Annotated in this window: 42 protein-coding genes (2 of these 42 running past the window's edge); 12 read left to right on the top strand and 30 right to left on the bottom strand. The window is 36.0% G+C overall.

Annotation, left to right across the window (positions count from 1 at the left end):
* From CALKRO_RS00770 to CALKRO_RS00685, 18 genes are all read right to left on the bottom strand, one after another.
* A protein-coding gene (locus tag CALKRO_RS00770; protein WP_013429227.1) for a pectinesterase family protein crosses the window boundary here: on the bottom strand, nt 1-656 show its beginning. 3970 nt of this gene lie to the left of the window's left edge; the window shows 656 of its 4626 coding nt (coding positions 1-656); its start codon is at nt 654-656; the stop codon falls past the left edge of the window.
* Nucleotides 657-758: 102 nt separating this feature from the next.
* Nucleotides 759-3710 (bottom strand): fibronectin type III domain-containing protein, encoded by a 2952-nt coding sequence (locus CALKRO_RS00765; RefSeq protein WP_013429226.1) that lies wholly within the window; start codon nt 3708-3710, stop codon nt 759-761.
* 197 nt (nt 3711-3907) lie between these two features.
* Nucleotides 3908-5251: a glycoside hydrolase family 28 protein gene (locus CALKRO_RS00760; protein ID WP_013429225.1), complete on the bottom strand. Its 1344-nt coding sequence runs from the start codon at nt 5249-5251 to the stop codon at nt 3908-3910.
* A gap of 39 nt (nt 5252-5290) precedes the next feature.
* A complete protein-coding gene (locus CALKRO_RS00755) occupies nt 5291-6412 on the bottom strand; it encodes a glycoside hydrolase family 88/105 protein (protein WP_013429224.1) in 1122 nt (373 codons plus the stop codon).
* Nucleotides 6413-6675: 263 nt separating this feature from the next.
* Nucleotides 6676-7314, bottom strand: coding sequence for a lactate utilization protein (locus CALKRO_RS00750; RefSeq protein WP_013429223.1), 639 nt, complete (start codon nt 7312-7314; stop codon nt 6676-6678).
* Between the two features lie 30 nt (nt 7315-7344).
* Nucleotides 7345-8106, bottom strand: coding sequence for a 2-dehydro-3-deoxy-D-gluconate 5-dehydrogenase KduD (kduD, locus tag CALKRO_RS00745; protein WP_013429222.1), 762 nt, complete (start codon nt 8104-8106; stop codon nt 7345-7347).
* Between the two features lie 26 nt (nt 8107-8132).
* Nucleotides 8133-8963, bottom strand: a complete 831-nt coding sequence (kduI, locus tag CALKRO_RS00740) for a 5-dehydro-4-deoxy-D-glucuronate isomerase (RefSeq protein WP_013429221.1) — start codon at nt 8961-8963, stop codon at nt 8133-8135.
* A gap of 22 nt (nt 8964-8985) precedes the next feature.
* Nucleotides 8986-10014 carry a sugar kinase gene (locus CALKRO_RS00735; protein WP_013429220.1) on the bottom strand — a complete coding sequence of 343 codons (1029 nt, stop codon included), beginning with the start codon at nt 10012-10014 and terminating at the stop codon, nt 8986-8988.
* Between the two features lie 5 nt (nt 10015-10019).
* Entirely contained in the window at nt 10020-10667 is a 648-nt protein-coding gene (locus CALKRO_RS00730) for a bifunctional 2-keto-4-hydroxyglutarate aldolase/2-keto-3-deoxy-6-phosphogluconate aldolase (RefSeq protein WP_013429219.1), read from the bottom strand.
* A gap of 42 nt (nt 10668-10709) precedes the next feature.
* A complete protein-coding gene (locus CALKRO_RS00725) occupies nt 10710-11483 on the bottom strand; it encodes an IclR family transcriptional regulator (protein WP_013429218.1) in 774 nt (257 codons plus the stop codon).
* Nucleotides 11484-11654: 171 nt separating this feature from the next.
* Complete coding sequence (gene gyaR, locus CALKRO_RS00720) at nt 11655-12626, bottom strand: glyoxylate reductase (RefSeq protein ID WP_013429217.1); 972 nt, start codon at nt 12624-12626, stop codon at nt 11655-11657.
* Nucleotides 12627-12694: 68 nt separating this feature from the next.
* Entirely contained in the window at nt 12695-13606 is a 912-nt protein-coding gene (locus tag CALKRO_RS00715; protein ID WP_013429216.1) for a sugar phosphate isomerase/epimerase family protein, read from the bottom strand.
* Nucleotides 13607-13632: 26 nt separating this feature from the next.
* Nucleotides 13633-14469, bottom strand: a complete 837-nt coding sequence (locus tag CALKRO_RS00710; protein WP_013429215.1) for a class II fructose-bisphosphate aldolase — start codon at nt 14467-14469, stop codon at nt 13633-13635.
* Nucleotides 14470-14488: 19 nt separating this feature from the next.
* Nucleotides 14489-15982 (bottom strand): xylulokinase, encoded by a 1494-nt coding sequence (gene xylB / locus CALKRO_RS00705; RefSeq protein ID WP_013429214.1) that lies wholly within the window; start codon nt 15980-15982, stop codon nt 14489-14491.
* A gap of 54 nt (nt 15983-16036) precedes the next feature.
* Nucleotides 16037-16798 (bottom strand): DeoR/GlpR family DNA-binding transcription regulator, encoded by a 762-nt coding sequence (locus CALKRO_RS00700; protein WP_013429213.1) that lies wholly within the window; start codon nt 16796-16798, stop codon nt 16037-16039.
* A 185-nt stretch (nt 16799-16983) separates the two neighbouring features.
* The gene (locus tag CALKRO_RS00695) at nt 16984-18189 is read right to left on the bottom strand and encodes a pectinesterase family protein (RefSeq protein WP_013429212.1); all 1206 of its coding nucleotides are present in this window, start codon (nt 18187-18189) and stop codon (nt 16984-16986) included.
* Nucleotides 18190-18383: 194 nt separating this feature from the next.
* On the bottom strand, nt 18384-18836 hold the full coding sequence (locus CALKRO_RS00690) for an ATP-binding protein (protein WP_013429211.1): 453 nt from the start codon (nt 18834-18836) through the stop codon (nt 18384-18386).
* 163 nt (nt 18837-18999) lie between these two features.
* On the bottom strand, nt 19000-19431 hold the full coding sequence (locus tag CALKRO_RS00685) for a nucleoside deaminase (protein WP_013429210.1): 432 nt from the start codon (nt 19429-19431) through the stop codon (nt 19000-19002).
* 287 nt (nt 19432-19718) lie between these two features.
* Between CALKRO_RS00685 and CALKRO_RS00680 the strand changes: the two genes are divergently transcribed.
* From CALKRO_RS00680 to CALKRO_RS00655, 6 genes are all read left to right on the top strand, one after another.
* Complete coding sequence (locus CALKRO_RS00680) at nt 19719-20102, top strand: GntR family transcriptional regulator (RefSeq protein ID WP_013429209.1); 384 nt, start codon at nt 19719-19721, stop codon at nt 20100-20102.
* Between the two features lies 1 nt (nt 20103).
* Nucleotides 20104-20979 (top strand): ABC transporter ATP-binding protein, encoded by an 876-nt coding sequence (locus CALKRO_RS00675; protein WP_013429208.1) that lies wholly within the window; start codon nt 20104-20106, stop codon nt 20977-20979.
* A gap of 161 nt (nt 20980-21140) precedes the next feature.
* Nucleotides 21141-21584, top strand: coding sequence for a hypothetical protein (locus tag CALKRO_RS00670; RefSeq protein ID WP_041741474.1), 444 nt, complete (start codon nt 21141-21143; stop codon nt 21582-21584).
* Between the two features lie 26 nt (nt 21585-21610).
* Nucleotides 21611-22312 (top strand): hypothetical protein, encoded by a 702-nt coding sequence (locus CALKRO_RS00665; RefSeq protein ID WP_013429207.1) that lies wholly within the window; start codon nt 21611-21613, stop codon nt 22310-22312.
* A gap of 61 nt (nt 22313-22373) precedes the next feature.
* Nucleotides 22374-23099 (top strand): ABC transporter ATP-binding protein, encoded by a 726-nt coding sequence (locus CALKRO_RS00660; protein WP_013429206.1) that lies wholly within the window; start codon nt 22374-22376, stop codon nt 23097-23099.
* Nucleotides 23096-24301: an ABC transporter permease gene (locus CALKRO_RS00655; protein ID WP_041741471.1), complete on the top strand. Its 1206-nt coding sequence runs from the start codon at nt 23096-23098 to the stop codon at nt 24299-24301. Before CALKRO_RS00660 ends, CALKRO_RS00655 begins: the two co-directional genes overlap by 4 nt.
* A 137-nt stretch (nt 24302-24438) precedes the next feature.
* On the opposite strand, the gene CALKRO_RS00650 is transcribed toward CALKRO_RS00655, so the two are convergent.
* From CALKRO_RS00650 to xylF, 4 genes are all read right to left on the bottom strand, one after another.
* Complete coding sequence (locus CALKRO_RS00650) at nt 24439-26562, bottom strand: methyl-accepting chemotaxis protein (RefSeq protein ID WP_013429204.1); 2124 nt, start codon at nt 26560-26562, stop codon at nt 24439-24441.
* Nucleotides 26563-26722: 160 nt separating this feature from the next.
* Nucleotides 26723-27844, bottom strand: a complete 1122-nt coding sequence (locus CALKRO_RS00645) for a sugar ABC transporter permease (protein ID WP_013429203.1) — start codon at nt 27842-27844, stop codon at nt 26723-26725.
* 3 nt (nt 27845-27847) lie between these two features.
* Nucleotides 27848-29365: a xylose ABC transporter ATP-binding protein gene (locus tag CALKRO_RS00640; RefSeq protein ID WP_013429202.1), complete on the bottom strand. Its 1518-nt coding sequence runs from the start codon at nt 29363-29365 to the stop codon at nt 27848-27850.
* A 102-nt stretch (nt 29366-29467) separates the two neighbouring features.
* Nucleotides 29468-30523, bottom strand: coding sequence for a D-xylose ABC transporter substrate-binding protein (gene xylF / locus CALKRO_RS00635; RefSeq protein ID WP_013429201.1), 1056 nt, complete (start codon nt 30521-30523; stop codon nt 29468-29470).
* 214 nt (nt 30524-30737) lie between these two features.
* On the opposite strand from xylF, the gene CALKRO_RS00630 reads away from it, so the two are divergent.
* From CALKRO_RS00630 to CALKRO_RS00610, 5 genes are read left to right on the top strand one after another with little or no spacing between them, the layout of a single operon-like run.
* Nucleotides 30738-31712 (top strand): sugar ABC transporter substrate-binding protein, encoded by a 975-nt coding sequence (locus CALKRO_RS00630; protein ID WP_013429200.1) that lies wholly within the window; start codon nt 30738-30740, stop codon nt 31710-31712.
* Between the two features lie 12 nt (nt 31713-31724).
* On the top strand, nt 31725-33212 hold the full coding sequence (locus CALKRO_RS00625) for a sensor histidine kinase (RefSeq protein WP_013429199.1): 1488 nt from the start codon (nt 31725-31727) through the stop codon (nt 33210-33212).
* Entirely contained in the window at nt 33209-34768 is a 1560-nt protein-coding gene (locus tag CALKRO_RS00620; RefSeq protein ID WP_013429198.1) for a response regulator transcription factor, read from the top strand. The genes CALKRO_RS00625 and CALKRO_RS00620 overlap by 4 nt, the downstream gene beginning before the upstream one ends.
* 21 nt (nt 34769-34789) lie before the next feature.
* Nucleotides 34790-35878: a sugar ABC transporter substrate-binding protein gene (locus tag CALKRO_RS00615; RefSeq protein ID WP_013429197.1), complete on the top strand. Its 1089-nt coding sequence runs from the start codon at nt 34790-34792 to the stop codon at nt 35876-35878.
* Nucleotides 35879-35909: 31 nt separating this feature from the next.
* A complete protein-coding gene (locus tag CALKRO_RS00610; protein ID WP_013429196.1) occupies nt 35910-36653 on the top strand; it encodes a DUF72 domain-containing protein in 744 nt (247 codons plus the stop codon).
* A 31-nt stretch (nt 36654-36684) separates the two neighbouring features.
* Here the strand turns inward: CALKRO_RS00610 and CALKRO_RS00605 are convergent, their stop codons facing one another.
* The 6 genes from CALKRO_RS00605 to CALKRO_RS00580 form a co-directional block, all read right to left on the bottom strand.
* Nucleotides 36685-37872 carry a glycoside hydrolase family 88 protein gene (locus CALKRO_RS00605; RefSeq protein WP_041741840.1) on the bottom strand — a complete coding sequence of 396 codons (1188 nt, stop codon included), beginning with the start codon at nt 37870-37872 and terminating at the stop codon, nt 36685-36687.
* A 143-nt stretch (nt 37873-38015) separates the two neighbouring features.
* Nucleotides 38016-44705 (bottom strand): fibronectin type III domain-containing protein, encoded by a 6690-nt coding sequence (locus CALKRO_RS13070; RefSeq protein ID WP_013429194.1) that lies wholly within the window; start codon nt 44703-44705, stop codon nt 38016-38018.
* A 117-nt stretch (nt 44706-44822) separates the two neighbouring features.
* Nucleotides 44823-46601: a beta-glucuronidase gene (gene uidA / locus CALKRO_RS00595; RefSeq protein ID WP_013429193.1), complete on the bottom strand. Its 1779-nt coding sequence runs from the start codon at nt 46599-46601 to the stop codon at nt 44823-44825.
* A gap of 49 nt (nt 46602-46650) precedes the next feature.
* Entirely contained in the window at nt 46651-47535 is an 885-nt protein-coding gene (locus CALKRO_RS00590) for a carbohydrate ABC transporter permease (RefSeq protein ID WP_041741467.1), read from the bottom strand.
* Between the two features lie 18 nt (nt 47536-47553).
* Nucleotides 47554-48501 carry an ABC transporter permease gene (locus CALKRO_RS00585; protein WP_013429191.1) on the bottom strand — a complete coding sequence of 316 codons (948 nt, stop codon included), beginning with the start codon at nt 48499-48501 and terminating at the stop codon, nt 47554-47556.
* Nucleotides 48502-48649: 148 nt separating this feature from the next.
* The gene (locus CALKRO_RS00580) at nt 48650-50230 is read right to left on the bottom strand and encodes an extracellular solute-binding protein (protein WP_013429190.1); all 1581 of its coding nucleotides are present in this window, start codon (nt 50228-50230) and stop codon (nt 48650-48652) included.
* 255 nt (nt 50231-50485) lie between these two features.
* Here CALKRO_RS00580 and CALKRO_RS00575 point away from each other — a divergent pair, with 255 nt between their 5' ends.
* Nucleotides 50486-52855: a helix-turn-helix domain-containing protein gene (locus CALKRO_RS00575; protein WP_013429189.1), complete on the top strand. Its 2370-nt coding sequence runs from the start codon at nt 50486-50488 to the stop codon at nt 52853-52855.
* A 36-nt stretch (nt 52856-52891) separates the two neighbouring features.
* Here the strand turns inward: CALKRO_RS00575 and CALKRO_RS00570 are convergent, their stop codons facing one another.
* Both CALKRO_RS00570 and CALKRO_RS13780 read right to left on the bottom strand, forming a co-directional pair.
* Nucleotides 52892-54232 carry a glycoside hydrolase family 30 protein gene (locus CALKRO_RS00570; protein ID WP_013429188.1) on the bottom strand — a complete coding sequence of 447 codons (1341 nt, stop codon included), beginning with the start codon at nt 54230-54232 and terminating at the stop codon, nt 52892-52894.
* Between the two features lie 293 nt (nt 54233-54525).
* Nucleotides 54526-57671, bottom strand: partial view of a discoidin domain-containing protein gene (locus CALKRO_RS13780; RefSeq protein ID WP_013429187.1) — the 3' portion only. The gene runs 1774 nt beyond the window's last position; 3146 of the gene's 4920 nt are visible here — the last part of the coding sequence; its start codon lies off the right edge, out of view; it ends in the stop codon at nt 54526-54528.

Raw genomic sequence — 57671 nt, 5'->3', positions numbered from 1 at the left:
TGGCTCATCAAAAGGTTGTGATGCCATGTTGCATTGTATCCACCCCAGATACCACCGTACCCGTGTCTTCCCTTCCAGTGCCCTGACATAGTCAAACTTTCTGCAGCTATGCACCATTGAACTGTTAAATTTTCTGTCCTGTATATTGAAAGTGTTTCATCTACCGACCAGCTAAACGAGCAGTGGTCAATTATAATGTTTTTGCTTCCACCAAAGCTTGTAAGAGCATCGGGTTCAGAATTAATATTTGCACTTCCAGGTCTAAATCTTAAGTATCTAATGATAATATTACTGCCTGTAATTCTTACTCCATAGTCAGCAATGGTAATTCCATCACCAGGTGCTGTCTGGCCAGCTATTGTAATGTTCGAACCACTTATTACGAGCTCCGACTTTAAATGTATTGTTCCTGATACCCTGAAAACTATTGTAACATTGCTAAGTTTTACACCATCTCTTAGCGACCCTGGTCCACTATCATTCAAATTGGTAACCTCATACACATCTCCTCCACGACCACCTGTTGTGTACATTCCTGCACCCTCTGCACCAGGAAAGGCAGGTACTAAATTTTCAGCTTTTGTTATCAAATTAAAAGGCATTAAACTTAATAAAAATGTGACTATGACAAATATACTCAGCAATCTTTTTCTCACTTCAGTTTACCCCCCTTTTTTAATATACCCCAGGACATTCTTTGAATAATTTACACGAGCAGAGGAAGACAAAATGTTTCTTCCTCTGCTTCTAAAAAGAGATTATTTGAGGTCAATAACAGATGAAAGTGGAATCATTCCTTCCAATGAGTTCCATATAAACGCTTTTACTTTTAGACCATTAATATACGAAGGCATCTGAATTCCCGCCAAAAGTTCTTCTGATGAATTTGGCAAGACGGTATCATATGAGATACTATATCCTATCATCTGATTTGCACTATTGTAATATGCAATAACAATAGCTATATCTTTGCTTATATTTAACTTATTTTCTGCCCTTGCAAGGACATTTATTACGGCATTTGCTGTCAAACTTGTAATCTGATTTTCATAGTCATCAACAAAACTTATGTTTTTAATCATATATTCATAAACTGTTACCCACTGATATGCGGCTATATTACCAGACTTGTCTTTTGCTGTTAGTGATATCGTATTATTTCCTTCACTTAGAGGAACTAATAGTTCTTTGTCTTGTAGTGCTGGACAATATACATTGTCTAAGACAGTTTGTTCATTGACTTTTATGTTTATATAAATATCCTCGTCGCAAACAAACTTTATAATAGCTGAAGGTGTTTCATTTTCGTATTCAACCGGAGTTTGTTTAAAGGTAATCTTAGGAGAGGTAGAGTCATATACAATTTTTATAAGTCTATTTGAAATATATCCGTCGGTAGATATAGCTGAAAACTCTATCAAATTTTCGCCTTCCTGAAGACTAATACTTATGTTAAATTCTCTATCTTGGTCAGCAGTATCATATGTTGCAACAATTTCGTTAGCCTTCTTAATAGTTACTGAAGCACCAGCAAATATTTTGCCTTTAATGTTATATACTGGTTTATTAGTATAAACAATATCTTCAGAATCAATGGAAAATAGTTGTTTTTTCATTAAAACGAAATAAAATACACATCCGCTACTAACACCTTGATAACCAAGTTCAACCAACGAACCTTTACTAAAAGACTTTTTATAGAGTAAATATGTTACTTGAGGATTTGTCCCGTTATCAATTATTTTGTAGTCTGTAAGATCCCAAGTACTCAAGAACACTGGTACCTGATTAGATGTATAAAGTCTCGAATCAATAGCAACATATATGTCAACATCCTCTGTTACAATAAAGCTTGCAATCACTGGTGTGGCATTATAAGACCTTGAAAGATTAGCAGTACTAATCCAATAAGCCCCTTCCAAGACTGTTGGCATGGATACAACAGCATAATCTCTGTCTCCAAAAATTTTACTCCCAACTTGCAAATTGTATCGAAGCGACCAATTTGCCGCGTTGTCCTGGTCATACACAACTAAATTTGTAACATAATGTTGTGGCAGCAAAGGCATTGCTGAAACTTCTTGGGCATTTGCACTTGTACCGCTATTATTCGCTGCATTCATCGTAATATAGTATTGTAACCCTTCCAATTTCTTGAATGTATAGGTATAAAATGGGCTGCCATCGTCATAAACAATAGCACTAATAGTATAATTTTTAGAACTTTTCCCTAAATATAGAGTATATCTTTCAGCATCCTCTACTTTATTCCATTTTACAGTAAGTTCAAGCACACCAGGAATTACTTCAAACGTAGGTATTGCAGGTATTGGGTATGGTACAATCACAACTTCATCTGAACCTTCACTAAGGCCTACATTGTTCCCTGCAAAAAGCCTCAAATAATAAGGTTTCTTGTTAATAAGGTTATCAAACTTACATTCATATGTCTGATTTGGAAGACCATTATCATTAACTATTTTCCAATCTGTATAATTATTTGGTGCATCACCTATATATACAACGTAATAAGTAGCTTTGGATACTGTTTTCCACTTAATTGAAACCCAGCCATCACTATATGCAGTTTGTATAACTGTTGGTTTGGCCGGTGGAGTTGGTTTTTCTGGAACAACTATAACAGGGTCTGATTCAGTCACTCCATATTCGTTTTTGGCTCTCACTTTTACAAAATATTGTTTGCCATTTGTAAGACCGTTTATAGTATAAAAGGCATTTCCTTGAACAACCAAGAGACCTTCACTTGTTTCTGTTACATTAGATGCTACAAGGTTAAAGTTTGAACCATCCTCTGAAAGCAATATGTCATAAGAAATAGCATTTCTATCATAACTCCACATAAGTTTTGCCTGCGAATCTCCACTTTCTACTATAAGTTGTGGCTTTTGTGGAAGATTAAATATATCTGATAAATTTTGGGGCGATGTATTTGAGTCTGCTACCCCATCTTTTATTCTTACAAAACTTGTCTGAAGTGTTGCCGGATTCCCATTACTCCCTTGAACCGCTATACCAACACCTACGTATAATGTTGAATTTAAAACCCCTGCATCAGACCTTGCACCGATTGGTCCATACCATGTTATTACTCCTGTGTTTGTGTTAACTTCACCATAATACGCAGCTATATTTGTTGATGATGACCTTACAATTTTTAATACACACGGAAAAGATATTGCGCTACGAGTTGATGAACCTGCTGTACTTCCAAATCTCCTTTGAGCTCTTAAATCCCACTTTGTTGAACTTGCGCTGTTATATTCGACAAGTGCAGCATAATAGCTATCTTGTATTCCAAGCCCGTTTCTTACTATCAAACCACCTCTTGGATAGTTAGAATTTGCATTAGTGAATAAAATTGGGTCATTAATATAGACATAGGCTGTAAATATAGTATTGTTGACCTGCGTGTATACAAAAGGAAAATAATCTACTGTTGTTGCAGTTTGGGTGGACGTTCTGTTAATTTCAGCCTGAGTTGCACTGACAGTAATTTTGCCTGTCTGATGGTCAAATGAACCAACAGGCGAGCCTGGTTGGTATGTCGAGTCACCTATTACTGTGTAGTTCCACGTAACTGGCCATGTACCCGCAAATGCATTTACCATAAATACCGTGCTAACTCCAATCACGCTATTGACCAAAAAAACTAACATAATTACCAAGCTTATTAATTTTTTCTTTTTCATCAATTTACCTCCCCTGTGTTTTATTTTTTTAGTGTTTATAGTTATATTTTTCTTTTGAACACCTCCCAATTTTATGAGATAATATAAATAGAATGGTTTGAGCACTTGTTATTTGTGGTGCTATTGATATTTATTGTTAACAGGGGTTAGAAACGCTCTTTTAAAGCCCATATTCTAACCCCTGTTTTTCTTACTTACTAATCAGTAACAAGTGAAGAAACGTTGTTCAGACTCAAAATCTTTTCATAATCATTTGTGTCTTTGCTTCTGCATCTATAAAACTCTACATTCTCACAATTGTTAAGTTCAAAAGCAGCACCTTCCTGTTCCAGTACAGTAACATTCATAAATCTTATGTTCTTTACAGTATTTATGACAAACCCTCTTTTTGCCATGGGGTCTAAATAGCTCATCATAGCAGGAAGCTCAGGCTCAGGGTTTTGCGCCATCTCAACTGTGACATTTGAAAATACAACATCTTCAATTGGCATCTCTGTAAGACCGTATAAAAACCCTGCTGCTGCTCTTGCCTCTCTTACAACCACATCGCTTATATAAATCCTCCTTACAATTGGGGTCGATTCATCAACAGGATAAGGAGATTTGTCCCAAACTCTCTTTTCTTTTCCGCCCTTGCCGCAGTGATAATACATATAAAACGCAAACGGACACATCACATTTTTCATCACAATGTTCGAAACTCTTATATCCTCAACAACTCCTCCACGACCTCGTCTTGTTTTTATTCTTATTCCTCTATCCGTACCTTCAAAAATACAGTTTGAAATAACAACATTCCGAACACCGCCACTCATCTCACTTCCGATAACAACACCGCCATGACCGTGTGCCATTATACAGTTTGTTATTGTAATATTCTCACAAGGTATTCTTTCTTTGCAGTCTTCTGTTCCAGACTTTAGCGTCACACAATCATCACCAACATCTATGTAGCAGTTTGATATTCTGACGCCTTTACATGACTCCGGATTTATCCCATCTGTGTTTGGTGAATCATATGGATTTTGAATCTTTATATTGTGAACTGTAACATTCTGGCACTCTATGGGATTTACCGTCCAGCTTGGAGAGTTTATAATCTTTATTCCTTCGATAGTAACGTTGTTACACCTGTAAAAACAGATAGAACGAGGTCTTGGATATTTTAACTCTTTATTTCTGTGAAGACGCCACCACTTTTCGCCCTGTCCATCAATTGTGCCAAACCCCACTACTGCAACATTTTCTGCATCTTCTGCATATATCAGTGGAGAGTAAACCTGCATCTCTTCGCCTTCCCATCTTGTGTATACAAGTGGATAGTCTTCTTCATCCTGTGAAAATTTCAGCACAGCACCGCTTTCAATATAAAGTGTCATGTTACTTTTAAGATGTAGTGCACCTACATGATAAATACCAGCGGGAACATAAACTGTTCCACCACCGTTTTTTTCACATACCTCAATTGCTTTTTTAAACGCTTCTGTGTCTTTATCTACTCCGTTTCCTTTCGCACCAAAATCACAAACATTGTAAATCATTTTAAACTTTTGCCCTCCTGTTTGACTTTAATCTTTCTGCTAAAAAAGTCTTTCAACCCATGCAGAAGCTTTCAAAAACGCTCCAACACCTTTCAAATCATCTGTTTTTATTGGCTCACTGATGTAATATTCATATGAACCATCTCTGTACGGATTCCCACCAAGCCCTGCAACCATACAAACTCCATTTAAGCTCAAATGTCCATTGTGGTCTTTTTCTAAGAACCTATAAATTATCCCCTCATATGCCCTTTCTAATGCATCTAAGTACTTTGAAGAAAGGTATCCATTGTGTATGCCTTTTGCAAGTGCATATACAAACATACATGATGCCGAAGCTTCTGGATAGTTACCATTTTTACCAATATAGTTTACAACTTGATACCACACACCTGTCTCTGGGTCTTGATACTTTAAAACAGCGTCAATGAGCTGCCTGAATATAGCTAAAATTGTATCTCTTGATTGGTGATTCTGTGGAAGAAAATCGAGAACATCAACTATTGCCATTGCAAACCAGCCAAGTGCTCTTCCCCAGAAATTTGGAGAGCAGCCTGTGATTTTATTTGCCCATTTTTGCTGTCTGCTTTCATCCCAGCCGTGATAATGAAGACCAGTCACTGGGTCTTTAGTATGCTTTGCACAAAGAATGACCTGTCTTGCAACATCGTCGAATATCTCTTCTGCTTCATCTTTTCCTATCAAAGTTGCATACTCAGCATAAAATGGCGAACCCATATATATCCCATCAAGCCACATCTGGTGCGGGTATATCTTTTTGTGCCAAAATCCACCTTCTACCGTTCTTGGATGAGTCTTGAGCTGTTCTCTTAAATGCTGAGCTGCTTTTTTGTACTTTTCTTCACCTGTTTTTCTATACAAGAACAATACAGCTTTACCATTGTTTATATGGTCTATGTTGTATTCATCAAGAGAATATTTTTTTATGCTTCCATCTTCTTTGACAAAATAGTCCATATTTTTCTTTATGTATTTAAAATATTTCTCATTTTTGGTGTTTTCATAAATATATTCTAAACCTTTGAACACAACACCATAGTCATATTGCCATTTATCAATAAGATCTGGAAACTTAAAAAGTACACTATCTGCCATTTTGACAGAATAGTTTTCTTTTGCGAGCTGTTTTAATTTTTGCATATAACCCACGTCCTTTCTTAGCGAATAAGTGAAAAGATAATAATCAGAATTAAAATATCATTTGAATTTTTGCATTAAATATTGTGCATATTCAATAAATCACTTTTTCAATACTATTTTAATTTGAAAGCTAAATGATTTCATCAAGAAAATATTAATGTTGACATGAAAATATTAACATATGAACAAAACATGCTCTCATAAAATATACAAGGAAAATTTTAAACTCATATTGACAATTTTAATGATAGACCATCATTTTTTTAGAATCCTATCTCAAAAGGCACAATAATAATATTTATACGTCCTTCGAATTTCATTCCATGGTTGATTATGGTTATATAGTTGCACATCCTTGCTTTTATTTGACAGTCCATGCAGTATCCTGTTTCAATACATGGTGTTTTGTGATTATTTCTTTTAGAGTTCATGGGTGCAATCTTTTTCAATCTTTTGAACGCCTCATCAAGGTCTTCTACAACTTTGTTAACTCCAGCAACAATTATTACTTTTTTTGGCCCAAATATCATAGCAGATACTCTGTTGCCCGAACAATCAACATTTACAAGCTCACCATTTTTTGTTATTGCATTTGTTGAAGTGACAAGTACATCTGCCAAAAGCGATTGTCTAAAAAGTTCTATCCTTTCTTCAGCAGTCATTGGTTTGTATCTATCAAAAAGTTTATATGGACCGTTTCTGAATATTTCAATAAGTCCAAGCTCTTCTATTGTAACAGAACCCCCGAGGGCAATACTTGAACCCTCGGGGATAAGTTCTAAAACCTTATTTTTTGCATCTTCCAAGGTTGGTGCATAAAATGCATTATATTTTTTTCTATTTAGCCTCTCAACAATGTCCTTAGCAATCAGCTCATTGTGCCACATTTTATATTTGTTCATATTAATATAACCCTCCAAAAAATAGTAAAGTTACCTTGCAAGCCAGCCACCATCAACGTTCAAAATACACCCATTTACATACTCTGATGCATCAGATGCCAAAAACACAACAGCACCCTGCAAATCTTCAGGTGTTCCCCATCTTCCGGCAGGTATTCTTGATAATATCTCAGCACTCCTTTGTGGGTCTTCACGGAGCTGTTGGGTATTGTTTGTTGCCATATAACCAGGCGCAATAGCATTTACGTTTATGTTGTACTTTGCCCACTCATTTGCAAGTGCTCTTGTGATACCCGCAACACCGCTCTTGCTTGCAGTGTATGATGGAACTCTAATTCCTCCCTGGAACGAAAGCATAGACGCGATGTTTATTATCTTGCCACCTGTTCCTTGCTTTATAAATTGTCTTGCTGCTGCTTGGCAGAAGAAAAATACTGTCTTGAGATTAATTGCAAGTACATCGTCCCAGTCCTTTTCAGTAAAGTCAATAGCATCACATCTTCTGATAATCCCTGCATTGTTCACTAAAATGTTAAGCTTACCAAACTCCTGAATTGTCTTTTCGATAATCATGTTAATTGGCTCAATGGTCATCAAGTTTGCCTGAATCTCCAAAAACCTTCTTCCAATTGCCTCTATTTTCTGTTTTGTCTCTGTACATGGGACATAATCAACACCAACAATATCAGCTCCAGCCTCAGCCAGTGCAATTGCCATTCCCTGACCTAAACCTGTTGATGCACCTGTTACAATTGCAACTTTGCCATCAAGTTTGAATTTATCAAGTATCATCTTAAAAACACCTCCAAATGTTTTATTTATTTCAATTCCTTCATTGGAACAGGATTGACATCTGAATATGATTGATTTTCGCCTGCCATTGCCCAGATGAATGTGTAGTTTTTAGTTCCAACACCCGAGTGTATCGACCAGCTTGGGCTGATTACTGCCTGTTCATTTCTCACAATAATGTGTCTTGTCTCATTCGGCTCTCCCATCAGATGCAACACAAACGCATCTTCTGGCATGTCAAAATAGAAGTAAACTTCCATACGTCTGTCATGCAAATGGCATGGCATAGTGTTCCACACATTATTTGGCTCTAAAATTGTCATTCCCATTACAAGCTGACAGCTTTTAACCCCGTCTGGATGGATGTATTTGTAGATTGTTCTTTCGTTTGATTCAGAAAGCGAACCAAGATGAGTTGCCTCAGTTTGCTTGATATCAATCTTTTCTGTTGGATACTGTTTATGAGCAGGTGTTGAAACAAAGTAGAACTTGGCAGGATTTGAAGGGTCATCGCTCCCAAATTCAAGTTTTTTAGTGGACATCCCAACATAAAGCCCATCTTTCTTGTCAAGTTCAAACTTTTGTCCATCGGCTATTACATACCCTCTGCTACCTATGTTGATTATCCCAATTTCCCTTCTTTCAAGAAAATACTGAGCACCAATCTGAGAACCATCTTCTAAAACCAAAGCCTCTACTGTCGGCACAGCACTACCGACAATCACCCTGTCAACATGAGTGTAGACCATGTTTATCTTGCCATATTCAAAGAGATTTTCAATCAAAAACTCTTTTCTTATCTGTTCTGTAGTAAGAGCTTTAAACTGGCTTGGATGCATTGCAAATCGAACTTCCATTTTCAAATAACCCTCCCTTGTTTTATCTTTTCATCATACCTGAGCCATCTTGCCAAAGCACCTGTTTTATCTCATCCTCTGTTACAATCAAACTATCTCCTTCAACTGTATGTTTTAGAGCACACATGTATGTGGCAACCTCAAGCATCTGAGTAGTCTCAATGCCTCTTAAAATGCTATATAGCACACCTGCGGTAAAAGCGTCACCTGCCCCTACCCTGTCGACAATTTCTATTTCACGTTTTTCTGAAAATACAATGTTGCCATTCTCATCTTTTGTATAAGCAAAAAAGATGTTTTTAGATGCAGATATACTCCTTCTTGCAGCAAGAATTATTCTCTCCAAGTTTTGGTACTTTGTTTGCAACCTTTCAAACAAAAACTTTTGCCCATCTACAGTCAAATCAATGCCTTCGAAATATTTGTCTTCCATTTCAATCTTTAAAACTCTTCTTACATGCTCTTCGTTTGTAATTAAAATATCAACATACGGCATAAGTTCTGAAATCACTTCATTTGCTCTATCATAGCTCCACAATTTTGACCTGTAATTGATGTCAAACGCCACCTTTGCACCTGCATTTTTTGCAGTTTTAAAAGCCATTTTTAACTCATTTAGCACATTTTGTGATAAAGCTGCAGTGATTCCTGTTGAAAAAAATATTTTGGTCTTTTTTAAAATCTGCTCCCACTCAATATCCCCGGGCTGTATCTCATTTATGGCAGAGTCTGATCTGTCGTACACAACAGAAGATGCTCTCTGACCAACACCCTTTTCAAGAAAATAAATTCCAAGCCTTCTGCCTTTTCTTTTTATATAGCTTGTGTCAACCCCATATCTTCTCAGAAAGTTTATAGTAGCATCTCCAAGAGGATTTTGCGGAAGAAGTGTTACATAGCTTGTCTTCACCCCGATGTTTGACAGAGCAACAACAACGTTTGCTTCAGCACCGCCAAAATTGATGTCAAAACTTGTCGCCTGCACAATCCTCTGATACCCAGGCGGTGAGAGTCTTAGCATTATTTCTCCAAAGCTTGTCACCTCAAACATCTTGCTTATACCTTCCCCTTTGCTATCTTTATTTTTTCAACAAACTGTCTGCACACCTCTTCTACCTTTTCAAAGTCATCATTTTGAGCGTATTTAGTTATATTCCCACCAACCCCTACAGCAAAAGCCCCAGCTTTTATCCATTCATCAACGTTGTCAAGGTCAACACCGCCTGTAGGCATAAGTCTTGCCTGTGGGATCGGTCCTCTGTAAGCTTTTATAATCTTTGGTCCGAAAAGCTCGCCAGGAAAGATTTTTATAACATCTGCACCGCACTCAAGTGCCTCAACAACCTCTTTTATTGTCATAGCACCGGGCATTGAAGCTATTCTGTACCTGTTACAAAGTTTTACCATTTCAGGATTGAGGTATGGGCTCACAACAAACTTTGCACCCGCCAAGATTGCAATTCGAGCTGTCTCGCTGTCAAGGACTGTCCCTGCACCGATTATTATTTTGTCTTCAGAGTATGTTTTTGTAAGATGTCTGATTATCTCATCTGCACCTGGAACTGTAAAGGTGATCTCAATTGCGCTCGCTCCGCCTCTTATGCAAGCCTCAGTTATCTTTAGAGCTTTTTCTTTTGACTCAGCCCTTACAACAACCACAAGCCCATTTTCGTGAATTCTCTCAAGTACCTGTTCTTTTTCCATCGAAGAGCTAAACCCCTTTCATCTTAAGTTTTTATAGTATTTTTAGAACCTGTCTTTTACAAACCCAAGCCTGCTTGAGATTGTCATTGCTGTGTCTACAACCTTTTTTGCATTTTCTTCATCCATTTCAGGCGGCAAAATGTTCACAGGTGCAGAAATGCTTATGGCAGCAATGATCTCATTTCTGTAGTCATAAATAGGCGCAGCAATACATCTGATTGACGGTTGCAGTTCTTGATTATCAACTGCCCAGCCACGCTCTCGTGCAAGTATTATTTCATTTAAAAGAATCTCTGGGTCTGTTATAGTGTTTTGTGTATAGGGCTTGAGTTCAATTGATTTTAGTATCTTTTTGATTTCATGGTCTTGATACTTGCTGAGTAAAACCTTCCCAAGAGCTGTACAATATGCTGGTACTCTTTTACCAATAGACGAATATAGCCTTATTGAGTTTACCTGTTCTACTTTGTCTATATACACAACATCAAACTCATCAAGTATAGCAAGGTGAACAGTCACATTGAGCATCTTTACAAGTTCTCTTAAATATGGATGTGCTTCTGTCTTAAGCTCGATGTTATTGAGATATATGCTTGATATTTCAACAAACTTCACACCGAGCTTGTATCTTAGAGTGTGTCTGTCTTTTTGCACATACCCTCTTTGAAGAAGTGTCTGAAGTATCCTGTGGACTGTTGTCTTGTGAAGTGAAAGCCTTTCAGAAAGCTCACTTACTGTAAGTCCCCTTGGCTCAACAGCCAATGCCTCGATTATTTCAAACGCCCGTTCAACAGACTGTACACTATTTTGCGCCATATTCTACTCTCCTGTTTCGTATTGTGAAATGCTGTTGCGTATTATTCATAAAAATATTATAGCATTATTTTCTGCCTTTTTAAAATAATCGATTTTTTACTTATTTAAATATCCCCCTGCGGGAATAACCTCCTTCCCGCAGGGAAATATTCACCAAAAGAAGATTTTTTATTATTTCTTGTTCAAAACCTCTTTATTGACAAGTGTTCTTGGAACTCTTCCTTCAATGAAATCTACTATATTGTTTGCTGCAAGCATTGCCATGTCAAGCCTTGACTCTTCTGTTGCAGAACCAATATGAGGAAGCATTACAACATTGTCAAGCTCAGCCAGCTCTGGCTCAAACTCAGGTTCTCTCTCATACACGTCAAGTCCTGCAGCATAAATCTTCTTTTCTTTAAGCGCTTTGACTAAAGCCTTTTCATCTACAATTGGTCCACGTGCTGTGTTAATTAAAATTGCCGATGGTTTCATGAGAGAAAATTCTCTTTCACCAATTAAATGCCTTGTCTGTGGTGTGAGAGGTACATGTATTGAAATAAAATCAGCTTCTTTTAAGAGTTCATCAAGCGGCACATACTGGGCACCAAGCTCTTTTTCAAAGTTTTCTTTTCTTTCAAAGTCATAATACAAAATCTTCATATTAAACCCTCTTGACATTCTTGCAAAAGCCTGCCCAATTCTACCTGCACCAATCACACCAAGCGTTTTACCTGTCACACCTTTGCCCAAAAACAGCATTGGTCCCCAGCCTTTGTAATGTCCACCTCTCATAAACTTGTCAGCTTCAACTATTCTTCTTGCCGCAGCAAACAAAAGCGCCCATGCAAGCTCAGCTGTTGCGTTGGTAAGAACATCAGGTGTGTTTGTGACATAAACACCTCTTCTCGTTGCTTCTTCAACATCTATGTTATCGTAACCCACTGCATAGTTTGCAACAATCTTGACATTTGGTGCATGGTCGAAAAACTCTTTGTCAACCTTGTCAACAAGCTGGGTTAAAACTGCATCCTTGTCTTTTATTGCTGACAGAAGCTCTTCTCTTGTCATTGGTCTGTCGTGTGGATTTACTTCAACCTCACCATATTTTTTCAAAAGCTCAATCGCAGGTTCCATTATTCTTCTTGTTACAAGTATCTTCATAATGAATCTCCCTCCCAAAAATATGAATGGTATGTTAAACTTTTATCTCTTGCTTTATCAAACTGCTTTTATAATCTTGCCCATGCCTCATTTAATACACGCTTTGAGCTTGCAAGAACAATCTTCGGGTCTTGCCCTGCCATAGGTGTTACTTCAAAACTCAAAATTGGTCTTTTTGTTGGGTCCATGAACCCTATTTCTTTTAATACTCTTAAAAACTCAATAACCTCTTCAACGTCATTTTCGCCGCCTTCTATTCCAAACATCGGATGCTTGTCACCATATGCAGGGTGGCTTGGGTCTTTTACAACAGCATTCCCAATATGAACATGGGTAAGATAATCTTTCACTGGCAGGAGTGCCTGCTCTGCTGTTTCTCTTGTAAGTGGCAGATGGCTAAGGTCAACAATCAAACCAAAATTATCATATTCTTTTTTGATTCTCTCTGCAAATTTTGCCGCAAGTTCTGCAGGTCCAATCAAGCTTTTTTTGTCTATATCAAAGTCAAACACCTCAAGTTCAATCAAGAAATTGCCTTTTGACTTTGCATAGTCGCAAAGCTGCAAAGTTGTATCAACCAAAGCTTCAAATGCTTCCTCTTTTTTTGCTTCATCATATTGTCTTGACAAAAATCCAAGCCCTTGAGCACCAAGCTCAATCGCCTCGTCAATCCTCTCTTTCAAAAAGTTTATAACCTGTTTTCTTTTTTCTGGGTCCAAATCGTTGGGGTTCTGCCCTGTTCTAAGAAGAGTAGGCTGTGCACCGTACGCAACTGCTATATGTGCATCCTTTAACATCTTTGCTACTCTTTTTCTTACCTCTGGGTCTTTTACCCATGTGATTTCTACTGCATCAAAGTAATCATCTTCTAAGATTATTTTTAAGGTTTCTTCAATTGGTCCTTCTCCACCAATCACCTCTGGAAATGACATGAAATGAATTGTTCCTATCTTAAAATATTTTTTAATTGGCTCGTTCATTCTTCACACCTCCAATAAATTTTTATCTATAAAATGTTGTAACTGCCAAAGATTTTAAGCTTCTTTATAGCTTCGAGCTTTACAATCTCTCTTATCTTTTCAAATATTGCCGGGGTTAAATCTTCAGTTTGTTTTACAAATTCTGGAAGCTGAGCATTTATAGCAAGTGTCAGGTCTGTAAATATATTTACCTTGTTTATGCCATATTCTATACACTTTTTAAAATCAACATCAGAAAGACCAGACCCACCGTGCAAGACTAAATAACAATCAACCCTTTTTCTGATTTCAGAAAGCCTTTCAAAATCAAGCTTAGGTTCGCCTTTATAAACACCATGCACTGTGCCAATCGAAACAGCTAAAGCATCAACCTGTGTCTTTTGAGCAAATTCTTCAGCTTCATCGGGCTTTGTATAAAATTCTGGATTTTTAAAGTCAAAATCTCCTCTTCCCACAACTCCAAGCTCACCTTCAACGCTCACACCAACAGAATGCGCTATCTCAACAACTTCCCTTGTTCTCTTTATATTCTCTTCAAAAGGCAAGCTTGACCCATCAAACATGACAGATGTAAACCCAGCCTTTATTGCTCTCATGATGTTTTTCAAACTCTTTGCATGGTCAAGATGAACACAAACTGGAACAGATGCCCTTTTCGCAAGGAAAATCATGACCTCTGCAATCATTTCAAAATCAAGCCTGTCAACAAATCTGTCAGCAACACCGATAATAATTGGGCACCTGAGCTGCTCTGCAGCATCGATCAGGCCTTCATAAAAATCGGCTGAAAGCCCGTTGAACATCCCCACACCAAACTTTCTTACTTTTGTATAGCTTAAAACCTGATTCAAATTTACAAGCAAAACAAAGACCTCCTACCCATCAATATTGAGAAATTTTTGAATAAAGGTGGGAAACTGAGTTGTAAAGCTGGTTATAAATTTCATATACTCTGTTGTAAATTTCGTAGTTTTTGCTATCTGGCTGGTACTCAAAAAGCACTTCTCTTTTTTCCTCAATTAAGCTTTTCCTTGCACCAATTGCGTATGAAGCAAGAAGCATTGCTCCTTTTGATGCCGCCTCTTGTACTTTCTCAACAACAACAGCCTTTCCCAAAATATCAGCTTTAATTTTGCTCCATACTCTGCTCTTTGCGCCACCCCCCATAGAAACTATATTCTCGGCTTTAAGACCCATAGACTCTAAAATTTCAATACATGCTCTTATCTCATACGAAATTCCTTCAAGCACAGCTCTTGCAATGTCAGCTCTTGAATGTGTCAGCGTCAGTCCAAACAAAACTCCTTTTGCGTCAGGGTTCCATCTTGTTGCGCGTGAACCCATGAAAAATGGCAAAAGTACAACACCGTTTGCGCCAGGACCTGAACTTTCAGCTTCATTGTCAATTAGCTCATAAACATTCTCGCCTTTTTCCTTCTCGCCCCTGTAAAAGTTATCCCTTATCCATCTCAAAATTGTGCCGCTTGTGTTTATCCCCTGCTCAATTAAGTAGTGGTCTCTTATCACATGGCAGGAACATACAACTCTCGGGTCAAGACTTTCTGGCACTTTATTAGATGACATCGAAACATTTGTGGCAGTCCCTGTTGACTCCATAACACGGCTTCCTACAATCCCTGCTCCCAATGCCTCTGAAGGCCTGTCTCCACCACCGCTTACAACTGGTATTCCGTTTTTAAGACCCAAAAATTTTGCAACATCTTCTTTCAAATACCCTATGATTTCATCTGCATAACAAAGTCTTGGAAACTGAGAGGTTTTGACCCCCACAAACTCAAATATATCTTGCCACCACTGTCTTTTGTTTATGTCAAACATCATTGTTCGTGATGCCAATGAATGGTCTGTTGCAGCCTGCCCTGTGAGCATGTATCCGATAAACTCTTTGGGCTGCAGAAAAACATAAGCTTTTTGCAAAATTTCTGGCTGGTGTTTTTTGAGCCATAAAAGCTTTGTTGCTGTAAATGTAGAGTCTGGAATCAAACCTGTGATTTTATGTATTGTTTCTTTTCCAAACTGACGTGAAATTTCTTCGGCTTCGACCCGCGAACGCCTGTCCATCCACGAAATAGCTCTTGATAAGACATTACCTTCCCTATCAATTGGAACAACTGTCTCTCTTTGCGACGAAAGTCCAATTGCTACAATGTCATCTGCTCCTGCTACTTGTACGACCTGCTTGATACCTTCTACTGCTTCTTTCCACCAGTCAAGTGGGTCTTGTTCTGCCCACTCAATCTGAGGCGTGTATGTTGGATACTCCCTGTTTGCTTTTGCCAAGATGTTCCCCTGCAGGTCAAACACTATTACCTTGCAGGCAGTTGTTCCAATATCTATGGTAAGAATCTTTTCCATCTAAGGTTTGCCCCTTTCAACGTAAAAATCTACTCTTTGCTTCTTTTGAAATGGTTATACTACAGTTATCTTCACACCCTTTTGCCTGAAATTTTCTACAAGTTCATCACTTATCTCGCCTGCTGTAATAATTTCAGACACTTTGCTCAATGTTGCAAATGAAACCATTGCATTTTTCTTGAACTTGCTGCTGTCTGCAACAACTATGACCTCTTTGCTGCTATCTATCATAGCCCTTTTTACCTCTGCTTCAAAAACATCAGAGGTTGTAAGTCCTTTTTCAAGAGAAATTCCGCTTGTTCCTATAAAAGCTATATCAGCACTAAACTGCAAAAATGCTTTCTGGGCTTCTGGCCCAACTGTTGAAAAGTTAGAATTTTTCACCTTGCCTCCAACTAAAAATAAATTAATACTGTTATTGGTTATTAGTTCATTTACTATATTTATGCCATTGGTTATCACAGTTATGTGCTGAAAACTCTTGAGTTTTCTTGCTATCTGCTGTGTGGTTGTTCCTGTATCCAGAATTACAACCATACCCTCTTTTATTCTATTTATCGCCTCAAGTGCAATCCTTTCTTTTTCCTGGATAAACTCTTTTGAGCGCTGGGAAATAGGTGGAACTATTGATACCCCTTCTTTTAAAATAGCTCCACCATAATTTTTTTCGATTATCCCTTCCTGCTCAAGTTTTTTCAAATCTCTTCTTATTGTCTCGTCAGATACGTTGAAAATGTTGCAAAGCTCTGTGACAGTCACACTCTTTTTCTCCATCAATATCTCTTTAATTTTTTGCCTGCGCGTTGCCGAAAGCATCTCTCTTCATCACCTATTTCTTACATGTGGATTTGTGTGTCAGCTTATTAATATTCTACTCAATTTTTTGAGGAATTGCAATATAAAATTCAAAATAATTACACAAGATTGGTCAATCACTTTTAAATGAAAAAAATAAAAAAGCAGGCATACGCCCGCTTTTTACTTTATTAATACTGTGCTTGCTATATCTCTACTTTCCAATCTCCAAAAACCTTTTCCTTTGTGTACATCTGAGCTTCGTTCTCATTAAGTTGAGGTCTTTTTGGATTTTGTATTGAGCTTCCAGGACCAAAATTCTTATATTCAAAAAACCTCTCATTTTCTGGGCAAAAACCGTGCATCTCACACCACCCATCAGTGTGAATATGTTCGTCTAAATAACATTCTCTGAACACAACATTTACCCACCTGTTAGGATCAGAAGATGGATGCCATGGTCTTCCAAGGTAGACACACTCTTTTTCTCTTATATTGGATATTAGCTTGCATCTTATAAATAAGAACCCATACTGGCTATCTGGTTTTGTACTTGCTGCTGTAACATACCCTTTTATTTTTCTGTCTTCCCTGTCAAGAGAACATATAACACACTCCTCAAATACAGCTGTTGCTGCACCAAAAATAAAATCTACATCTCCCTCTATGTAGCATCTATAGTAATACTGTCTCCCAAAATCAGCATAAAGAGTATCCTGAGTACTTTTAAAGGCGCAGTTGAAAAACATTAACCTGTCAGCCAATGCTTTTACTGCAACAGCTTGTCTGTGCTCAATCGGAACATTTTTATCAAAACAATTTTCAAATGTAATATTTTCAACAACAAAATCCTCTCCAGATATTGTAAACGCAGCAGTGTTAGAAGTAGATAAAATTCCTCCGTTTTCTGCAGGAAATCCAGCTGCCAAAGAATAAATTACAATAGTATTGTTTCTGTCCTCACCAATTAGCATTACTCTTGACGAATCAATATTTACTTTTTCTCTATAAATTCCATTTCTTATAAACACAGTTTTATATGAAGAGTTTTCTTTCTTGAGTATTTCAGCTAAGCTTTTTAAACTTTTGCAAAAAACTATCCCACCTGCAACATCTTTGTCGCACCCCGCATAGTTCTGGTCAACTATTGCAAACGGTTTTTCCAGATATCTTATACTTTTGTTCAAAACATACTTATTGCCTTCAAGATTTTCACCTTCAATTTGCAAGTGGTTTTTTCCTTCATTTAGCTCAACAACAGCGTCTAAAATCTCATCTTCTCTGATAAATCTTTCTGTCTTAAGCTGTTTGTTGAGAAATATCTTTACAAAAACACTTTCATCTGCCTTGACTAAAACTTTCATATATTTGGATAAAGTAGCATCAGGAAGGTAGTTTTTCAAAGAAAACACTGACTTTTTCACCTCAGCATTTTTATTTGTTAAGAATTCTATAATTTTTTCTTTAAATCTTTCAAGATCAAAAAATTAAGAAAAAGAGACTTTTATTTAGCTTTTGTAATGTTTCTAATAAAGTGTACAAAATAAAAAAGACTGTCGCATATTTTTGACAGTCTTGCATTCTGAGATTAATTATTTATTCTTCATCAAACATAACAATCTTCCTCTTTTTTGAGCCTTCTCACAGCCACAATTTTGTTTCCCTTCTGGTTCTGCTTAACCTTTTCACAAAGTGATGCAACTATCATAAGTCCTCGACCAAACTCATACAAATCTTCTATTTCATCCTTTTCATCGTATGGGGTGTACTCTTTAAATACTCTGTCAATGTCAAAGCCTTCCCCTTCATCCTCAACAACAATGTAACTTAGTTTTTTATCTACTATCCCAACCTTTACCTTTACAGACTTTGAACTGTCCTCCTTATTTCCATGAACCACAGCATTTATTAAAAGTTCATTCACTATAAGTTTGAATTCTAAAAGCTCATCTGCTGATATATTAGTTTCCCTTGTTAAAAATGACAATATCTCTTTTTCTGCTACTTTGACAAGCTGGAGATTACTTGTAAATACAAGCTGTAAAAATTTGTTCTCCATCTCCTCCACGCAACCTTCTTTCCAAAATTTTTATAATATCCATCCAACAAAAATACCACAATCAATCCCTCTTTTGTACCTGAAAAATCTCTTCTACTTGATATATACCCTCAAATATTCTACTTTACACAAACAAACATTAAAACTCACCTATTTTGAAAGCCTATCTTCGCTTTTCTTCAAAGAACCTTTTTAAAAGAAGTCTGCACTCATCTTCACATATTCCTCCTATCACTTCTACCTTATGATTTAAAAAAGGATTTTGTGAAAGATTAAAGCAAGACTCAGCAGCACCCATCTTAAAATCCCTTGCACCAAAGTAAAGCCTCTTTACTTTACTCAAAACTATTGCACTCATACACATAGGGCACGGCTCTTTTGTCACAAACATCTCGCAGTTTCTTAAGTCCTTTGTAGAAAGCTTTGATGTGGCGTCAATTATGGCAAGAATCTCTGCGTGGTAAATAGCCTTTTTACTGTCATTTCTTTTGATGCTAATAATTTTACCATTCTTTACAATGGCTGCAGCAACTGGAATGTCATTTGAACGACTTGCATACTCTATCAGAGTTTTCATCACATTATATATATACATCAACTTATCACCTTTTTCTTTATTAATTCTTAACAAATTTTTTTAAATTTTTTTGTCATCAAAAACTGTCTTTTTAATAATCCAAAACTTAGACACATTCTATATTTTAACCCATCAATTAATTCCCCTCAATACAAACAAACTACTGTGTAAGGACAATCAGGTTTGGATAAAAATAGAAGGTGGCAAATGGGAAATATCTTATGATGGCTTGAAATTAATATTGACAATCTGATTAAAGCTGTATATACTGTATATATACAGTATATAAAAGGGGTAAGAAAAATGTGCTAAAGCTTGTGATTTCGCAAACATCAAACAAACCTATATATGAACAGATAAAAGATCAAATAAAGAAACAGATAATAGAAGGAAGTCTTAAGGCAGGAGAAGCTTTACCATCAATCAGAGTTTTGGCAAAAGAGCTAAATGTCAGTGTCATCACAACCAAAAGAGCATATGATGAGCTTGAAAAAGAAGGTTTTATTGTTACAGTGCCGTCAAGAGGAACATTTGTTGCTGAGATTGATAGAGAAAAAATTTCTAACATAGGCACAAAAGAGATTGAAGAGGACTTGCAAAAAGTTGTCAGGAAAGCAAAGCTTTTGAGAATTGAACTAAAAAAATTGATTGATATGATTGAAAAACTTTATAAAGGAGATGAAGGCTAATATGATTGCTCTTTGTGTCAGAAATCTAACAAAGACATACAAAAACTTTAAGCTTGAAGTTAAAGAGCTTGTTTTAGAAAGTGGCTACATAATGGCACTCTTGGGAAGAAACGGCGCTGGTAAGACAACTTTAATAAAGTGTATTCTTGACCTTGTCAAAAAAGAAAGTGGGGAGGTTTTAATCTTTGAAAAGCCTTTTAACTGTGATGAGGTACAAATCAAACAAAGGCTTGGAATTGTTCTGGAAAATCCAATTGTGCCAGGGTATCTGAAACCGAAAGAGGTAAAAGAGATAATGAAAGCATTTTATAAAACATGGGATGATAAGCTTTACAAAAAACTTTGCGACCTTTTTGAAATTGACCAGAACAAAAAGATTTTCCAGCTGTCAAAAGGAACAGTGATGAAGTTTTCAATTGCCTTGGCTCTATCCTACAGGCCAGACCTTTTGATTTTAGATGAGCCAACATCAGGGCTTGACCCTGTTGCAAGAAACCAGTTTGTTGAGATTTTGCAGGAGTTTGTTCAATCAGAAGAAAAAGCTGTCTTTTACTCAACACATATAGTGTCTGACATTGAAAATGTTGCCGATTTTGTAACAATTATTGATGGTGGCAAGATTGTGTTCAGCTCATCGCGTGAAAGTATTCAAGATGATTACTGCATAGTGAAGGGAGCTGCAAATGAGTATGACAAAATCCCGAAAAGTGCAGTTTTGTCTTTGAAAAAAAGCTCTCTTTCCTTTGAAGCACTGTGCCGCAAAAAAGATTTTAAACTTTTCCAAAATGAATTTGTGGTTGAAAAGCCATCCATTGAAAAGTTCTATGTTATGCTTGTGAGAAGGGATGAGGAGGATGAAGTACTGGAAGTTGTATAAAAATCTTTTTATATACTTTTCACTGAAATGTTGCTGATTACATTTATTTTGGGCATATTGAATAAATTTTTAACTTACTTGAAGATTTTGCTCAAAGTTTTTATACACTGTTAATTATCATAGTTGCTTTTCCAAGTATATTTGATAGTTTGGTGAACGACTTGGATTTTATAGTATTGCTACCTATGAAAAGAATAGGCATTGTTTTTTCTCGATTTTTGAGAAACGTTGGATGTGTATTTTTTCTGACAGTATTTGTTCTTTCCTTGTTTTACTTTATGCTTGGAGAAAACTTCGTTTCAAGTAATGAGGATATCATTGCTTATGGCTTAATATTATTTCTTGTAGGAATTAACAGCACTGCGGTACTTCAACCAGCCTTTATGTTATCTCATGATGCTATGAGAAAAAATGACTTTGCCAAGTTGTTAATAATGTTTTTCATCAGGATGTTGTTAATCTTTGCCGCTTCTTTGCCTTTGATTATTTTCTTCTTAAAAAATCATGTGTTTTCACTTTTTGTAATTTTAATTATGTATACTTTCATATTAACAGTTGTTTCTCTCTTTATTTCTTACAAGCTTCTTGTCAAAAAAGAATTTTAAGAAAATTACAGGGAGATGAGCTAAAAATGAAAGAGTATTTTTTGTATGTTAGAAACATAAAAACTGTAATTATAATGGCTTTAATTGTTGCTGTCGTGTCTGGCATTTTCTCTATCTTCTTAAATCAAAAATTTGCCCGGTTAATATTAGCATATTGTCTTTTCCTTTTCATTTTAGCTGTATTGACTATAAATAAAGGTATATACTATTACAACGATCCTATTATGGTTGGTATAGCTACAAATATCTATAACCTAAACTTCTTATATGTAGCCCCTATAAAAAGAATCCACATTGCTGTCTGGGACTTTTTATTTGATTTAACAATAATTCTATTGAATGTTTTCGGTTTTAATATTGGTCTATTGTCAACCAAACTATTTTTCTCCTCAGAATATTCATACAGCATTATTCCTCTTTCTATTTTTCTATTTGCAACAACGCTTTTTATCTTTTCTCTATTTTGTCTTATGACAGCTATGGTCTTCTTTATAAAAAACAGAACAATTTTTGCACTTGCTTTAACAATGGTTGCTACCGTTGAGTTATTACCTGCTATAATGTTTCCTCTTTACATATTATCAACTTCCAATAAAAGAGTTGCAACATTTATTATATATTTGTATACTGATTTTAAAAGCTCAATTATCATTTTACTCTTTTCAATAGTATTGTTTGCAGTTTCATTCCTTGTAAATGTGATATACCTCTATCGGCGGGAAGTGTAAAAAAATATAAATTATCTCCAGTCGTTGATCAAAATAATCAAAACCACAGGAGGATGTAAAAATGGTAGAGTTAATTGAACTTACCAAAGACTTTGGCAAGGTCAGGGCGGTTGACAGGCTATCTTTTACCATTAACAAAGGCGAAATTTTCGGGCTCCTTGGTGAAAACGGCGCTGGCAAGACAACAACTTTAAGGATGCTTGCCACAATGCTAAAACCGACATCTGGCACAGCTATTATCTCAGGGCTTGACATCACAAAAGAACCAGAAAAGGTAAGAAGAAAGATAGGAATTCTTTTTGGAAGTGAAAGCGGACTTTATGCAAGGCTTACAGCTCGGGAAAACATTGAATATTTTGGGCTTTTGCATGATATGGACAAAAATGATCTAAAAAAGAGAATTAATGAACTTGCAGAAAAGTTTGGAATGCAGGACTATATTGACAAGCCTGCTGGAACATTTTCAAAAGGTATGAAGCAAAAGGTGTGTTTTGTTCGATCTGTGATACACAATCCGGAAGTGATGCTCTTTGATGAGCCTACAAACTCTTTGGATGTGTCAAGCGCAAAAGAAGTACATGACTTTATAAGGCTTTGTAAACAGGAAGGAAGAACAATCATATTTTCAAGCCATTCAATGAGTGAGGTTGAAAAGCTGTGTGACAGGGTTGTGATTATTCACAAAGGAAAGCTTGTGGCACTTGGATCAATTGATGAGATAAAGCAAAGGTTCTCTGGTCACAGCTTTGAAGATGTATTCTTAAGACTGGTAGGTGAGGAAAGATGAATGTGAATTTAAAGCATGTGTGGATTGTATTTAAAAAAGAATTAAAAGATGCTTTCAGAGATAAAAAAGCACTACTTGTTAACATAATATTGCCTATGTTATTTATTCCTATAATCTTTGTAATAGCATCAGTTGCAACAAAGTCTGCTGTTGAAGTAAAACCTGAAAAAACACCTATCTGCATTATAGGAAAAGAAAACTCAAAAACAATAACATCTATAATTGAGAAATCAGAGTTTAAAATTGTTAGTTCATCAAATCCAAAGAAAGATTTACAGGATGGCAAAATTAAGGCTATTCTTATAATCCCGAAAGATTTTGAAATTATGATTTCTCAGGAAAAACAAACAAACTTACAAATCTTGACAAATGAAACTGATTTGAAATCTTCTAATGTTGGAAATATCCTGAGTAACTTAATAAATGAATTTTCAAAACAAGTTGTAAAGCAAAGGCTTGTTCAAAAAAAATTAGATCCTTCCATAATCGAACCAATTGTTGTAAAGAAAGAAAATGTTGCACCACCCAAGAAGCAGTCTGCAACAATTTTAGCATTTTTAATTCCTATGTTTTTAGCTCTCTGGGCTGCACTTGGCGGATTAAACATTGCAATTGACATTACAGCAGGTGAAAAGGAAAGAGGGACGCTCGAGCCTCTTTTGACAACAGCTGCAACAAGGTCATCAATTGTCACTGGCAAATATCTGGCGGTAAGTATAATGTCGCTTTTGGCTGGACTTTCTTCTTTGACAGGTATTATTTTATCATTTGTTCTTTTACCAAATGCACTTGGTGCAACCTATAAAAACTCTCCTTTTTCAGATTATTCAGTTTCGCCTGCAACAGTGTTGATAATGCTTTTGGTAGTATTTCTTACAGCAATCATCTTTGCTGCAATTGAAGTTGCCATAGCTTCATATGCAAGATCGTTCAAGGAAGGGCAAAGTTATCTTTCGCCTATTAGCTTAATTGTTGTAATTCCTCCATATCTTACAATGTACAAAATGCCAAATGAACTTACCGATATATACTTTGTTCTACCGCTTGTAAATGCAATCTCTATTTTAAAAGAACTAATTTATGACATTGTCAATTTACAACATTTGGGGCTTTTCATAATTTCATCGCTTGTTTATATTATAATTTCAATTAAATTTGCTGCCAGCATGTTTGAAAATGAAAAAGTATTGTTCAGAAATTAAACTGTGAAAAAGGGCTTGTACAAATGGCTAAAGTACAAGCCCTTTTCCAGTTTGGCAAGTGTAAGATTAAAAGGCTTTATAAATTATTAAATACAATCCTCATTTAATATTTGTTAACACGTGATCAATGTAGATTTTCAAACTCTAAACACCTGCATTGCTTGATACAGGTCTTGGGCTAAAATATTTAGTCTTTCAATCATGGCTTTTAGTTCTTCAATTGCAGCTAATTGCTCTTCAGTCGACGCTGAAACCTCTTGTGTTGATGCTGCAGTCTCTTGAGATATAGCTGAAATATTTTCTATACTTTCAATTATTGCTGTTTTCTCATTGTCTATTGATAAGATTAACTTATTTATATCTTCTATTTTTTCGAATAATTCTTCAACTGCAGACTTTATTTTACCAAACGCACCTGTGACAGTCTCAACAGCTGTGTTTTGATTATTTATAACAAATTCTACTTTGCCAGCTATCTCCTGTGCTTCTTTTGTTTGATTTATTATTTTCTTTATTATTTCATCAACCTCGCGTGTTGATTCTTTTGACATATCAGCAAGTTTGCGAATTTCGCTTGCAACAACTGCAAAGCCTCTTCCTGCCTCACCTGCTTTTGCTGCCTCTATTGATGCATTAAGTGCAAGCAGTTTTGTCTGCTCAGATATGCTACCAAGAAGATTAATTATTTTCCCAATTGATTTTGAATACTCAGCCAGCTGATTTATTGTTCTTATCATTGAATCTGTAATATTTACAGTGTCAACAGTTGCTTTATCCAAACTTTTTACAGCTTCAAAACCATTTTCTGATAAATTAAATACTTCTTTTGAAAGTTTATTTACCTGGTCTATAGAAAAAACAATAGATTCTATTCTCTGACCAAACTGTGATACTATTTCAGAAACATTTGTAGCTTCTTTTGCCTGATTTCCTGCACCTTCAGCAATCTCTTGAATTGCTCGTGCTATTTCGTTTGAAGCAGCTGACGTTTCAGTTGCAATTGTTGTAAGAGATGCTATTGAGGATGTTACCTGCTGTGTCAAATTTTTACCCTTTTCTACAAGCTTTTTTATGTTGCTGGTCATATTGTTAAAGCTTCTTGAAAGACTCCCTATCTCATCACTGCGCCTTATATTAATTGTATTTGTTAAGTCGCCTTTTTCTGCTATCGCCATAACATCAGTTATTTTTTCAATATCCTTTACTATTTTCAAGGCAAATAGTATACCAAACACAATGGCAATTAATGTAAAAATAGCTGTAAGTAATATAATTACGTTTTCCATACTGCGTGCACTTTTTACTATTGCACTGACAGGTATCATACCCACTACAGTCCAGTCAAAATACTGAGTCTTTGAAAAAGTTATAAGGTATGGTTTTTGCTGATAAACCATTTCAAAAGCTCCTTCTTTTTTACCAGCTTTAACCTGAGATAAAATCTTTTGTACAAATCCTTCATTTGGTTTTACACTTATATTCATTTTGTCTTCCCAATCCAATGGAAGAACTATTTTCCCATTAGGTAAAAGACCAATTGTCATTACGCCTTGTTTTGAAAGTTCTGTAGATTGAAGCTTTTCTCTTAGCCATTCTTCCTTTATATCCAAAAGCATTACGCCTTTTATCTGGTTAGTTTTCAAATCCCTAAATTGAAATCCAATTGAACATGCATAAGCAGGAATCTGACTGTTGCCATTTTCAGCAACCTCATCAAAGTTTTCTCTATGAGAATCTATCAAAACATATCCTGCCGAATCCATAATCGTTTTGTACCATTTTGAATTCGCTACTTTATTGATATCAAGGTAATCAAACGGTATAGATGGAAACATCAGTGAAGTTTGTCTATTTGTTAATATGTAGGCACCAGAGAACATTTCAGATGTAACCACAAGATTTGCAATAATATTTTTGGCATCCTGGGCTATTTTTGCCTTTTCATTTTCGTCCTTTAGATTTTGGCTTTCTCCTGTGCAAAAAGATTGTATGCTGTCATTTGACATTAATTGAATTGCAGCATTTTTAGCTGTTTCAAATAAGACTTGAAAATACTGTGCTGTTGAGTTTGTCGCAATCAAATACGACTTTTTGCTTTCGCTTATCACCGAATTTACTGCTTTCGACACAGAAAAAATATCAATAATTGTTATTGGAATCAGCAATAAAACTAATACAAAAACACTTAGTTTCTGAGCAAGGCTACCTTTTTTGAATATCTTATATAAAGAATTTGCCCTAAGTCTTGCCCATGATTTCATAAATAGCCACCTTTCATAAATATATTTTTAGATTATAAACCCAAATTCTTTTGTCACCCAAAAGTTTAAAAGGCCATAGCTTTTAAATACCTTAAAATATTTCTCTTAAGTAACATAAAAATACTCCTTTTAAGCTATGGCCCTCTAAAAAACTAATATTTTATGCTTTCTTTCTTGACATAATATCAAGCCATACAGCAAATACTAACACCAAGCCTTTTACAATCAGCTGATATGAATATTCCAAGTTCAAAAGGCTCATACCGTTGTCTATGCTTGCCATAATAAGTGCACCTATGATAGCACCCGGAACTGTTCCTTCACCGCCAAGTGTGCTTGTTCCACCGAGGATTGCTGCAGCAATTGCATCAAGCTCCATATTTGTTCCAGCACCAGATGTTGCAGCGTCAAGCCTTGATGTTAAAACAATTCCAGCCAGTGCTGATAAAAATCCCATGAGAATGAAAATCTTCATTGTCACATTTCTAATGTTTATACCCGAAAGACTTGCTGCTTCTTTGTTCCCACCTATTGCATACACATATTTTCCAAATGTTGTGTTTTGAGAGACAAATGTTAGCAGGATTGTAAACACAACAAGTATCAGAACAGGAATAGAAATTCCCTCATAGCTTATCATAACGCCCGTAAATGCAACAATAAGAGCAATTACAACTGTAGCTTTTGCAATCTCTAAGCCCATTGGCAAAACTTCTAAGTTGTATTTTTTCCTTCTATTTCTCTGGCTAATTGTTAAAAGAAGATACCCAACAATTAAGACAGCCCCAAATGCAATGCTCAAAGCTTTATTCAAATATCCTTGCCCGATAAACCTAAAACTATCTTTAAAAGGTGATATTGTAATACCCTTGCTTGCTAAAAGCACACCGCCTCTGAACACAAGCATGCCTGCCAGTGTAACAATGAATGCTGGAACGCCCCTGTATGCAACCCAGTATCCTTGCCATATACCAATTATAATACCAACTATCAAAACTGCAATAACTGTAGCAGGAGTTGACCACCCATTCCAAACCTGCAAAACACCAGCAATAGCACCAGTAAATCCGACAACAGAACCAACCGAAAGGTCAATGTGCCCTGCAACAATTACAAATACCATACCAATTGCAACAAGAGCTGTGATTGCCATCTGTCTTGCAAGCATTGAAAGATTTCTTGGTGTTAGAAAATTCCCATCAGTAAGTACTGTAAATATTGTCCATATAAGGAGAATTGCGATTATGAGAGTGTAAGTTCGCAAGTTTTTTTTCAAATTCATAACCTATCTTCCTCCTGTTGCTAAAGTCATAATCTTTTCTTGAGTTGCATCTTCGGCCATGAGCTCACCTGCAATTTTGCCCTTTTGCATAACAAGTATTCTATCTGACATACCCAAAATCTCAGGAAGTTCTGATGAAATCATAACAATTCCTACACCCTGGTCAACAAACTGGTTCATAAGGTTATAAATTTCATACTTTGCACCAACGTCAATACCTCTTGTAGGCTCATCAAGAATTAATATTTTTGGATTTGCTAAAAGCCATTTAGCAATAATAACCTTTTGCTGGTTACCACCGCTTAAATTCATAACCTGCTGGAAAGGTGAAGCTATTTTAATTCTGAGCTTGCCAACATAATCCAAAGCTGTGCTGAGTGACTTTGGAATATTTATTATCCCACCGTTTGCAAACTTCTGGTAGTTCGGAAGCAATATGTTGTCTTTTATATCCATCATGAGCACAAGCCCATATCGTTTTCTGTCTTCTGAAAGATAACATATCCCGTGTTCTATTGCCTCTCTGGGGTTATTTATACTTATTTTCTTCCCTTCAAGCCAAATTTCTCCTTCTTTTCTTCCTGGATATGCTCCAAATATGCTCATAAAAAGTTCTGTTCTGCCAGCCCCCATAAGTCCTGATATACCCAAAATTTCTCCCTCTTTTATCTCAAAGCTTACATTATCTATTATTTTCTTTTCTGGATTATCTTTGTCATAAACAGAAAAGTTTCTAACTTCCATAATTGTTCTTTTTGCTTTGTGTGGCACTTTTGGATACCTTTGAGTAAGTTCTCGCCCAACCATTCTTTTTATTATCTCATCTTCAGTGAGATTTGATATTGGGTCTGTTGAAATTGTTTTACCATCTCTTAAAACTGTTACTGTATCTGCTATCTCAAATATTTCTTCAAGTCTGTGAGAGATATATATGCAGGTAACCCCGTGGTTTTTGAGGTCTTTTAAAATTCTGAAAAGCTGCCTTGTTTCACTCTCTGTTAATGCTGCTGTTGGCTCATCAAGAATTAAAATCTTGCTATCTTTTGAAATAGCCTTTGCAATCTCAACCATCTGCTGTTGGCCTATTCCTAAATTTTCAACTTTTTCATAAACATCTATCTCAATGTTTAGCTTTTCAAAAAGTTTTTTAGAATCAGCATAGACCTTATTCCAGTTTATAATCCCGTTTACAACTGGCTCTCTGCCAAGAAAGATATTCTCACCTACAGTCATGCCTTTAACAAGGGTCAGCTCCTGGTAAATTATTGCAACACCTGCATGTTCGCTGTCTTTAATATTTCTAAAATGCTGTTTCTTGCCCTCAATAAAAATATCACCGCTGTATGTGCCATACGGATACACACCACTTAAAATCTTCATCAAAGTGGATTTTCCTGCACCATTTTCACCAACAAGAGCGTGGATTTCACCTTTTTTGACCCTAAAAGTTACATCATCAAGTGCTTTGACACCTGGAAATTCTTTTGTTATGTGCACCATCTCAAGAATATATTCGCTCATCTTAAAATACCACCTTCACCCCTTCAAAATTAAATTCTGAGAAGGGGCAAAAGCCCACCCCTTCCCAGAAAATCAGCCAAGCTTTATAGCTGAAATCTCAAATTACTTCTTTCCATAAACCTGTTCTTTTGTAAACCAACCGCTCTGAATCAATACCTTGTCGATGTTAGACTTATCAACAGCAACAGGTGTCAAAAGTATTGATGGAACATTGAGTTTTCCGTTGTAAACCTTGCCATTTACATCTTTGAGCTGAGAAACCTTCTTGCCTTTTGCAAGCTCAACTGCAACCTCAGCAGCTTTTTTAGCTAAAAGTCTCACATCTTTGAACACTGTCATTGTCTGTGTACCCTCAACAATTCTCTTAACAGCTGCAAGATCAGCATCCTGACCTGTTACAACAACCTTGCCAGCAAGCCCCTGTGCTTTGAGAGCCTGAATGATTCCGCCAGCTGTTCCATCGTTTGGTGCCAAGATTCCTTGAACGTTGTTCTTTGCTGCAGTAAGAGCATTTTCACAAAGTCTCAAAGCCTCTTCTGGTTTCCAATCTTTTACTGGCTGGTCAAAGAGAACTTTAACTTTTCCGCTCTTTACAAGTGGCTGGATATACTTCATAGCACCTTGATAGAAGAGTGTTGCGTTGTTGTCTGTTGGAGCGCCTCTGAATACAAAGTAGTTGCCCTTTGGAACCTTTGATGTTAAGTATTTACCCTGAAGTTCACCAACTTTTATATTGTCAAATGAGATGTAAAGATCAACATTTGCGTTTTTAATTAATCTGTCGTATGAAATTACTGGTATTTTTGCCTTGTGAGCTTCTTCAATTATGGATGTGAAAACTTCTGCATTGTTTGGAACTATAACAAGAACATCTACACCCTGGCTAATTAAATTCTCACACTGTTCTTTTTGCTTTACATCGTCCATATTAGCAGCCTGAACTAAAACTTTTGCACCAAGCTTTTGAGCTGCTTTTACAAATTCATCTCTGTCTTTGTGCCATCTTTCCTCCTGCAAAGTAGCTAAGGACAACCCAATCTTGATTTGCTTTTTAGAAGATTTTGCACTTGCATACTTTGGAACAACTGCATAGCCAATACCAACTATGAAGGCAACCGCAACAAAAATGGCAACAATTCTTAATAGTGATTTTTTCATTACAATTAAACCTCCTTATCAAATTTTTTTGTTTGATTTGCAATATCATTTTAACAATAAACATTTTCAAATACACTATTATTTTTTGACGTGTTGGTGGAATTATTAAATTTTCATTACAAGACGAATAGCACTTTTTTGAAATCAAAAAATTACTATAGGGTGCTGTGTGTCAAAAATGCTATAATGGTTGTTGAGGGAGGAAAAAGCAAAGATGCGAAAAAGAATGCAAAATTTGAGCTTTAGATTGATAGCTTTTTTCAGCGCAATTATCTTTGTAGCCATTGCATTGTATGATATTTATAATATAAGATTTATAAATGTAACAGATAAAAAAACAAACTTTAGAAATTCAGTAAGAATAATGATGATATTGCCTCAAAATCAGACATACTGGAACTGGTTTTTGGAAAAATATAAAGATATCTCAGAAAAGCAGGGAATTATAAGTGATATTGTATTTTATAACACCTCTGAAGAAGCATATAAATATTTGAAATTGGCAACTGTGACAAAACCAGATGCAATTGTTATGTGCAATATATATAATTCAAAAGAAATTGCTCAAATGTTGCCAATTATTAAAAGCAATAATATTTTTATTGTATCCCTATTTAATGATATGCTCTTTAGATACGAAGATGTTTTTGTAGGAATTGATTATTATTATAAAGGCAAGATAGCTGGAAAGATTATATATAAAGTTTTAAATGAAAAAAACAGTATACCTAAAGACTTAAGAATTGCAATTATCAATCCTTTTTATACAACAATTGGCGGAACGCTTGAGGTAAAAGGGCTTACTGACTTTTTAAAATCCAAAGGTATAAAAGAAATTAGTATAAAAAACTTTAATTTTGAATACCCTGCATTCCCATCTGAGGAGGTTGCAAGACAGCTCATTTTAGAAGACAAACAGAAATTCAATGTAATTTATATTGGAAGTGAAACAGACACACTTACAATTGCTCAAAATATTATAACCTTTAATAAGCTTGACAAATTCATTGTAATTGGTGCTGGTACAAATGAAAAACTTCAAAAATATGTTAAAGAAAAGATAATCAATGGAATTATAAATGACAAAGGAGATTTGATTGCCCAAAAGCTTTGTGAGGCAATACTTAGCTGGAAAAAGTTTGGTCATGCATCTTCTCATATCTCAACAAATTTTAACGTTATCGAATAAAGGTGATTAAAAATGAAGTTTTTTTCTGTGCAGAGCAAGCTTCTTACATTTTTCTTTATAATAATCTTGTCATTGCTTGCAATCGACATTTTAATCCAGTACAACAATAGTTACATTGTAAGTCTGGTAAACGAAACATTTGAAACAATAAATACAATCAATACAACCAAAGAAGAAATATCTTTGCTAAATTCTAATCTTCAAAGATATTTAATCTCTGGAGACTCTGATTCTATGCTCTCTGTCTATGGTTCTCTTAACGCAATTGACGAAAAACTAACAGCTCTTGAAAACAAAATTACAACAAAAGAAGAATTTCTATACTATACAAACTTAATCACCATATTTGAACACCTTAGCAAGCTAACCGAACGACTTGTAATTTACAAGAAAGGAAATTTGCCACTTTCCAAAACTTATTCTGAATATCTTGATTTCTCAAAATTTTTAAATGATTATCTTGAAAAATTTAGCGAACAGAAGATAAAATTCACAATGCAGATTCATCATAGATCACAAAAACAGTTAAATGACATAAGAAGAATCAATACACTGGTAATACTTATATGGACATTATTTGCCTCATTACTGAGCATAGTTTTCAGCAATAGTTTTACAACACCAATTATTAATCTATCAAAGGTGGCAAACAAGATAGCACATGGTAACTTAGAAGCTCAGCTTCCACAATATTCTTCTAACGACGAAGTTGCAGTTTTGTACCAGTCTTTTTCTAACATGATTTTTAACATAAAAGATATGGTTAAAAAACTTGAAGAAAAAGCTGAAATTGAAAGAATGTATGCCCAACAAAAGATTGAAGCGATAAAATATAGGCAGGCATTGCAAGAAGCAGAGCTTAAAAACCTGCAAGCTCAGATAAACCCTCACTTTTTATTTAACACTTTAAACACAATTCTTCAGATAGCCATGTTTGAAAATGCAAAGCAGACATATGAAATTTTGCTCAGAACCTCAAGTTACTTAAGATACGTTGTTCACAATATAAACAGAACTGTAAGGTTAGAAGATGAAATAGAAAATGTCAATAATTACATGTATATATATCACATGAGATTTGGTAACAAGATAACTCTTGAAATTGATGTTGAAGATGAGACAAAACTTTTACTTATGCCTTGCATGATACTTCAGCCACTTGTTGAAAATGCTATTGTGCATGGATTCAAAGAAAAAGAAAGCGGACTTATCAAGATTGTAGCACGCAAAGTTGAAGAAAACGCAGAGATTGTTGTGTGGGACAACGGAAGGGGCATCGAAGAAGAGATACTTGAAGATTTGAAAAACTTTTCATTTGAAGATAATAAAACAACTGGGATAGGGCTTAACAACATCGCAAAACGTCTTTCGTATTTTTACGGTGTTGAAAGACCTTTATATATAGAATCAAATGTTGAAGGTGGAACAAAAGTCATAATAAAAGTACCATTTATAATAGATTACTCAAAGCTTCCAAAAAATGAGGTGAATACTTTATGACGTATAAAGTTTTAATTGCTGACGATGAAAAAATAGTTGTGGATTCTATTAAATTTATACTTGAAAATAATCTGAATACAGATTTTGAAATTTCTATATTTACATCAGGTAGAGAAGCACTTGAAAATTTGCTTTTTTATTCTTACCATATAGCTTTTATAGACATTAAAATGCCAGACTTAGATGGACTTGAACTTATAGAAGAGTACAGAAAAATGAAAAATTCAGAGTTTCCAATTTTTATTATTGTTTCTGCATACGACAGGTTTGAGTTTGCCAAAAAAGCAATAAAGGAAAAGGCATTTGCATATATCCTAAAACCGTATTCAATAGAAGATATAATCTCAACTATGCACTCTGCAATAGCTCAAGTAGATAGCATTTTGGCAAGGACAAAAGAGAACATAGAAAAAAATGCACAGCTGATTGTGATGAGAAACTTGCTTGAAAACAGTTTTATACCTACCTTAATATTCAAAAATGCATTCGATATTGTTGATGTAAATCAATATGAAAAAATCTTTGGAATAAATCTTAAAAGCGGGTTTTTAATGGTTTTGACACTCAAAGACAAAAGTGATTTGGTCTCAAGCTTCAAAGAACTTGACAATATCCGAAAAGACATAAAAATCTCTTTTGAACACAAAGCTTTAACATCAATTGGCATGGGTGAGTATCTTATTTGTTTTTTCCCGTCTCAATCACAGAAAGAAGCAGAGGTTTTGCAAGAAAAAATTCAAGAAATTCTAAAACAAAAACCTTACTGGAATAGTATCAAAATTGGATTTAGTGACCTTTATTACTTAGAAGAAGGATATGAAAATGCATTCTGGGAGGCATACTATTCAACCCTTGACTTGGAATTCCCAGAAGAAAACGAAGAAAACGAGCATCTCCTTCTATTGACAGAAAATTTAGAAGCAAAACTGATTCATTCTATCAACAACCCAACACAAATTCCAATGATAGAAAACTATATAACCCAGCTTTGCAAATTATACATTGAACTTTTTGGGGAAAATAACCTAAAATACAAAGTGATAAAACTTATTATAATGTTATTGCTTGAAACTGGAATAGCAACAAGCGATGAGTCTATTGATGTAGAAAAATTAATTCCGCAAATACTTAATTCTTCTTATGAACAGATTGTAGAAATATTTAAAAAAGCTGTGCTTACACTTTTTAGCAAGGCAAAAACCAAACATGAACAGATTATAAACAATGATTCGATTAACAAAGCAATAGAATTTATAAACCAAAACTACAGTGAGGAAATTACACTTTCACAGATAAGCTCAACTTTTAACTTTAACCCATATTATTTCAGTAAATTGTTTAAAAAATACACAGGTGTAAGTTTCAAGACATACCTTACAAAGCTTAGAATTCAAAAGGCTTGTCAGCTTCTGAAAAATACATCAAAGAGTATAAAGGAAATATCATTTGCTGTTGGTTTTTCTGACCCGAACTATTTTATCAAAGCTTTCAAAAAGTTCACTGGAATGACACCCTCTGCCTTTAGAAGCTCATCAGTAGATATAAATTCAATATAATTTTAGAAGAGGGATGATGGGATGAACCATATTTATAAAAGTAAAAAAATATCAAAAAGAAGTAGAGCTAAAATTTTTTGGGTTATTTTTTTGTTGATTTTTGTTGTAGTAGGCATTGTGATTTTAATTGCACATATTCCTGATATTTCTAAAAATGAACAGAAGGTTTTTAAACCATCAAAAGTGAGAATTGGCTTTGCAATGGGTACACTAAAGGAGGAAAGATGGTTCAAAGACAGGGACATATTGATTGCAAAAGCACATGAAAAAGGATATGAGGTTGAATGGGTCAACGCAAATGAGAACGATGTTGAACAAATAAATCAGGTGAAATATCTTTTGAGCAAAAATATAAATATTTTGATTATTGTTCCTAACAACTATGAAAAATGTAGCAGTGCAGTAAATCTTGCTAAAAAGAAAGGAATAAAAGTTATAAGTTATGACAGACTTGTGAAAAACAGTGACATAGATGTATATGTCTCTTTTAACAATTACAAAGTAGGGGAGCTTATGGCAAAATGGCTTTTGAAAAAAGTTCCCTATGGAAACTACGTCTTTCTACTTGGTGACCCAGGGGATTATAACGTTCAGATGATAAAGGAAGGCTATCACAAAGTATTAGATTCACTTATTCAGAAAAAACAAATCAATAGTCTTTTAGAAAAATACTGTTATAACTGGAGAAAGGAATATGCATATAATTATGTCAATAACCTTTTAGAAGAGGGAAAAAGAATTGATGCAGTTTTAGCTTCTAACGATTCACTTGCTGAGGGTGCGATTATGGCACTTTCGGAAAAGCGGCTTGCTGGCAGTGTACCTGTTACAGGCCAGGATGCAGACATCTCAGCATGTCAAAGGATTGTCAAGGGCACTCAGCTTATGACTGTCTATAAGCCCATCGATAAGCTTGTTGACCTCACGCTTGATATAGTTGACAGGCTAATAAAAGGCAAACTTCTAAAGCCTAATTACACTATTAATAATGGTTACAAAAACGTTCCAACTTTTTTTATTGACCCAATAGGTGTTGACAAAACCAATATTAATGATACTGTTATAAAAGACAATTTTCATACATGGGATGAGGTATATATAACAAAGTAGTGTGGTTTCTCATAAACTGGGGGAGAGGCATATGAATAATGTAAAAATTTATATTGGCACATCTGGTTTTTCATATTCTCACTGGAGAGGTATATTTTATCCTGAAAAATTGCCAACATCTAAAATGTTTGAGTTTTATGCAATGCATTTTAGAACAACAGAAATTAATTCAAGTTTTTATAGGCTTCCTCAAGAAAAAACTGTCCTGAACTGGTTGAACTTTTCACAGGCTGACTTTGTTTTTTCCTTAAAAGCTCCCAGAACTATAACCCATATAAAAAGGTTTCTGGATGTTGAAGATGAGTGGAAAAAGTTTGAAGACAGAGTAAAATTGCTGAAAGAAAAGCTTGGAGCAATCTTGTTACAGTTACCACCAAGCTTTAAAGCTGATGAGGAAAATGTCAAAAGATTATTGAATTTCTTGGATGGCAAAGAAAATTTTAGATTTGCAATTGAATTTAGGCATAAAAGTTGGTTTGTAGATGATATATATGACATCTTAAGAAGCAAAAACATAGCATTTGTAATTGCGGATTCGAGTCGCTATCCAAAAGAAAAAATTATAACTGCTAATTTTGCATATATTCGATTTCATGGTCCAAAAGAAATGTTCTCTTCAAGTTATTCAGAAGATCAGCTTAAAAACTTTGCAATGGATATAAAGGTATATTCTGAGATCTGTGAAAAAATTTATGTATATTTTAATAACGATTTTAATGGCTACGCAGTAGAAAATGCCAAAAATTTAGTAAAGATTTTGGAAAATGTTTTATAAATAAAAGGCCTCCTTGCAGAAAGCCTTTTATTTACCAGTACTCATGCCAGTATTGTAAAAATCTTACCAATGCCTCGAAAAAGAAATAATCACCCCATATTGTGTGTTCATCCACACCTTCATTTTTTGGTTTATTGTAAACGCCGTGCAAAAGCAAACCGTCTGAGTCCAGGTCTTGAGATGCTAAGTACTTTGTTGATAACGAAAATACTATATTTTTTGCTGCATTTTCATAATACTCTCTGTACTCATCACAAAGTGGTAAAAACTTTAACATCTCTAATATCCCACATGCACAAATTGCTGCTGCTGAGCTGTCTCTTGGCTGCTCACCTTCTGTAAAAACTAAATCCCAATAAGGCACACAGTCTTCTGGCAATCTGTTAAGAAAATAATTCAAAAGTTTTTTCGCTATATCAATGAAAATCCAATCCCGTGTGTACTTATAACTCAACACAAATCCATATATCCCCCAAGCCTGTCCTCTTGCCCAGCAAGAACTATCTGAATATCCTTGATGAGTTGATCCGTACAAAGGCTTACCTGTTTCAACATCAAAATAGAAAGTATGAAAAGTTGAAGCATCTTCTCTTACTATATTTTCAGCAGTCATTTGTGCGTGCATGCGAGCTATATCAAAAAACTTTTTATCCCCTGTTTGCGTGCTTGCCCAATACAAAAGCGGAAGGTTCATTAAACAATCTATTATTATCCTACCTTTTTGGACAGGGTCATCCATTGCACCCCACGCCTGAATTATACCAGGTTTTTCCCAGTACCTTGTACAAAGCTGTTTTGCCGCTTCTATAGCAACTTCTTTTGCTCTTTCATCTCCTGTAACTTTGTAGCATGCAACACAAGAAAGAGTATATAAAAATCCAAGGTCGTGGGTATCTATGTGGATCCTACTTTTGAGTCTTTTTTCAAAGCTATCTAAATGCCTTTTTGCCAAGTCCTTGTATTTCTCCTCACCTGTGACTTCATATGCAAGCCAAAGCATACCAGTGTAAAATGATGAGGTCCAGTAGATATTACCTACAACGTCGTATTTGAGAGCTTTGCTTGCAGGTGATGGAAACTTATCACCAAACTTTTCTATCATCCTATCAAGTTTTGAAAGCACCAGTTTAAGAACTTCTCCTACAAAGGCTTTGCTCACCAAAGGTGAGTTGCTAAATTTAAATCTATCTTTTATACCTTCATCTTTGATTTTAAGCATTTTTGTTCCTCCATTCATTTATAGTGGAATCTCCTAATTGTATAAAGAAAGTAGTACTCCTATATACAATATGGCAGAAATAAAATATGAGACAGGGAAATAATAACAATTTCCCTGTCTCATATTTTAAATCAAAGAAAAGCTTACTGTTCAGCTACAGTTCCAAATACTACAAACTCTTTAATTGAGTATCCATAGCTTGCACTTCTTCGAGTTCCATACATCCTCACATATCTTCCTGTTACAGGCGAGCTGAAATTAATTTTAGAAATATACGGTGATGAAAGAGTCAAGTTTGTGACACTGTAAACATCTGTCCAGGTTGAATTATCATTGGAAACTTGTATCTTGAAGTCTTTTGCATATGAATTCGCACTGTACCAAGTTATTTCTATTGTGTTTATGCTGCATACAGTTCCAAGATCTATTGTTATCCACTGTGGATCAGAATATGCAGATTCCCATCTGGTGTTAAGATTACCATCTACAGCTTTATCTGGGGTATTACCCGGATTATTAGTAGCTACTGACGATGCAGTAGCAGGTTTATTTAAAGACAACACACCAATGTAAAGAGTCGAAATTGCTATATAGGAATCGTTCATACCATCTTTGTATGCCATTGCTTTTATAGTTGTGATTCCAAGAGGCACAGTAAACGGCCCAGTGTAAACTATTCCATTTGTACGGGACGGTGTAGAACCGTCTAGGGTGTAGATAATTGTTGCTCCTTCAGTTGGACAGGTAATTGTTACAACTTGTGGTGTTTCATAATAGCCAGTTGAAGGTACTATCACTGGCTGATCCACATTGTTACAATATTCAGTAACCTCAGCTCTTTGACCTGCTACCATTACTGGATCACCTGTATTATTTATAACGTGGAGAATGCCTGGGTATCCTGCTAACATCACTGTACATGCGTTGTGAATTTTAACATTTGGATGATTGGGTACTTCAATTGCTCTATCAAGATCAACATCAGCATCTCTAAAGTAACTGTAAATTCCAAGTCCCCATGCTTCATGAGAGGTTACCATATCTGCCACTTTATATGATGCATACCCTTTTACAGTACCATTATTGCTCATCCAGCTCTCCTGATATGGAACATCATATGGTATTTCGCTCTGATAGAAGTATGTCCTTCCTCCATTACCATTCCAAAGCGTCTGATATTCCTGGAAGTGTTCTACCATAAGTCCATACATTGTAACATCATTACCATTTACGATCAAGCCGTTTTTAGCTGTATTTTGATCCCAACCAACACCATATCCATGGTCAGCTCTCCATATCCAGAGATCATCACCAATTACATTGTTACTATTGATAACAAGGCACGCCTCTGTCTTACCAAGATGTGGTCCTCCAACCCTGAAGAAAACGTCGCTAATACATACAGGATTAGCTGAATGATCCGCACTGCTGCCAGCTGTTCCTATCTGCAGTAAGGCTTTTGACTCTACTGGTCCAGCATCAAAGATAATCCCTGCTACTATAACTCCATCTACGTCATCAATTAACATAGGTGTAACTCCGTTGTCTGAAACTACCGTTGCAAACCCAAGACCAAGCACAACAGTGTTGGGTTTTGTTACATGAATAGGCTCAGTAAGATGATATATCCCAGGTGTTAACAAAAGATGCTTGCCCTGTTCAAGTGCAGCGTTGATAGTTGCAGCAGTGTCTGTTTCAGGACGTGCAACGTAAAATTCACTAAGCGGTATGGATCTTCCTGCACCCATGCCGTTCGACCATGAAATTCCCTTAGAATTTGTCTTCAGGTCTGGGACAAATACAAAGTAGTTACCTGATTCATCAATATAGAGGAATGGCTTTTCCCTCACAATAGGTGTTTGGTCCACAGTAGTATACTTTGTAGCTGGCCATGTCCCAGCTGGAGGATTGTCAACTCCTACAAAGACCATGTTCCAAACTTGGCCGTTCCAGCTTCCCCATGTGTCGTTTCTTGAGAACCACTGTTGCTGTGAACCAGAATATACCGTACCATCAATCTTAGAATCTGCCAAAAATCCTCCACTTGACCATCCTCCGCTGTCATGCAGTGTTAAGTTACCTCTTATGTGCACACGTCTTAACGGTGCTGCTTGTGATACTGCCCACATAGTGTTACTATTTACTGCAAGATTTTCTGCGGAACGCCAGAAATTCTGAGTTGCGTTGTTATTGGGTTTCCATTTAGCATCGACAGTCATAGATTGTATTGTGGTATCATCAGGCAGTCGACCCAAACCAGCAACCTGGGTATAGAAGCCAACTTTTAAGCTAATGTTGTATGTGCCTGGTTTAAACAAAAGTGCATATCTGTTGTTAAACAGTCCGTTTCCATCACTGCTAAAATGAGCTCTCTCCATCTGGGCAAATATATCCGAACATACTTTTTGAACTAGTGAAATATCATCTGCTGGGTCAAATATATAAACATTTGGTCCAAATAGTTTCATCTCTAACGAGATTGGCTCTGATAAATCAGTTTCTCCATTTTCGTTGACTGCTGTAACTCTATAGTAATAGGAGGTTCTATCCAAATTTTCATCAGTATAAGTGGTTGATAGTATTGGAGTTGAATTGATTTTTACATATTTCCCAAACCTACTTGTTGATCGATATATGTTATAGCCTTCAGCGCCAAGCGCTTCATTCCATGTTAAAGTAATAGAATTTGCAGTACTCGAAACTATGTCAAGCCCGGTTGGCACTGCAGCCAATGGACCATTAAGTGTTGTTGTAGTAACTTCATTAGAATACGCCTCTCCTCTTGCATTTACAGCAGCAACAACATAGTAATAAGTAGTACCGGCTGAGACTTTTGTATCCGTATAGCTGTGTGATGTTAAAAGAGTGTCATTAACTTTTGTATATGGTCCCCCACTTGTTGTAGAACGATATACATTATAACCTGTTATGACAGAAGCTAATGGTGCTGTCCAACTCAAACTGACTGAATTGTATAATGTTTTTGTTATAGTAAGATTACCAGGGGCTCCAGCAGCTTGCGGTGTTACAATAATGAACTTTTCGTTCTTCCCTACTGTACTGCTTGTTGCAGCTAATATACCAGTTACGGGATCTACAGTTACATATTTCCCACCATTATTAGCCTTAATTGCTACAGTTCCATCACCTTGTGGTTCAATGAAGAATGTTTCCCAACCTCCAGGTGTAGTACTATAGTTAGTTCTTGGAATAAGTTTGTAATTATTGTTGTTAAGTGTATCAGCACATACAAGTTTGTTTAGTGACTTAGAAGCAAAGCCTACTCCGCCGTCACTCTTGAATATGATCTCAAATAACTCAGAATCTGTTGTTGCTTCATTAGCACTTGCTGTAAGAGGAGTACTTGTTGAATCCGCATGAACAATTTTTGAGTTTGCTAGTGCAATTATATATGAATAATATTTAGTTGTGGTGCCAGATGTTACAATTCCATATCCAGTAGTTGTTGCGAAAAGCGCTTCTGAAAGTTCTGATTCACCTATTGAATTCACTGCAGAAACTTTATAGTAATAAACAGAACCTGGATTTAAGTTAGTGTCTTTATAACTTGTGTTTTGTATACCTTCTTGGTTGATTTTTTCAAATGGTCCATTGCTGGTTGCAGATCTATAGATATTATAGTAAAGTGCACCTTTAACAGGCATCCAGCTCAATTCTATCGAATCTTCGGTACTTGATACCATCATCAGTCCTGTCGGTGGTGCCGGTACTGTTGTCATAACTGGAGTGGTTGCTGAAACTGCTTGTGATAAAGCAGATTCGCCATACTCATTCACTGCAGAAACCTTATAATAGTAGGTTTTGCCTGCATCAACATCTGAATCAGTATATGTTGTAGAAGTTATAGCAGTAGCATTAACTTTTGTATACGGCCCACTACTGTTTTCTGAACGATATATATTGTAACCTGTTGCACGTTCAACTGGCGACCAACTTAAGCTAACAGAATAATTTGAGGTCGAAGTTGCATTCACTTCTGCTGGTGATGAAGGTGGCGAACAGTCGATAAAAGTAAATTTCTCATTTTCACCAATTGTCTCAGCAGTTGCTGTTAAAAGTGAGTTACTTGCAATGGTCACATATTTCCCATTAATCATAGATTTCAAAGACTTTGTTCCATCACCATTATCAACAACATGGAAAGTCTCTGATAACCCTACACTTTCTTTGTTAGGGATTAATGAGTTATTCTCCCCGTATACGCTTACATATTTATAATTCAATAAGCTTATTAATGCAACCTTGCCATTTCCCAGGTCTTTTAATTCAAACATTTCCCATCTTCCTGCAGATGATCTATTGGCGTAGAGGTAGTCGCCATTGTATTTGTCTGCACATACAAATTTGCCATTACCAATGCTTTTTATTTGGATTAGATTTCTGTACTGTGCAGCTGGATACTCTCCACTTTCACGTTGAAATACGCGTACATAGTCAATGACAAATTTTTGTGGAAATACCGTTGATGCATCAGGACTTCCTGGCCAATTGCCTCCTATTGCCAAGTTAAGAATTATATAAAAATCATGATCAAATACCCATGTTTTGCCTACCAAATCAGATACTGTTCTTACCTGATACAATTCACCGTCAAAATACCAACGAATTACATTGGGTTCCCACTCGATTGCATAGGTATGAAAATCATCAGTAAACCCTTTTGGATATTCATGCCATGCGCCAATACTATTGTCACCACTGTAACCTGGTCCATGAATTGTTCCGTAAATTCTTGTTGGTGTTTTGCCAACAAACTCCATTATGTCAATTTCACCACAATTTGGCCACCCAACTGTGTTGATATTGCTCCCAAGCATCCAGAAAGCTGGCCATATGCCCTGACCGTAGGGTAGTTTTGCTCTCATTTCTACCCTGCCATAGGTAAATTCAAATTTCCCTGCTGTCTTAATTCTCCCCGAAGTATAATGATATCCTTTGTAATCTTCCTTTATTGCTTTAATAACTAAAAATCCGTTATTGGGATTATCAGGATCTTGTTCTATATATACATTCTTGATACTATTAGTATAATACTGAAGCTCATTGTTACCCCACCCACCGCCGCCTATTTCATACGTCCACTTGTTTTCGTCAACCCCAGGTGCTGGCGTAGCGTTGAATTCATCACTCCACACAAGTTTCCATCCCTCTGGTGCAGTCTGTGTAGTTGCAACAACTGCCTCTGACAATTTCGATTCTCCATATTCATTAACTGCAGAAACTTTATAGTAGTAGGCAGTGCCTGCAATTAGATTTGTATCGGTATAAGTAGTTGATTGTATAGCCGTGGTATTAATCTTTTTGTATGGACCAGCGCTGCTAAATGCTCGATATACATTGTAATAAGACGCTCCATTTACAGGCAACCAATTTAACTCAATAGAATTTGTCGAGATTGACTTAATATTAAGACCGGTAGGTGCTTGTGGAGAAGTCAATACAGGAGTAGTAACTGGCAGTGTAATAATCGCAGGTCCTTGAGATATGGACTCGCCAGTGTTACCTGATGTTTTTTTATCCGCTTCCTCTTTAGAAACAACATTTAGAGTCACACCTGGTGCAGTTTCTACATTTGCTGGTTTTCTCTCCATTGTCACACCAGAGACATTTATCTTAGCATTCTGAATAACGCCTTGCCCTTTCACCTCTACCTTTGCATTGACAGTTAATTTTTCAATCTTAGCTTCGTTGCCAACCTGGATGCTTGAATTCGTTGCAGTTGATTTTACTTCAAAAGTCTTGATCAAACCTTTAGTTATGTTTACTTTTGCGTTTGCTGCCTCTAATGAGATAAGTTCAAAATCTCCGTGTAAGTTAATTTCTTGCATAGAAGAAACTGTTGGAAGAACTCTTACAGTTTGAATGCCTTTGCCGCTGATTTTGTCCTCTTGCAAAGTAGCGGCACAACCCAATTCTACTGATTTAATTTCTGTAGAACCACTTGCTATAATCCTTTTGTTCCCTTTCATTTTTTCAACGAAAAGCTTGTCTGCTATTGACGAATTATCTATAACAATCTCGCCTCCGCCTTTAATTATAGTGCGACCTTTAACCACAACATTTTCAAGTTGAACAGCTCCTTCTGCTACACCCTGAGTTAAATATAGGTCACCATCAATAACCATATTTTTCAAAGTCACATTTTTAGTATTAACAACAAGGTTTCCAGCTACATTGCCTGTGCGTGTGCCTTCAGTGGTTACAAGTTCACCTACAATTTTATCTATTAATTTTACGAATTCTGCTCGTGTCAAGGGACTATTTGGTGCGATAACGTTACCGCTTCTTCCTTTCATGTACCCTTTTTCAATCATCGCACTTAATGCTTCTTTACCCCAACTTGGAATCTTGTCTGAATCGCTAAATTTGTCTAAAACACTTTCATTTGTTGCTTCCAGATTGAATATTCTTGAAAGTATAACAGCTGCCTCAGTACGACTAATAGGATCATTTGGCCGAAACTTACCATTAGTATCACCAATAATTGCACCTACAGCAGTCGCCTTAGCTACTGCATCGGCATACCAGCTATTAGTACTCACATCTGCAAAAGAAAGATTTGCTTTATCAACAAATTTGAATATTCTGTCCAAAAGCATAACAAATTCAGCTCTTGTAATACTCTTATCAGGCCTAATTGTCCCGTCAGGATAACCTTGCAAGATGCCTTTTGATATCCATTTTGTCAGTTCCCCTGCAGCCCAATGACCTGAAATGTCATTCCTTGTATTTGTCTGAGCACTCGCAGGTGCAAAAAAGCTCAAAATCAAAGCAAATACTAAAACTAACGAAATGAACCTTGAAAAATTCATACTCATCCCCCTCTCCCATTTCCTCTTTCATTTCATTATTTATATAAAACATTTCCAGCTTGTTCTTGCTAACTTTATTAATTACTCTTTGTTCACCTCCCCTTAAGTTCATTAAGTTTATTTTTTCTCACACCATCTTTTCTTTAGCAAGAAAGCTGCAGCTTTGGGCTGTCTTTGTCTTGTAAATACACCTTTCCTGTTGCCCATTACTCTGTGAACAGCCTGCTTTGTTGCAAAGTCTGCAAAATTCCAAATATGCTCGCCTACTACAAAATCTAATCTATCAAAAACTCTGTGAAATCTTTCTAACATCTCGCATTGATACTCTTCAGAAAACATGACAGGTGGGTCGCTATGAAATCCCGCTATAGTATCGGCTCCATATTCTGAAACAATAATCGGTTTTTTGAATAGTTCATACCAACGTTTTAATTCTTTCTCCAATTGAAATTCTATCAAGTCAAGTTTCCCACAATCTGTATACCATGAGTAGTATCTGTTTACACATATGACGTCAACTAAATTGCCCACTTTTGTCTCATCAGGAAATGAAGATTCAACTATCGTTACAGGTCTTGTACTATCAAGTTTTTTGACCTCATCTACTACTTTTTTGAAATATTCATATGCCTCTTCTTCGTATGTTGCTGCCTCATTTGCCACGCTCCACATTATTACACATGGATGATTTTTATCCCTTGTTATAAGCTCCCTTATTACTTGAATATGATGTTTTAGAGTTTCTTCGTTTACCCTGTCTTTGCAGAACACTTTCTCATTTTTGTTGAAAAAGTTCATACCAACAGCTGGTGCTTCATCTATTATTAAAATACCTTGCTCGTCTGCCAAATTCAAAATCTCCTCTGCATATGGATAATGCGAAGTTCTGAATGAGTTAGCTCCTATCCATTTCAGCAGATTAAAATCTTTTACGGCTATTACAGGATCATATCCTTTTCCTCTTATATCAGCATCTTCATGCTTGCCAAAGCCTTTTAGGTAAATTGGTTTGTTGTTGAGTAAAAGTTTATTGCCCTCAACCTTTACAGTCCTAATTCCTACTGGAAGAGTATAGAGGTCTTCAACCACACCATCTTCAATGGTTTCAACTTTCAATGCATAAAGGTACGGATTGTCAGGTTCCCAAAATTGCGCATCAGAAATTTCAAGTATCCCGCTTTTCCCTATATTCTCTGCAACTTTCTTCCCTTCCTTATCAACAACTGTCACCCTCACTTCTTTCTTATCGCACTCTTGTCCTTCTACTTTAACTTCATAATTAATAATGCCTTTTTTATCTTGTATTTCAGTAATTACTGTTATATCAGAAATATATGTCTTGGGAGTTGTGTAAAGAATCACTGGTCTATGAATTCCTGCATAGTTGAGAAAATCAAATAGATATTCTTGGGTCCTATATCCAGAAGGATGAAAGGGGTCATTGTAGTTTTTTATGAAACCTGGCGGCAAACAGGTCCAGTCCAAGACATTATTCACTAAAATGGTCACCCTATTTTCGACATCAAAGTTTATATACTTACTTATTTCAACCTCAAACGGCAAAAATCCGCCTTTATGCTCTATCACCTCTTTCCCATTGACAAACACCTTTGCTTTATGCGTGGCACTTCCAACTCGAAGGACAATTCGTTTATTCACCCAAGCCGAAGATACCCAGAAATTTCTTTCGTACCACACATCTCCTATGTGATCTCTTATCTCAGGGTCTTGGGTAATGTCGTTGTAACTTGCGGGCACCGGCATTGGAATTGTCTCTTTTAAAGGCTCCAAATACCATTTTTCTTCATATCCTTTATTCTCTTTGTCCAGTTTAAATTTCCATATTCCACTGAGGTCTTTTATTTCTCTGCTTTTTGTCTCTCGTGGATACAACATCTTTCATTGCCTCCTTCATGTTAATAGTTTTAATTTTACATTTATGCTCTCACTCTTTTATAGCACCAATCATAACACCTTTCACAAAGTATTTTTGTAAGAAGGGATAAATACAAAGTATTGGTACCGTAGCAACAATTATCGCCGCATACTTTATAAGCTCTGTTATAGCAAACCGGTCAGATGCATCTGAAATTCCTGTTGTCATATTCTCTGTGCTGTTCATAATAAGTATCTCTCTTAAAACAAGCTGAAGTGGATACAAATCCCTTGAGCGCAGGTATATAATCGCATTGAAAAACGCGTTCCAGTGACCTACTGCATAAAAGAGAATCATTACCGCTATCATTGGCATTGCAAGTGGTATCATGATTCTAAAAAGTATTGTCCAGTCCCCAGCTCCATCTATCCTTGCAGACTCTTCCAAACTGTCTGGCACAGAATGAAACCCTGTCCTCATTATAATCAGGTTTGTTGTTGAAATAGCACCTGGGATTATCATCGCCCAAATTGTGTCTATCATCCCCAGCGACTGAACAAGCAGGTATGTTGGGATCATACCACCGCTAAAGTACATAGTAAATGCGATGAAGAACATGATGGGATTTTTTAGTTTTAGATTCCTTCTTGAAAGAACATATCCGCCCATTGTGGTAAGAAGAATATTTATGGCAGTTCCAAGCACAACGTAGATGATTGTGTTTCTGTAGCCTATCCAAATCATAGGGTAGCTGAGAAGCAACTTGTATGCCTCAACAGAAAAGTCAAGCGGCTTTAAAAGAGGTCCTCTGTATGCCATGAGTTTTATCGGATTGCTAAATGAGGCAAATAATACATAGAGCATGGGATATAAAAATGTGAAACAAAGCAGTCCTAAGAATATGTAGTTGAAGATGTCAAATATTATCTCGCTAACTCCTTTTTTTATCTTCACCATATATCACCTTACCTTTTACCACAGAGAAGTTTCAGTAAATTTTTTGCTCAGCTGATTTGCCATTACAACAAACATGAAATTTATTAATGAATTGAAAAGTCCAACAGCTGCACCATAGCTATAGTCCATCTCCAAAAGTCCTTTTCGATAAACATATGTCGAAATTACATCTGCCGTTTCATATGTGAGCGGGTTGTACATCAAATACACCTTTTCAAATCCAACATTCATAATGCTTCCCATCCTCAAAATGAAGAGTATCACTATTGTAGGCAATATCCCCGGCAAGGTTACATATATTGCCTGCTTAAAGCGTCCAGCACCATCAATTAGGGCTGCTTCATAAAGTTGAGGATCAATATTTGATATTGCTGCAAGATATATTATGGAATTCCATCCAAGCTGCTGCCAAATTCCAGAACCAACATAGATAGGTCTGAACCACCCAGGTTCAGTCATGAATGAAATGGGTTCACTTAAAATACCCAATGATTTTAATATTTGATTTATAAGACCATCGCGAGAGAAGAAGTCAAGGATTATACCAACAATAACAACGGTTGAAATAAAGTGCGGCATATAACTTATTGTTTGCAATGTTCTTTTGTACACACTGTTTTTTATCTCGTTTAAAAGCAAAGCAAAAATTATTGGTGCAGGAAATCCAAAAATTATATCGTAAACATTTAATAGAATTGTATTTCTTATGATTCGCCAAACATAATAACTATCGTATACAAAAAACTCCCTGAACTTTTCCAATCCAACCCATGGACTGCCTAAAATACCCTTTGCCGGAGTAAAATCTTTAAATGCTATCTGTACACCATACATGGGTATGTAGTGAAATATAAAATAGTAAGCAACTATTGGCAAAAGCATTAGATAAAGATTTTTATTACGCTTTAAGTCACGTAACAATTCTGACTGTCCCTGTTTTTTTGAATTTATCTGTCGGGCCATTAAATTGTTTGCCTCCTTTTGCTCTTATTCAATTCGTCCAAAAAATCAACAAAAATGCAAAAATTAAGACATATTTATGTCCCCCGGAGGCTCTTCTTTAAACCCCCAGGGGAAACATTAGTTATAAATGTTTTTTCAGCTTCCCTTTTTATTTCTTTTTCATGAACCTCTCATATGCTGTCTGATAGATCTTGAGTGCCTCATCAATCCTCATTCTCTTTAATGTGTTTACAAAACCGTTCATATCGTTTGATTTTCCTGTTAAGAGCTTTACAAACATCTCATTGTAATAGGTGTTTACAGTGTTCATGATGTTGCTAATTTTTGCTGCCTCATCAGGTGTAAATGTTATTGGTGGCAACAGTTTAGAATTATCAGGTTTTGTCCATTCTTTTAAAGCATCCTTTTGCTGTGGAAGCATAGCTACCATCTGATTTACATAATATTTTGACTGTACAAAAGGACCACTCCATGATACTCTGCCATACTGTGCAATTGCTTCCATAGCAGAAAGTTTTGAATGATTAAGAATAGCTTCTGTATATGTTGGAATGCCATTTTTCATGACATAGGATCTACCTTCAACACCAAAGTTGTAAGCAAGATACCCTTCTTTGCTGTAACCCCAGTCTAAAATCTTGACTGCAAGCTGGACATTTTTGCATTTTGGAGTAATAGCCATACCATCACCATTTATAGGGAAATCTCTTTGTCCAAGCTCTGCAACTTGGCCTTTTTTAAGAGTTGGATAAGGTGCCCCGACTAAATCAAATTCTGTGCCTTTTTTAGCCTGCAAAAATTTGCCCATTGTTCCACCCAAAAGTCCAAGCCATGCACCTATTTGGTCATTCATTATCTTTGCCTGTATTGCTTGACGGTTCATTGTCAAAAGGTCAGGGTCAATAAGCCCATCTTTCCACCATTTTTGAAGCACTGACATGAACTGTTTGAATTCTGGTTGCAGCGGACCAAATTTTACTCTATTTTTATCAACATAAAAGTCAGTTTTTATCCCCCATGCACCTACCAAAAAGCTGCAGTAGTCAAAAACTCCTCGAGGATTTGCAGACCAGTAATCTGCTGAAAATGGATAGACTGGCATTTTGCTATTTAGTTTTGATGCATTCTTTTTAATTGCAAGAAGCATCTTATACCACTCATCAACTGTCTCAGGAACGGTTAGATTTAACTTTTCTAACCAGTCTTTTCTGATCATAGGCCCGTAAAATGTGCAGTTTATTTTATCTTCTCTTATAAATGGAAACATATAGATTGTTCCATCATCTGTTGTTGCCATTTTCTTGATGTCTGGATGTGTGTCAAAATACTTTTTGAGATTAGGAGCATATTGCATGTAAGGATTAAGTTTAATTATCACATTGTCCATAATAGCCTTTTGTGGACCACCTGGATAAGCAAACCAGTGCCAATCAATAATGTCAGGTAGCTGTCTTGATGCTACCATGATATTGAACTGTTCATTTTCGCTTCCCATTGCCGGGTGAATAAATTGCAAATCTACCTTGAATTTTTTCATAATTGTTTGGTAAACAGCCATTTCTCTGTAGTTTTTTAAAACCGGAGCTGCCTTAGGATCCATCCATGTAAAAATAGTAAGAACCGGTTTACTTGATTGAGCCGAGGCTACATTGTAAAAGATAAACATACTACTTAGAAAAGCTATTACAACCAGCCAAATTATCACTTTACTCATTCTTCTTGCAAACATGGTTTCAAACCCTCCTGTTTTTATTTTGTGTTTCGGCTTTTAGCATACACCCGTCCCTCAAAACGTGTCAATTTCATATTTTTAAGTTTGGTTAAACATTATTAAGAAAAAGGCTTTTTCACCAGTTAAGAAAATTTAATATGACTTATTACTTTTTAAGCTCCCCTTCTAATTGAATTGACAGTAAGTTAAAATAGTAGTTGATAGGATTTGTGTGAGTTTTTCACTCTATAAAGACAGGAGGCTTATAAAGATATGCTCAAATTTCTAAAAAATAGAGATTTTTTGGTAAAGTTATTATTATCATATTTTTTGGTGTTTTTCATTCCATTTGTAGCAGGGTTATATGCTTATTACAATGGATATTCCATTTCTTTAAACAACTTAAAATCATATAGCAAAGCAATCATGACAAATCTGCCTTCAAAAATAAATGATGTAACCTTAAGACCTTTAGAGCTAATAGAGGAAAGCATAAATGCAAGTCCATTTTATTTGACTTTAATATCAAACCACAATCTCCTTGCCTCTAAAAATGACATCATACTTGATATCCGCAACTTTACCCAGCAGCTTATGCTTTATTATACTTCTCCATTCATCTTAGAAATTGGAATTTACATACCTTTTGAAAATATCATTATAACCCCAAATTTTTTTGAATCAAGTAAGTTATATTACGATTACATAATTCGACCAATAGATACAGATTATTTAGATTGGCTAAATCTTTTGAATAAATCGTATAACAGGTATTTTATGCCCATGAGTTTTCTAATTAGAGGTCAACCAAGAAGCACAATACTTTTCTTGCATTCACTGCCCTATTGGACTTTTCAGGACAAGAAGGCAACTTTATTTATCCTGTTAGATGAAGAAAAGTTAAATGATTTTATCAAAAGCAATGTTCTTTATGAAAACAGTAACATATATGTTTTGAACTCTGACAATACAACTTTAACCCAGTATGTTCCAGACAAAAATATTGATTCTTTATTGAAAGACACTATTAAAAACTCTTTCACAGAAAATTCTCTAACCGAGATGAAGACTAAAAAAGATAAGATAATTTTGTATTACAAAAGTGATATGTACCAGTGGAAATACATAATAGCAATATCTTCGCAGTCTTTTTTTAAACCTATAAATAATATGAAGATATACCTGCTACTTTACTTTATCTTCTCACTGATCTTAGGACTACCAACAATTGTGCTTCTTTCTTTAAAAAGCTACAGACCTGTAGATGAAATCAAAAATATTCTGGTTTCCAAGTTTAAAAAACAAAAATTGTCCTATCCATATTCAGAGGGTATAGAAAACATTGAAGATAAAAGCGAAATGATAAAATTAAAAGAACTTGCAAGTTTACTAGTAGCAGAAGAAGAGTTTTTGAGAAAACAAATAAATGAATTTCTGCCTACCTTGCAAAACTGGTTTTTAGAACATTTGTTGGTAGGCAATATCCCCTCAGCTATATCCGAAAAAGAAGTGTTTGAAAAATATCAGATAAAATTTGATTCAGACTTATTTATGGTAATACTTGTTGAGATATATGATTGTCAGAACTTTGAGCTTCAAAAAGATATTACAGATTATAGCTTTGTCCGTTTTATAATTTTCAATATCTTAAACGAGGTGCTAACAAGCCAGAATAACAAAGTTTACAACGTGATTTTAGGAGAAAAAAAGTTGGGAATAATATTAAATATTGTTGACCATAACGACACGGTAGATTCTATCGTGGGTAGATTGGAATATGGCAAAAACTTTATCCAAAGCAACTTCGCAATTCTTCTTACCATTGGTGTGAGCACAATTAAAAAAGGAATTTCTGCCATCAATACCTGCTTTGAAGAAGCAGAAAAGGCCTTGAGTTTAAAGTTTATATCAGGTAACGTCAAAATCTATAAATTTAGTGATGCCTTATCTCAGCTGAAGGATGAAACTTTATCATTTATCACTCCTGAAATGGAAAATAGAATTCTTGAGTGTATCTTAAACGGTAACAAAGCATCTTTGGAAGAAATCTTTAAAAATATCCACTCTAAAATATTTGTGTCTGACAACATTCCAATAATTCAAGCAAAGCTTTTATGTGTCAATCTTTATATTCTCTACGAAAATGCTTGCAGGCTTATTAACTATAAATCTTCTTCAGAGCTGTTTAAAATCATTGAAAATGAAATCATAACAAAAACAAATACACTCACGCTTGATGATTTGTTTTTTAAGATTCAAGACAATTTTATAAGTCTTGCAGAATTTGTAAAGAATAATCAGTTATCTTTCCGTTTTACTCTTGTTGAAAAAGTAAAGACATACATAGATGAGATGTATAATGACCCAAACCTGTCTTTATCTTTGATTGCTGAAAAGTTTAATATAACTCCTCAGTATTTATCATCATTGTTTAAAGAAAAAACTGGTCAAAACCTGAGCGATTATATTACTCACCTGAGAATAGAAAAAGCTAAGCTATTGCTCACGCAAACCAACTATTCTGTAAATGAAATTGCTTTAAAAGTAGGATACATATACCCTAACAGTTTTATAAATGTCTTTAAGAAAAAGGTGGGACTTTCACCAACAAAGTACAGGACTCTTTATAGCTCTCAAAATTAAAGGCGGGCTTTTTCGCCCACCCATTTTATTTATATTTTACTTTTCCAGAACAATGGTCAATATAGACCTTGCTGGAGACTTTCCACAGAATATTTTCTCTCCAATAACCATACTAAACTCTATTTCCTCTGGGTTTTTATTAAAGACAACCACTGCTAAAGTATCGTCCTGGTTCTTCGCTGCCAAAACTTCAAGTTTTGAACTACTACAGCTACTTTTGACTACTTTAGCTCCCGGCCTTATGAATTTAGAAAAATGCCCTATATAATAATATGCATTTTGATAGTGAATCTTTTTCTGGTCTTTATCAACTATTATCGGAGCGTCGCAAAAGTTCCCTACATGATTAGGTCCACCCATTGTGTCAAGAACAATATTCCAATCCATAAATCCAATCGTGTAGCTGTTAAAATCACCAATTATCTCATGAGCATACCTTTCACCAAGCTCCCAAGAACCAAGCTTTACTCCACCTTCCTGACAACCTTCGGTAAACACCAAATTGACATCAGGAAACTCTTCTTTTATTTTTTTGAGCTGGTCAAAATGGTCTCCTCCATACCAGTGGAATGCAACTCCCCATACATACTTAGCAGCTTCTTTGTCACTCAAAATTGTTTTTACCCTGTCATATATGATATCTTTGTTGTGGTCCCATATAAGTATTTTTATATGGGACAGCCCTTCTTCTTCAAGAGTTGGTCCTAAGTAATCCTTCACAAAATCTCTTTCTTCTTCAGCTGTGTATATGCACGACTCCCACACTTGAGTTGCCATCGGCTCATTTTGAACTGTCACAGCCCATATCTCAATTCCTTCTTCTTTATATGCTTTTATGAATTTGCAGAAAAACTTTGCCCATGTTTTTTTATACTCATCCTTTAGCTTTCCACCATGGCACATATCACCGTTTGTCTTCATCCATGCAGGCGGACTCCAAGGTGAAACGAGAATTTTGAGATCTTGACAATATTCCTTTATTCTTTTTAAAAGAGGAATTACCATCTTTTTGTCTCTTTCAATGTTAAAATGTTTTAGATCGGTATCACCTTCAACATCATCACAGCTGTAGCTATCAACACAAAAATCACAGCTGTTCATGTGAATTCTACAAAGCTTATAGCCAAGCCCCTCTTTTGGGTCAAAGTACCCTCTTAAAATCTCTTCTTGCTGGTGTGGCAAAAGTGACAGTATATTTACCGCGGCAGCCTCTGTAAGTGCCCCACCAAAACCTAATACCTCTTGAAATGTAGTGGATGGCTCAATTGTTATAACAGACTCCTTTTCTATTTTCTCACACTCTTTTATATTGTCTACTTGCTGCAGGGGAATGCTGCAATCCTTTGCCGTTATGTAACATGTAATTTTCTTGAACATTTTTAATCTGCCTCCCTTTGTTTTTAGATAGCTTTTACATATTTCATTCTACTTTAATAGTATCTTATAAGTAAATACACTGAATTTTAGAAAAGGTCTCAATTTTGTTGAAAAATAGGCACGGGACACCCGGTAAAAAGTGTCCCGCTAAAAAATCAATTAATGCCATTTAAATGTAATTGCTGATTCTGTCGGGACTGCATTGTATTCAGCTTACACTGTTAAATTTGAAATTAATTTTGCCATTATATGCTCAGACTTTTGTCTGTTTATTAAGCCAGCATTATTTATCCTTAATACACCTCAAACTCCCACAGCGAATAACCCCAGCCTGTTCCTCTCTCTGTCCCATACATCCTTACATATCTCGCATTCACTGGACTGAATACTATCTCGTCCACTCCTCCATCTCCTGCTGTGGTCGAATATACATCCGTCCAGTTCATCCCGTCCGTCGATACCTGGATCTTGTACGACTTACCATATGCCGTCTCCCATCTCAGTACCACCTTGCTTACACTGTATACACTCCCTAAATCCACACTTATCCACTGCGGGTCTGACCAGTCCGACCCCCATCTGGTGTTTACATTCCCATCTACTGCACTCTTTACATCCAACCCAGCCTGCGTAGATGATGCTGTCACTGCTTTGTTCAATGCTAAATTACCTCCGCTTGTCGTATCCTGAACTGCTGCTCCACCATATACCTCAAACTCCCATAGTGAATAACCCCAACCTGTTCCTCTCTCTGTCCCATACATCCTTACATATCTCGCATTCACTGGACTGAATACTATCTCGTCCACTCCTCCATCTCCTGCTGTGGTCGAATATACATCCGTCCAGTTCATCCCGTCTGTCGATACCTGGATCTTGTACGACTTACCATATGCCGTCTCCCATCTGAGTACTACCTTGCTTACACTGTATACACTCCCTAAATCCACACTTATCCACTGCGGGTCTGACCAGTCTGACCCCCATCTGGTGTTTACATTCCCATCTACTGCACTCTTTACATCCAACCCAGCCTGCGTAGATGATGCTGTCACTGCTTTGTTCAATGCTAAATTACCTCCGCCTGTCGTATCCTGAACTGCTGCTCCACCATACACCTCAAACTCCCATAGTGAATAACCCCAACCTGTCCCTCTCTCTGTCCCATACATCCTCACATATCTCGCATTCACTGGACTGAATACTATCTCGTCCACTCCTCCATCTCCTGCTGTGGTCGAATACACATCCGTCCAGTTCATCCCGTCCGTCGATACCTGGATCTTGTACGACTTACCATATGCCGTCTCCCATCTGAGTACTACCTTGCTTACACTGTATACACTCCCTAAATCCACACTTATCCACTGCGGGTCTGACCAGTCTGACCCCCATCTGGTGTTTACATTCCCATCTACTGCACTCTTTACATCCAACCCAGCCTGCGTAGATGATGCTGTCACTGCTTTGTTCAATGCTAAGTTTTGGGATAATGCTTTTTTAGTAAATTTAATCCAATTTAAGTCAAATCCTCCTTTATTGAAATACAGGATAATTTTTTGGGTGCCAGCTTTAAGATGAACATCTGAAGCAATTGTCGTCCAATCGTTACTAATGGGTACTTCTGTCATTGCCAAAATCTGATCAATAGCAAGATCTGATTTTAAAAAGATTACTCCCGGGTTTGAACTTCGATTAATTATTCTATATTGAACAGTATAGTCTCCTTCCTCTTCGACATTTACCTCATATACCAGCTTATCACCATTATCAATATATCCAATAGCATATCCTCCTTCAGAACACGGAACCTTACTACAACTAAAGTTTGTATAATAGTCCTCAGCCTCAATTAACCCTGGAACAGCATGTGGAGCAGGATCGGGTGCAGGTGCTGGTGGAATTGTTACTTGAGCCATACCATTGTGAACCAAAGGATTGACAACAACCGTCACATGTGGTGGCACATATACTGAGCCTACTACACCATCTTTATTACAAAACTCTACGTATTGAACTGAATCCAGGGGGTTCCAAACTACAGCACTATATTTGCCATCTTTTTTGAATACTTGATAGCAAGTCCAATTATTAGACCATATTTCAGTTGAACGATAACCTTTCGCACTCATATTTTGTACAAACCAATAAGTATTAAATCTTTCATCATCCGGCAACTTTGAATCATCCCACTTATTCATTACTCCTTCCGGATCAAATAATGACTGATAAGCCCACGTAATATGGAACCATCCTTCTGGATCATTTGGGTTATTTGCTACATATTTCTCGAGATCGTTTCTGAACATTGAGTAAATTCTTGCAGCTATTTCTGGTTTATATCCTAAGTAAGTCAATACTGGAGTAACGGGTAACCAATGAATACCATAAATACAACATGGATTTGCTGAGAAGTATGTCCCATTTGTGTAAGCAGTTCCCCAAAGTATTCCAACTGCACCAGATGCATAATCCTCAGCCCAGTTATCTTGGTCATAGTTAAACCAATATTGCTCAATCGCATTTACCTCAGAGGTAAATCCCCAAATTCCAGCATCTCTGTACGTGTCATTTCCTGTTACTAATCCCCATAAATAAAGACCAGCCCATGCAAATGTCGCCTCTGACGTAGACTCCTGATTGTTTCCACTTTGATTATCGCCATAACCCCCTGCCCATGAATGGCTTTCGTATGGATCAAAATTCCTCATATACGGATACATAGAATCTGTTTTCGATGGATTCATACAATCACGAATCATATGTTCAATCATACCACCGTAATCTCTTACAAAATTTTTATCATAGGAGGCTAGCACTGCTGCCGGAAATATAAAGTAGCCCCATAAGAAGTGATGGTCAGAAAGATTTATTGCCATTCCATGATCTCCACCATCGCCGTTTAGAGTGCCCCAGCTAGAAGAATAATATGTGTAGTATGGATAATCGTCATTGCCATCATAAGTAAGCCAATTTATAAGAATTTTTCTCAATATGCTTATAAATAAATCTCTTGTTTCATAATCTCCAATTTGCTCAGCTATTAATATTCCCATTGCTAACGGATGAGTCTTTTTCCCTTGCCAATAAGGATCTGCAACCCAATAATCTCTGCTTACGCTTTCTTTAAATGCATTCAGATATTCTTTCATTTTTTCTCTACTGTAGGTATTTGATTCAATGGGCTCGCCAAATGAGGGCGTTATACCGTAAAATTTTAGCTGAGTTGTAAATGAATTTCCTTCAATAACCTTCATTAAACCTCGTGCAGAATTATATGTTACAGGGGCAAATGATGCATTTGTATATTTCCATTGTGTAGGAAACAGTGCCATAAGAGTTTGTGATGAGAATCCTTGTCTTTTTAGAACAACTTTGTCAGTAAATGTTGTATACACTGTAGATGTGCTCTGATCAAATCTATAACTAACAGTTGTGT

The sequence above is a fragment of the Caldicellulosiruptor kronotskyensis 2002 genome, from assembly GCF_000166775.1.
GTDB lineage: Bacteria > Bacillota > Thermoanaerobacteria > Caldicellulosiruptorales > Caldicellulosiruptoraceae > Caldicellulosiruptor > Caldicellulosiruptor kronotskyensis.
This window is presented reverse-complemented; position numbering and strand designations above follow the sequence as displayed.

Excerpts from the sequence above, each read along its gene's own strand:
- CALKRO_RS00765 (WP_013429226.1), bottom strand. The coding sequence starts at position 3,710 with ATGAAAAAGAAAAAATTAATAAGCTTGGTAATTATGTTAGTTTTTTTG.
- CALKRO_RS00760 (WP_013429225.1), bottom strand. The coding sequence starts at position 5,251 with ATGATTTACAATGTTTGTGATTTTGGTGCGAAAGGAAACGGAGTAGAT.
- CALKRO_RS00755 (WP_013429224.1), bottom strand. The coding sequence starts at position 6,412 with ATGCAAAAATTAAAACAGCTCGCAAAAGAAAACTATTCTGTCAAAATG.
- CALKRO_RS00750 (WP_013429223.1), bottom strand. The coding sequence starts at position 7,314 with ATGAACAAATATAAAATGTGGCACAATGAGCTGATTGCTAAGGACATT.
- kduD (WP_013429222.1), bottom strand. The coding sequence starts at position 8,106 with ATGATACTTGATAAATTCAAACTTGATGGCAAAGTTGCAATTGTAACA.
- kduI (WP_013429221.1), bottom strand. The coding sequence starts at position 8,963 with ATGGAAGTTCGATTTGCAATGCATCCAAGCCAGTTTAAAGCTCTTACT.
- CALKRO_RS00735 (WP_013429220.1), bottom strand. The coding sequence starts at position 10,014 with ATGTTTGAGGTGACAAGCTTTGGAGAAATAATGCTAAGACTCTCACCG.
- CALKRO_RS00730 (WP_013429219.1), bottom strand. The coding sequence starts at position 10,667 with ATGGAAAAAGAACAGGTACTTGAGAGAATTCACGAAAATGGGCTTGTG.
- CALKRO_RS00725 (WP_013429218.1), bottom strand. The coding sequence starts at position 11,483 with ATGGCGCAAAATAGTGTACAGTCTGTTGAACGGGCGTTTGAAATAATC.
- gyaR (WP_013429217.1), bottom strand. The coding sequence starts at position 12,626 with ATGAAGATACTTGTAACAAGAAGAATAATGGAACCTGCGATTGAGCTT.
- CALKRO_RS00715 (WP_013429216.1), bottom strand. The coding sequence starts at position 13,606 with ATGAACGAGCCAATTAAAAAATATTTTAAGATAGGAACAATTCATTTC.
- xylB (WP_013429214.1), bottom strand. The coding sequence starts at position 15,982 with ATGGAAAAGATTCTTACCATAGATATTGGAACAACTGCCTGCAAGGTA.
- CALKRO_RS00700 (WP_013429213.1), bottom strand. The coding sequence starts at position 16,798 with ATGCTTTCGGCAACGCGCAGGCAAAAAATTAAAGAGATATTGATGGAG.
- CALKRO_RS00690 (WP_013429211.1), bottom strand. The coding sequence starts at position 18,836 with ATGGAGAACAAATTTTTACAGCTTGTATTTACAAGTAATCTCCAGCTT.
- CALKRO_RS00685 (WP_013429210.1), bottom strand. The coding sequence starts at position 19,431 with ATGTATATATATAATGTGATGAAAACTCTGATAGAGTATGCAAGTCGT.
- CALKRO_RS00675 (WP_013429208.1), top strand. The coding sequence starts at position 20,104 with ATGATTGCTCTTTGTGTCAGAAATCTAACAAAGACATACAAAAACTTT.
- CALKRO_RS00665 (WP_013429207.1), top strand. The coding sequence starts at position 21,611 with ATGAAAGAGTATTTTTTGTATGTTAGAAACATAAAAACTGTAATTATA.
- CALKRO_RS00660 (WP_013429206.1), top strand. The coding sequence starts at position 22,374 with ATGGTAGAGTTAATTGAACTTACCAAAGACTTTGGCAAGGTCAGGGCG.
- CALKRO_RS00655 (WP_041741471.1), top strand. The coding sequence starts at position 23,096 with ATGAATGTGAATTTAAAGCATGTGTGGATTGTATTTAAAAAAGAATTA.
- CALKRO_RS00650 (WP_013429204.1), bottom strand. The coding sequence starts at position 26,562 with ATGAAATCATGGGCAAGACTTAGGGCAAATTCTTTATATAAGATATTC.
- CALKRO_RS00645 (WP_013429203.1), bottom strand. The coding sequence starts at position 27,844 with ATGAATTTGAAAAAAAACTTGCGAACTTACACTCTCATAATCGCAATT.
- CALKRO_RS00640 (WP_013429202.1), bottom strand. The coding sequence starts at position 29,365 with ATGAGCGAATATATTCTTGAGATGGTGCACATAACAAAAGAATTTCCA.
- xylF (WP_013429201.1), bottom strand. The coding sequence starts at position 30,523 with ATGAAAAAATCACTATTAAGAATTGTTGCCATTTTTGTTGCGGTTGCC.
- CALKRO_RS00630 (WP_013429200.1), top strand. The coding sequence starts at position 30,738 with ATGCGAAAAAGAATGCAAAATTTGAGCTTTAGATTGATAGCTTTTTTC.
- CALKRO_RS00625 (WP_013429199.1), top strand. The coding sequence starts at position 31,725 with ATGAAGTTTTTTTCTGTGCAGAGCAAGCTTCTTACATTTTTCTTTATA.
- CALKRO_RS00620 (WP_013429198.1), top strand. The coding sequence starts at position 33,209 with ATGACGTATAAAGTTTTAATTGCTGACGATGAAAAAATAGTTGTGGAT.
- CALKRO_RS00615 (WP_013429197.1), top strand. The coding sequence starts at position 34,790 with ATGAACCATATTTATAAAAGTAAAAAAATATCAAAAAGAAGTAGAGCT.
- CALKRO_RS00610 (WP_013429196.1), top strand. The coding sequence starts at position 35,910 with ATGAATAATGTAAAAATTTATATTGGCACATCTGGTTTTTCATATTCT.
- CALKRO_RS00605 (WP_041741840.1), bottom strand. The coding sequence starts at position 37,872 with ATGCTTAAAATCAAAGATGAAGGTATAAAAGATAGATTTAAATTTAGC.
- CALKRO_RS13070 (WP_013429194.1), bottom strand. The coding sequence starts at position 44,705 with ATGAATTTTTCAAGGTTCATTTCGTTAGTTTTAGTATTTGCTTTGATT.
- uidA (WP_013429193.1), bottom strand. The coding sequence starts at position 46,601 with ATGTTGTATCCACGAGAGACAAAAAGCAGAGAAATAAAAGACCTCAGT.
- CALKRO_RS00585 (WP_013429191.1), bottom strand. The coding sequence starts at position 48,501 with ATGGCCCGACAGATAAATTCAAAAAAACAGGGACAGTCAGAATTGTTA.
- CALKRO_RS00580 (WP_013429190.1), bottom strand. The coding sequence starts at position 50,230 with ATGTTTGCAAGAAGAATGAGTAAAGTGATAATTTGGCTGGTTGTAATA.
- CALKRO_RS00575 (WP_013429189.1), top strand. The coding sequence starts at position 50,486 with ATGCTCAAATTTCTAAAAAATAGAGATTTTTTGGTAAAGTTATTATTA.
- CALKRO_RS00570 (WP_013429188.1), bottom strand. The coding sequence starts at position 54,232 with ATGTTCAAGAAAATTACATGTTACATAACGGCAAAGGATTGCAGCATT.